This window comes from Paenarthrobacter sp. NPDC057981 (assembly GCF_042886835.1).
Classification (GTDB): Bacteria; Actinomycetota; Actinomycetes; order Actinomycetales; family Micrococcaceae; genus Arthrobacter.
In genome coordinates this window covers 277,773-334,086 of the sequence record NZ_JBHVQI010000003.1, presented here as the reverse complement: position 1 = coordinate 334,086, position 56,314 = coordinate 277,773, and the positions used below count along the sequence as shown (strand labels likewise).

50 protein-coding genes (2 of these 50 only partly in view) are annotated in these 56,314 nt (G+C 64.1%); 25 read left to right on the top strand and 25 right to left on the bottom strand.

Annotated elements, in window-relative coordinates; translation table 11 throughout:
- A protein-coding gene (locus ACFVSI_RS06290; protein ID WP_387820878.1) for a cytochrome c oxidase assembly protein crosses the window boundary here: on the top strand, positions 1 to 2,185 show its 3' portion. It extends 38 nt beyond the left edge of the window; 2,185 of the gene's 2,223 nt are visible here — the last part of the coding sequence; its start codon lies off the left edge, out of view; its stop codon occupies positions 2,183 to 2,185.
- Positions 2,185 to 4,158: an NHL domain-containing thioredoxin family protein gene (locus ACFVSI_RS06285; protein WP_387820875.1), complete on the top strand. Its 1,974-nt coding sequence runs from the start codon at positions 2,185 to 2,187 to the stop codon at positions 4,156 to 4,158. Before ACFVSI_RS06290 ends, ACFVSI_RS06285 begins: the two co-directional genes overlap by 1 nt.
- Positions 4,159 to 4,269: 111 nt before the next feature.
- Here ACFVSI_RS06285 and ACFVSI_RS06280 read toward each other — a convergent pair whose 3' ends face one another.
- The 4 genes from ACFVSI_RS06280 to ACFVSI_RS06265 form a co-directional block, all read right to left on the bottom strand.
- Positions 4,270 to 5,262: a hypothetical protein gene (locus ACFVSI_RS06280; RefSeq protein WP_387820903.1), complete on the bottom strand. Its 993-nt coding sequence runs from the start codon at positions 5,260 to 5,262 to the stop codon at positions 4,270 to 4,272.
- A gap of 71 nt (positions 5,263 to 5,333) precedes the next feature.
- Positions 5,334 to 7,055: a helicase HerA-like domain-containing protein gene (locus tag ACFVSI_RS06275; RefSeq protein WP_387820872.1), complete on the bottom strand. Its 1,722-nt coding sequence runs from the start codon at positions 7,053 to 7,055 to the stop codon at positions 5,334 to 5,336.
- A gap of 9 nt (positions 7,056 to 7,064) precedes the next feature.
- Positions 7,065 to 7,583 (bottom strand): GNAT family N-acetyltransferase, encoded by a 519-nt coding sequence (locus tag ACFVSI_RS06270; protein WP_387820869.1) that lies wholly within the window; start codon positions 7,581 to 7,583, stop codon positions 7,065 to 7,067.
- Positions 7,584 to 7,662: 79 nt separating this feature from the next.
- Complete coding sequence (locus ACFVSI_RS06265) at positions 7,663 to 9,588, bottom strand: FAD/NAD(P)-binding protein (protein ID WP_387820866.1); 1,926 nt, start codon at positions 9,586 to 9,588, stop codon at positions 7,663 to 7,665.
- 286 nt (positions 9,589 to 9,874) lie between these two features.
- On the opposite strand from ACFVSI_RS06265, the gene ACFVSI_RS06260 reads away from it, so the two are divergent.
- From ACFVSI_RS06260 to ACFVSI_RS06225, 8 genes are read left to right on the top strand one after another with little or no spacing between them, the layout of a single operon-like run.
- Positions 9,875 to 10,840 (top strand): amino acid ABC transporter permease, encoded by a 966-nt coding sequence (locus ACFVSI_RS06260; RefSeq protein WP_387820863.1) that lies wholly within the window; start codon positions 9,875 to 9,877, stop codon positions 10,838 to 10,840.
- Complete coding sequence (locus ACFVSI_RS06255) at positions 10,837 to 11,778, top strand: amino acid ABC transporter ATP-binding protein (RefSeq protein WP_387820860.1); 942 nt, start codon at positions 10,837 to 10,839, stop codon at positions 11,776 to 11,778. The genes ACFVSI_RS06260 and ACFVSI_RS06255 overlap by 4 nt, the downstream gene beginning before the upstream one ends.
- A gap of 9 nt (positions 11,779 to 11,787) precedes the next feature.
- Entirely contained in the window at positions 11,788 to 12,795 is a 1,008-nt protein-coding gene (locus tag ACFVSI_RS06250; RefSeq protein ID WP_387820858.1) for an ABC transporter substrate-binding protein, read from the top strand.
- Positions 12,792 to 13,958: an LLM class flavin-dependent oxidoreductase gene (locus ACFVSI_RS06245; RefSeq protein ID WP_387820856.1), complete on the top strand. Its 1,167-nt coding sequence runs from the start codon at positions 12,792 to 12,794 to the stop codon at positions 13,956 to 13,958. The genes ACFVSI_RS06250 and ACFVSI_RS06245 overlap by 4 nt, the downstream gene beginning before the upstream one ends.
- Positions 13,942 to 14,763, top strand: coding sequence for a DUF1684 domain-containing protein (locus tag ACFVSI_RS06240; protein ID WP_387820853.1), 822 nt, complete (start codon positions 13,942 to 13,944; stop codon positions 14,761 to 14,763). The genes ACFVSI_RS06245 and ACFVSI_RS06240 overlap by 17 nt, the downstream gene beginning before the upstream one ends.
- A complete protein-coding gene (locus tag ACFVSI_RS06235) occupies positions 14,760 to 15,812 on the top strand; it encodes an LLM class flavin-dependent oxidoreductase (RefSeq protein ID WP_387820850.1) in 1,053 nt (350 codons plus the stop codon). The genes ACFVSI_RS06240 and ACFVSI_RS06235 overlap by 4 nt, the downstream gene beginning before the upstream one ends.
- 8 nt (positions 15,813 to 15,820) lie before the next feature.
- The gene (locus ACFVSI_RS06230) at positions 15,821 to 17,164 is read left to right on the top strand and encodes an NtaA/DmoA family FMN-dependent monooxygenase (protein ID WP_387820847.1); all 1,344 of its coding nucleotides are present in this window, start codon (positions 15,821 to 15,823) and stop codon (positions 17,162 to 17,164) included.
- Positions 17,164 to 17,343 (top strand): hypothetical protein, encoded by a 180-nt coding sequence (locus ACFVSI_RS06225; protein ID WP_387820844.1) that lies wholly within the window; start codon positions 17,164 to 17,166, stop codon positions 17,341 to 17,343. The genes ACFVSI_RS06230 and ACFVSI_RS06225 overlap by 1 nt, the downstream gene beginning before the upstream one ends.
- Before the next feature lie 11 nt (positions 17,344 to 17,354).
- Here the strand turns inward: ACFVSI_RS06225 and ACFVSI_RS06220 are convergent, their stop codons facing one another.
- From ACFVSI_RS06220 to ACFVSI_RS06210, 3 genes are all read right to left on the bottom strand, one after another.
- A complete protein-coding gene (locus ACFVSI_RS06220; RefSeq protein WP_387820841.1) occupies positions 17,355 to 18,560 on the bottom strand; it encodes an FG-GAP repeat domain-containing protein in 1,206 nt (401 codons plus the stop codon).
- 72 nt (positions 18,561 to 18,632) lie between these two features.
- Complete coding sequence (locus ACFVSI_RS06215; protein ID WP_387820839.1) at positions 18,633 to 19,073, bottom strand: GNAT family N-acetyltransferase; 441 nt, start codon at positions 19,071 to 19,073, stop codon at positions 18,633 to 18,635.
- A gap of 23 nt (positions 19,074 to 19,096) precedes the next feature.
- On the bottom strand, positions 19,097 to 19,978 hold the full coding sequence (locus ACFVSI_RS06210; protein ID WP_387820836.1) for a helix-turn-helix transcriptional regulator: 882 nt from the start codon (positions 19,976 to 19,978) through the stop codon (positions 19,097 to 19,099).
- A 116-nt stretch (positions 19,979 to 20,094) separates the two neighbouring features.
- Here ACFVSI_RS06210 and ACFVSI_RS06205 point away from each other — a divergent pair, with 116 nt between their 5' ends.
- Positions 20,095 to 20,982, top strand: a complete 888-nt coding sequence (locus ACFVSI_RS06205) for an aldo/keto reductase (RefSeq protein ID WP_387820833.1) — start codon at positions 20,095 to 20,097, stop codon at positions 20,980 to 20,982.
- 98 nt (positions 20,983 to 21,080) lie between these two features.
- The gene (locus ACFVSI_RS06200) at positions 21,081 to 22,010 is read left to right on the top strand and encodes a threonine/serine dehydratase (protein WP_387820830.1); all 930 of its coding nucleotides are present in this window, start codon (positions 21,081 to 21,083) and stop codon (positions 22,008 to 22,010) included.
- 91 nt (positions 22,011 to 22,101) lie between these two features.
- On the opposite strand, the gene ACFVSI_RS06195 is transcribed toward ACFVSI_RS06200, so the two are convergent.
- Positions 22,102 to 23,085, bottom strand: a complete 984-nt coding sequence (locus tag ACFVSI_RS06195) for an ABC transporter substrate-binding protein (protein ID WP_144660831.1) — start codon at positions 23,083 to 23,085, stop codon at positions 22,102 to 22,104.
- A gap of 257 nt (positions 23,086 to 23,342) precedes the next feature.
- On the opposite strand from ACFVSI_RS06195, the gene ACFVSI_RS06190 reads away from it, so the two are divergent.
- Positions 23,343 to 24,332: an LLM class flavin-dependent oxidoreductase gene (locus tag ACFVSI_RS06190; protein WP_387820826.1), complete on the top strand. Its 990-nt coding sequence runs from the start codon at positions 23,343 to 23,345 to the stop codon at positions 24,330 to 24,332.
- Between the two features lie 108 nt (positions 24,333 to 24,440).
- The gene (locus ACFVSI_RS06185) at positions 24,441 to 27,077 is read left to right on the top strand and encodes a trehalase-like domain-containing protein (protein ID WP_387820823.1); all 2,637 of its coding nucleotides are present in this window, start codon (positions 24,441 to 24,443) and stop codon (positions 27,075 to 27,077) included.
- 91 nt (positions 27,078 to 27,168) lie between these two features.
- Here ACFVSI_RS06185 and ACFVSI_RS06180 read toward each other — a convergent pair whose 3' ends face one another.
- Together ACFVSI_RS06180 and panD are read right to left on the bottom strand one after the other, a co-directional pair.
- Complete coding sequence (locus ACFVSI_RS06180) at positions 27,169 to 28,095, bottom strand: AEC family transporter (protein ID WP_144660837.1); 927 nt, start codon at positions 28,093 to 28,095, stop codon at positions 27,169 to 27,171.
- Positions 28,096 to 28,309: 214 nt separating this feature from the next.
- Positions 28,310 to 28,741 (bottom strand): aspartate 1-decarboxylase, encoded by a 432-nt coding sequence (gene panD, locus ACFVSI_RS06175; protein WP_186313571.1) that lies wholly within the window; start codon positions 28,739 to 28,741, stop codon positions 28,310 to 28,312.
- Between the two features lie 126 nt (positions 28,742 to 28,867).
- Between panD and ACFVSI_RS06170 the strand changes: the two genes are divergently transcribed.
- Positions 28,868 to 29,791 carry an AEC family transporter gene (locus ACFVSI_RS06170; protein WP_387820819.1) on the top strand — a complete coding sequence of 308 codons (924 nt, stop codon included), beginning with the start codon at positions 28,868 to 28,870 and terminating at the stop codon, positions 29,789 to 29,791.
- Positions 29,792 to 29,878: 87 nt separating this feature from the next.
- Here the strand turns inward: ACFVSI_RS06170 and ACFVSI_RS06165 are convergent, their stop codons facing one another.
- The 4 genes from ACFVSI_RS06165 to ACFVSI_RS06150 are packed head-to-tail and all read right to left on the bottom strand — an operon-like array spanning position 29,879 to position 34,906.
- Positions 29,879 to 31,342: a rhamnulokinase family protein gene (locus ACFVSI_RS06165; RefSeq protein ID WP_387820816.1), complete on the bottom strand. Its 1,464-nt coding sequence runs from the start codon at positions 31,340 to 31,342 to the stop codon at positions 29,879 to 29,881.
- Positions 31,339 to 33,375 carry a bifunctional aldolase/short-chain dehydrogenase gene (locus ACFVSI_RS06160; protein ID WP_387820813.1) on the bottom strand — a complete coding sequence of 679 codons (2,037 nt, stop codon included), beginning with the start codon at positions 33,373 to 33,375 and terminating at the stop codon, positions 31,339 to 31,341. The genes ACFVSI_RS06165 and ACFVSI_RS06160 overlap by 4 nt, the downstream gene beginning before the upstream one ends.
- A gap of 5 nt (positions 33,376 to 33,380) precedes the next feature.
- Positions 33,381 to 34,547, bottom strand: coding sequence for an L-rhamnose isomerase (rhaI, locus tag ACFVSI_RS06155; RefSeq protein ID WP_387820810.1), 1,167 nt, complete (start codon positions 34,545 to 34,547; stop codon positions 33,381 to 33,383).
- Positions 34,544 to 34,906, bottom strand: coding sequence for an L-rhamnose mutarotase (locus tag ACFVSI_RS06150; protein ID WP_387820807.1), 363 nt, complete (start codon positions 34,904 to 34,906; stop codon positions 34,544 to 34,546). The genes rhaI and ACFVSI_RS06150 overlap by 4 nt, the downstream gene beginning before the upstream one ends.
- Positions 34,907 to 35,038: 132 nt before the next feature.
- On the opposite strand from ACFVSI_RS06150, the gene ACFVSI_RS06145 reads away from it, so the two are divergent.
- Entirely contained in the window at positions 35,039 to 36,055 is a 1,017-nt protein-coding gene (locus ACFVSI_RS06145) for a LacI family DNA-binding transcriptional regulator (RefSeq protein WP_387820804.1), read from the top strand.
- A 62-nt stretch (positions 36,056 to 36,117) separates the two neighbouring features.
- On the opposite strand, the gene ACFVSI_RS06140 is transcribed toward ACFVSI_RS06145, so the two are convergent.
- Positions 36,118 to 37,101: a LysR family transcriptional regulator gene (locus ACFVSI_RS06140; RefSeq protein ID WP_387820801.1), complete on the bottom strand. Its 984-nt coding sequence runs from the start codon at positions 37,099 to 37,101 to the stop codon at positions 36,118 to 36,120.
- 7 nt (positions 37,102 to 37,108) lie between these two features.
- The gene (locus tag ACFVSI_RS06135; RefSeq protein ID WP_387820798.1) at positions 37,109 to 38,389 is read right to left on the bottom strand and encodes an amidohydrolase; all 1,281 of its coding nucleotides are present in this window, start codon (positions 38,387 to 38,389) and stop codon (positions 37,109 to 37,111) included.
- 127 nt (positions 38,390 to 38,516) lie between these two features.
- Between ACFVSI_RS06135 and ACFVSI_RS06130 the strand changes: the two genes are divergently transcribed.
- On the top strand, positions 38,517 to 39,434 hold the full coding sequence (locus ACFVSI_RS06130; RefSeq protein WP_262276280.1) for a LysR family transcriptional regulator: 918 nt from the start codon (positions 38,517 to 38,519) through the stop codon (positions 39,432 to 39,434).
- Between the two features lie 24 nt (positions 39,435 to 39,458).
- On the opposite strand, the gene ACFVSI_RS06125 is transcribed toward ACFVSI_RS06130, so the two are convergent.
- Together ACFVSI_RS06125 and ACFVSI_RS06120 are read right to left on the bottom strand one after the other, a co-directional pair.
- Positions 39,459 to 40,349: a nucleotidyl transferase AbiEii/AbiGii toxin family protein gene (locus ACFVSI_RS06125; RefSeq protein WP_387820795.1), complete on the bottom strand. Its 891-nt coding sequence runs from the start codon at positions 40,347 to 40,349 to the stop codon at positions 39,459 to 39,461.
- Positions 40,346 to 40,894, bottom strand: coding sequence for a type IV toxin-antitoxin system AbiEi family antitoxin domain-containing protein (locus ACFVSI_RS06120; protein WP_387820792.1), 549 nt, complete (start codon positions 40,892 to 40,894; stop codon positions 40,346 to 40,348). Before ACFVSI_RS06120 ends, ACFVSI_RS06125 begins: the two co-directional genes overlap by 4 nt.
- 218 nt (positions 40,895 to 41,112) lie before the next feature.
- Here ACFVSI_RS06120 and ACFVSI_RS06115 point away from each other — a divergent pair, with 218 nt between their 5' ends.
- Genes ACFVSI_RS06115 through ACFVSI_RS06090 form a run of 6 tightly spaced genes read left to right on the top strand, consistent with a single transcriptional unit; the run spans position 41,113 to position 45,332 of the window.
- Positions 41,113 to 41,613, top strand: a complete 501-nt coding sequence (locus ACFVSI_RS06115; RefSeq protein ID WP_306845855.1) for a RidA family protein — start codon at positions 41,113 to 41,115, stop codon at positions 41,611 to 41,613.
- Positions 41,606 to 42,379, top strand: coding sequence for a hypothetical protein (locus tag ACFVSI_RS06110; RefSeq protein WP_387820789.1), 774 nt, complete (start codon positions 41,606 to 41,608; stop codon positions 42,377 to 42,379). The genes ACFVSI_RS06115 and ACFVSI_RS06110 overlap by 8 nt, the downstream gene beginning before the upstream one ends.
- 23 nt (positions 42,380 to 42,402) lie before the next feature.
- Positions 42,403 to 43,173: an amino acid ABC transporter ATP-binding protein gene (locus ACFVSI_RS06105; RefSeq protein WP_262276277.1), complete on the top strand. Its 771-nt coding sequence runs from the start codon at positions 42,403 to 42,405 to the stop codon at positions 43,171 to 43,173.
- Position 43,174: 1 nt separating this feature from the next.
- On the top strand, positions 43,175 to 43,813 hold the full coding sequence (locus tag ACFVSI_RS06100; protein ID WP_387820786.1) for an amino acid ABC transporter permease: 639 nt from the start codon (positions 43,175 to 43,177) through the stop codon (positions 43,811 to 43,813).
- Positions 43,810 to 44,463 (top strand): amino acid ABC transporter permease, encoded by a 654-nt coding sequence (locus ACFVSI_RS06095; protein WP_387820783.1) that lies wholly within the window; start codon positions 43,810 to 43,812, stop codon positions 44,461 to 44,463. The genes ACFVSI_RS06100 and ACFVSI_RS06095 overlap by 4 nt, the downstream gene beginning before the upstream one ends.
- Positions 44,464 to 44,489: 26 nt before the next feature.
- Positions 44,490 to 45,332 carry a substrate-binding periplasmic protein gene (locus tag ACFVSI_RS06090; RefSeq protein ID WP_387820782.1) on the top strand — a complete coding sequence of 281 codons (843 nt, stop codon included), beginning with the start codon at positions 44,490 to 44,492 and terminating at the stop codon, positions 45,330 to 45,332.
- A 57-nt stretch (positions 45,333 to 45,389) separates the two neighbouring features.
- On the opposite strand, the gene ACFVSI_RS06085 is transcribed toward ACFVSI_RS06090, so the two are convergent.
- The 7 genes from ACFVSI_RS06085 to xylA all read right to left on the bottom strand — a co-directional run bounded on the left by ACFVSI_RS06085 (position 45,390) and on the right by xylA (position 54,249).
- Positions 45,390 to 46,298, bottom strand: coding sequence for an aldose 1-epimerase family protein (locus ACFVSI_RS06085; protein WP_387820779.1), 909 nt, complete (start codon positions 46,296 to 46,298; stop codon positions 45,390 to 45,392).
- Positions 46,295 to 47,815, bottom strand: coding sequence for an L-arabinose isomerase (gene araA / locus ACFVSI_RS06080; protein WP_387820777.1), 1,521 nt, complete (start codon positions 47,813 to 47,815; stop codon positions 46,295 to 46,297). Before araA ends, ACFVSI_RS06085 begins: the two co-directional genes overlap by 4 nt.
- Positions 47,816 to 47,873: 58 nt before the next feature.
- Entirely contained in the window at positions 47,874 to 48,581 is a 708-nt protein-coding gene (locus tag ACFVSI_RS06075) for an L-ribulose-5-phosphate 4-epimerase (RefSeq protein WP_387820774.1), read from the bottom strand.
- A complete protein-coding gene (araB, locus tag ACFVSI_RS06070) occupies positions 48,578 to 50,320 on the bottom strand; it encodes a ribulokinase (RefSeq protein ID WP_387820771.1) in 1,743 nt (580 codons plus the stop codon). The genes ACFVSI_RS06075 and araB overlap by 4 nt, the downstream gene beginning before the upstream one ends.
- Positions 50,321 to 50,491: 171 nt before the next feature.
- Positions 50,492 to 51,475 carry a LacI family DNA-binding transcriptional regulator gene (locus ACFVSI_RS06065; protein ID WP_387820900.1) on the bottom strand — a complete coding sequence of 328 codons (984 nt, stop codon included), beginning with the start codon at positions 51,473 to 51,475 and terminating at the stop codon, positions 50,492 to 50,494.
- A gap of 69 nt (positions 51,476 to 51,544) precedes the next feature.
- Positions 51,545 to 52,975 carry a xylulokinase gene (gene xylB / locus ACFVSI_RS06060; protein ID WP_387820769.1) on the bottom strand — a complete coding sequence of 477 codons (1,431 nt, stop codon included), beginning with the start codon at positions 52,973 to 52,975 and terminating at the stop codon, positions 51,545 to 51,547.
- An 86-nt stretch (positions 52,976 to 53,061) separates the two neighbouring features.
- Positions 53,062 to 54,249 carry a xylose isomerase gene (gene xylA, locus ACFVSI_RS06055; RefSeq protein ID WP_387820766.1) on the bottom strand — a complete coding sequence of 396 codons (1,188 nt, stop codon included), beginning with the start codon at positions 54,247 to 54,249 and terminating at the stop codon, positions 53,062 to 53,064.
- 141 nt (positions 54,250 to 54,390) lie between these two features.
- Here xylA and ACFVSI_RS06050 point away from each other — a divergent pair, with 141 nt between their 5' ends.
- Together ACFVSI_RS06050 and ACFVSI_RS06045 are read left to right on the top strand one after the other, a co-directional pair.
- The gene (locus ACFVSI_RS06050) at positions 54,391 to 55,596 is read left to right on the top strand and encodes an ROK family protein (RefSeq protein ID WP_387820763.1); all 1,206 of its coding nucleotides are present in this window, start codon (positions 54,391 to 54,393) and stop codon (positions 55,594 to 55,596) included.
- 100 nt (positions 55,597 to 55,696) lie between these two features.
- A protein-coding gene (locus ACFVSI_RS06045) for a YihY/virulence factor BrkB family protein (RefSeq protein WP_387820760.1) crosses the window boundary here: on the top strand, positions 55,697 to 56,314 show its 5' portion. Its footprint extends 462 nt past the window's final position; 618 of the gene's 1,080 nt are visible here — the first part of the coding sequence; it begins with the start codon at positions 55,697 to 55,699; the stop codon falls past the right edge of the window.

Below are 56,314 nucleotides of genomic sequence, written 5' to 3'. Positions count from 1 at the left end.
TCCTCCCCAGCCGGGAGCGCGGGGAGGCTCTACAGCCGCGGGGATTTCTCTTCCCTGGCAAGTGGCGGGATTGGCCGTTCTGTTCCTTACTCTTGCCGGCGCGTTGATCTTCTCTGGCGCCTCGGCGGCCCGCCAGGTTTCCGACCCCGGTGCCTTGGTCAGATGGGGCCTGCCTTTTGCCAAGGCCATCCACAACGTCTCGGTTGCTACTGTGATCGGCGGCTTGATCTTTGCTGTGGGCATCCTGCCCAAGAACCTCGGCGGATCCCGTTCGCGCGAGAAGGACGCTGACGCTCCTGAGCACCCGGCGTTTGCCCGGGCACTTGCGGTGGCCGCTGCAGCCGGTGCCGCGTGGACGTTGTCAGCGGTGGCAGTTCTCGTCCTGACCTATGCGGACGTCGCTGGGCAGTCGCTGTCGGGTGATGCCGAGTTCACCCGTTCGCTGGTCTACTTCATGACGGACATCGAAACGGGCAAAGCCTGGCTTGCCGTGACGATTATTGCCGCTGTGGTCACTACCGCGCTGTTCGGGGTCCGGTCCTTGACCGGCCTGGCATTTACGCTGGTGCTCGCGCTGATCGGGTTGATCCCCACGGCACTCATTGGCCACTCGTCCAGTTCAAGCGACCACGAAGGCGCCATCAACTCCCTGGGCATGCACCTGGTAGGCGTCTCAACGTGGGTGGGCGGCATCATCATGCTGGTGGTCTTGTCGGGACTCCTTACCGGTTCACGGAAGGCGGGGACTGCGGACATTACGGAGCAGACCCTCCGGCGTTTCTCCTCCTTGGCAGGCTTCGCGTTCGTCCTCGTGTTCGCCTCCGGTGTCATCAATGCTGCCATCCGGGTCACCAACCCCGCAGACCTCTTCGGCTCATCCTACGGGCAACTGATCGTGGCCAAAGCACTGGCCACGCTGGTGCTGGGCGGCATCGGCTTCATGCACCGGCAGTGGGTCATCCCGCAGCTCGGGAAGAACGGTTCCATGTCCGCCCGCCGGGTGCTGTGGCAGCTGGTTTTGGTTGAGCTGCTGGTGATGGGCGCGACGTCGGGACTCGCCGTTGCGCTCGGACGCTCGGCTCCGCCGCAGCCAACCACCTACGCACCCGATGCTTCGCCGTCGTTCATCCTCTCCGGGTACGAATTGCCACCGGAACTCACCCCTGCGCGCTGGCTCACCGAATGGCGCTTTGACTGGCTGTGGGTGGGCGTTGCGTTGTTCGGGGCGGTTTCCTACGTCATGGGCATCGTCAAGATCCGTCGGCGCGGAGACCGATGGTCTGCCTTCCGGACAGTGAACTGGATGATCGGCCTGGTGGTCCTGACCTACATTACGTCGGGCCCGCCGGCAGTCTACGGCCGGGTGCTGTTCTCTGCGCACATGGTGGACCACATGGCACTCACCATGGTGGCGCCCATCTTCCTGGTTCTTGGCACTCCCGTGACGTTGGCTTTGCGTGCGCTGCCGTCCCGCGGCGAGGGTGCCCACGGCTCGCGTGGCCTGCGGGAGTGGCTGCTGCTCTTCGTGCACTCCAGGTTCTCGCAGGTGGTCACGCACCCCCTGTTCGCGGCTGCCAACTTTGCGGGCTCCATTGTCTTGTTCTACTACTCGGACCTCTTCGGTCTGGCCATGCGCGAGCACGTTGGCCACGAGCTCATGAACCTGCACTTCCTGCTGACGGGCTACATCTTTGTCCTCAGCATGATCGGCAGCGATCCCCTGCCTCGTCGCGCGCCGTATCCGATGCGCCTGCTGCTCCTTCTGGCGACCATGGGATTCCATGCCTTCTTCGGAGTGTCCATTATGGGCGGCACAGGCCTGCTCGCGGCCGACTACTTCGGCAACCTGGGCCGTGCCTGGGGTCCTACGGCTCTGGGGGACCAGCAACTGGGCGGCGCAGTCGCCTGGGGCATTGGTGAGATCCCCACGTTGCTCGTGGCGATCGGAGTGGCGGTCATGTGGTCCCGATCGGACGAGCGGGAGAAGCGACGGGTGGACCGCGCGGCCGACAGGAATAACGACGCCGATCTCAGTGCTTACAACGATATGTTTGCCCGGCTGGCTGAGCGTGATGCCAAGCTGGCGGGCCGTACGGCCCGGACTGCAACGCCAGCCCCGGCCGAACGCCCCACAAACGACAATGCCGGGCAGAGCGACCCGAAAACCAAGCTGGAAGGACGCTGATGAGCGAATCCGTACGTACCCAACACCGGGTCCGGGCCTCCGAACTCGAGGGCCGCGGCTGGCTCAATACGGGTGGCAAGTCCCTGGACCTCGAGTCCCTGCGCGGCAAGATCGTGCTGCTCGATTTCTGGACCTTCTGCTGCATCAACTGCCTGCACGTGCTCGATGAGTTGCGCCCCCTCGAAGAAAAGTACTCGGACGTCCTGGTGACGGTCGGAGTGCACTCGCCCAAGTTCGAGCATGAGGCAGACCCCGTCGCATTGGCATCGGCTGTTGAACGCTACGAGATCCACCACCCGGTCCTCGATGACCCGGAACTCGCCACCTGGAAGGCGTACACGGCACGCGCCTGGCCCACCTTGGTGGTGGTGGACCCCGAGGGGTACATCGTGGCCCATCTTTCCGGTGAGGGCCACGCAGACGGCCTCGCCGTCCTTCTGGAAGAACTCGTCGCCGAACACGAAGCGAAGGGGACCCTCCACCGCGGCAACGGTCCCTACGTGGCCCCGGAGCCGACGTCGGGCACGCTGCGGTTCCCCGGGAAGGCAACCCAGCTCGCCAACGGCAACTACCTGGTGGTGGATTCCGGTCACCACCGTCTGGTGGAGTTGCGCCCGGACCTGCAAACCGTCGAGCGCGTTATCGGTTCCGGCACCAAGGGTTACCTGGACGGGCAATCCGAAATCGCACAGTTCAACGAACCCCAGGGTGTCACCCTGCTGCCGTCGGAACTTGCCTGGAAGCTCGGCTACGACGCCGTGGTGGCAGACACCGTCAACCACCGTCTCCGCGGTGTAACGCTCAGTTCCGGTTACGTCCAGACGATCGCCGGCAACGGCGTGCAACGGCTCCTGGACACAGGTCCTGCCCGCGTCACCGACTCAGGCGCCGGTACCTGGTCTGAACACCACGACGACGGTCCGGCTGACTTCGCGGGCGACGCCGTGGATGTCGGTGCGCTGGGTCATGGCACGGAGGTTTCGCTGTCCTCCCCGTGGGATGTGGTCTGGAGCGAAAAGCTGCAGAAGGTTGTCATCGCGATGGCCGGCACCCACCAAATATTCGCTTACGACCCGCTGGCCAACGAGGTCTCCATCCTGGCCGGCTCAGGTCTCGAAGGCTTGCTGGACGGTAAAGCTGAGGAAGCCTGGTTCGCCCAGTCCTCGGGCTTGGCGATAGATGGGGAAGACAACATCTGGGTAGCTGACTCGGAGACCTCATCCCTGCGGCGCCTGGTCATCAGCGATTCCGGAGTCACGGTGGAAACCGCTGTGGGCAAGGGTCTGTTCGATTTCGGCTTCCGTGATGGCGAAGCTTCCGAAGCCCGCCTTCAGCACCCCCTCGGTGTGACGGTGCTGCCGGACAACTCCGTGGCCATCGCCGACACCTACAACGGTGCTGTTCGCCGCTACGACCCCGCTACCAAGTCCGTCTCCACACTGGCGCGGGGCCTTGCTGAGCCGAGTGACGTCGTCGTGGTCCAGGTCGAAGGCAGCGATCCGCTGCTGGTGGTGGTTGAGTCGAACAAGCACCAGCTGGTCCTGGTGCCGATCCCCAAGGAAGCCCTCCAGGTGGACGAGGGCGCATCGCAAACGCAGCGTCCCAAGAGCCCGGTGACACCCGGAACACTCGAGCTTGCCGTGCGCTTCAAGGCTCCCACCGGGCAGAAGCTCGATGACCGCTGGGGCGATCCCACCCAAATGAAGATTTCCTCCACCCCGCCTGAGCTGTTGCTTTCCGGTGGCGGAACATCGGTGGGTCTCCTGCGGACGCTCGAACTCTCGGCGGATGTTCCCGAGGGCATCCTGCACATCACAGCCCGCGCGGCCGCTTGTGACGGACCCGAAACCGAAGACGGCGAGATCCCTGACCACGCGGCATGCCATCTGTACCAGCAGGATTGGGGCATCCCTGTAATCCTGCAGGCCGATGGTGAGTCCGAGCTGGTCCTCGACCTCCGCGGCATGGACTAAAGCGGCAAACCCCAAGCCAAAGATGAATGGCCCGGTTCCTCCCCTGAGCGGGGGCAGGAGCCGGGCCATTGTGTGTCTGCGGTGCGTGAAAGGTCGTTGGCAGCGAGCGGGCTAGAACGTCAGCAAGGGTGTCACCGTCACAGCGTCCCCATTGATGTCCAACTGCGTCGTGAAGCTGAAGTCATGCTCCACGTTGAGGTCGTTGACGAGCCCTGTGAAGAGGTTCACCTCCCTGGCCGTCAAAGTGGCCTTGCCGTTCAAGGGAGCAACCACCCATTTGCCGCTGAACGGCTCGATGGTGATCTTGGGGTACTCCGTGATGGCCCACTTGATTGTTCCGTCCACCACCCGGGCGTTGCTGACGTGGTAGAAGGGGCAGTCGGGCTGCAGGCGTTGTTGTTCGGTAGCCTGGGCCGCGCAGGTGTCGAGGAACTCTCGGACCTTGCCTGCCACGGCGTCGTTCATGGCCTTGGTTGAACGCGTCTGCAGGTTCAGGGGCGCCTGCCCGCCGTCGCGTGTTGCAACCAGTGCCGACGTTGCGGGAGCCTCGAAATAGGTTCCGTTCAAGCTGGCTTCGTACTTGCCGGGGAAGAACACCGCGAACGTGTTGCGGCCGTTGGGCATGTTGACGGGCACACCATTGAGGGTGGCTTCGCTGGAGTTCACCACGGTGACGTCAATGGTGGGCAGGGTGGTGGGAACGAACGCCCACTTGGCAAAAAAGAGCCACTGGGTCCCCGTGCGTTCCATCAGGAACTCAGTGTGGAGGCGGCTGCCGTCCAGGGTGTAGTCCACCGGGACCGACACCCGGTTGGTGCCGCGGGCTTCAGGATTTCCCACTTTGACATCGGACAGCTTGGAGGCGGCGGTCTGAAGGGCGGTTCCGTCCAGCATGGCAGCGTTGGCACTGGGCACCTTGGCGCGCAGCAGCCCAAGCGCTTCCTCGCCTTTTCCGTCCTGGAGCGCTTGCAAATACTCCTTGACCGGCTGCTGCGGACTGGCCACGGAGGAGCTTACAAGGTTGATGGAGACGATCGCTCCCGCGACAGCAAGCATCAGACCGAGCAGCCATCCGGCTGCGGTCTTCACGAACGCTTGACTCAACTGCACGCCCTTTACGTTACCTGCCGCAGCAGCCCCCGCTGTGCAGGAGGTACGGGTTGTGACGGCCGGAACTAGCGTCGGCGGCGCGAAGATGTGCCGAAAACTCCGCGCATGAGGTCACGGCCGAGCTGGGTTCCCATGGACCGGACCATGCTCTTCAGACCGCCGCCCAGTGCTCCGCCCAGCGCCCCTGCAATGTCACCGAACACGTTGTCCTGGGGGGCCTGCGGGGCCTGCCGCGGGACCGGTACGGGAGCGGGTGGCGTCGGGAAGGAATCGGGCGTGGACGCGGGACGAGAACTCGGCCGGCCTAGGATTTCTTCCTCGATCCGGCGAGCCTCGGCATCGATGTCGGCCTGGGAAGTGCCGCCAGTCGAAGCCGGTGAGTCGGAGGACGGGACCGGCGGCTGGCCCGGCGCGGCATCCCCGGTGGGCGGTGCTGTCTTGCCGTTGAGTTTCTCGTACGCCGAAAGGTTGTCCACTGCTGTCCCGTACTTGGCCAGGAGGGAAGAGGCAGCGATGGTGCTCTTGATGAGGTCGTCCGCACTGGGACCCATAACGGATTCAGGTGCACGGAGGCGCGTCAAGGCCACAGGCGTCGGTGCCCCCTTCTCGTTCATGACGGTGATGACGGCCTCGCCGATGCCGGCCGAGGTGAGGGTCTCTTCGAGATCGTAGTCGCTCACCGGGAAGGTGGACACGGTGGCTTTCAGGGCTTTGGCGTCTTCGGGCGTGAAGGCGCGGAGGGCGTGCTGCACGCGGTTGGCCAACTGCCCCAGGACGTCGGCCGGAACATCCTTGGGGGTCTGGGTGACGAAGAAGATGCCCACGCCCTTGGAACGGATCAGCCGGACGGTGGTGGTGATGGCTTCAAGGAAGGCCTTGGATGCGTCGTTGAACAGCAAGTGGGCTTCGTCCAGGAAGAACACCAGCTTGGGTTTGTCGAGATCTCCTGCTTCGGGGAGGTCCTCGAACAGATCGGCCAGGAGCCACATGAGGAAAGTGGAGAACAGGAGGGGCTTGGTTTGCAGGGTGGGCAGTTCCAGGCAGCTGACTACACCGCGACCGTCCGGGGCTGTGCGGAGCAACTCGGCGGTATCGAATTCGGGTTCGCCGAAGAACTTCTCCATGCCCTGGGCTTCCAGGCCGATCAACTCACGCAGGATCACCCCGGCGGTAGCCTTCGATAGTCCGCCGAGTTCAGCGAGTTCGGCTTTGCCCTCGTCCGAGGTGAGGAACTGGATCACCGCGCGGAGGTCCTTGAGGTCGATCAGTTCAAGGTTCTTCTGGTCGGCGAAGTGGAAGATCAGCTGGAGGCTGGACTCCTGGGTGTCGTTGAGGTCCATGATGCGGGAGAGCAGGATGGGCCCGAACGAGGTGATGGTGGCGCGGACCGGGATCCCGTTGCCGTCTCCGCCCAGGGACAGGAATTCCACTGGGAAGTTCTTGGCCTGCCAGTCCTGTCCGAGCGCAGAGGTACGTGCCGTCAGCTTGTCACTGCCGGTGGCCGGCGTCGCCAAACCGGAAAGATCACCCTTGATGTCCGCGAGGAAAACCGGGACACCCGCCGTCGAAAGTTGCTCGGCGATCATGTGCAGCGTGACCGTCTTGCCGGTGCCCGTGGCGCCGGCCACCAGTCCGTGCCTGTTCATCATGGCCAGCGGCAGGCGGACCTGGGCTTCCTTGTGGACTTCGCCGTCCACAATTGCGGCACCGAGCTCGATGGTGGCCCCCTCCAAGGTGTAACCCTGTTGGATGGTGGCGAGTTTTTCGGCAGTTGTTTTCTTGGCCATGCGCATAGCTTAGCTGGGCTTGGCAAGATCCTTGCTGAACGCCAAATGCTTGATTTCTTCGGGGTCGGCGGCGAGGTCGAACAGGGCTTTGTACCCTGTGGCGAGGTAGAGGTTCTTGGCCTCGGGCTGGCGCGGTCCGGTGGTCAGGTACAGCTTCCGGTAGCCGCGACGGCGGGCCTCGTTTTCTAGTTCCTTCAGGACCAATCGTGCCAGTCCGCGCCTGCGGTGGGCCGAGTGCGTCCAGATCCGCTTGAGCTCAGCTGTGTGCTCGTCGTAGCGACGGAAGGCGCCGCCGGCTACGGATTCACCGTTTTCCTGGATGATGATCAACGCGCCATGGGGAGCCGCGAATTCTTCGGCCGGGTAGCGGTTCAGTTCTTCGGAGGCGCCTTCGCTGCTGAACAGGTCCCCGTACCGGGTGTTGTATTCAACGGCGAGCTCGTCGAGGAGGGGACGAACCCGGGGATCGCGCATGGGCAGGCTAAGGACGGTGAGGCCCGACGGCGGCCGGGTTGGGGTTGAGGTCATAGCGTGCCTTTCGTAAGTGGAACCCAAGTAGGGGACAGGTAACGCTCTACTGAGCGGCCAGAGCGACAGTATCTGTCCCCTAGTTGGGCTGGAGGGCTGGGACGGCGGTGGTCAGTGTTTCCAGGATTCTGCGGGCCAGGGCGTCGTTCTCCCGGAAGGGGGCTGCGTTGGTGTTCGGACGGGCGAACGCCCCCGCGCCCCAGCCTGAGGTCCAGGGACCCACGGCGAACAAACCCTGCTGTGGGCTTCCAACAGGCGACAGGACCTCGAAATTCCCGGAAACCAGGAGCTTGCCGGTCGAGTGGGTGCCTTCGGAGGTGAGCAGACGCTGTTCGGTGCCCCTTCCGGCGTCGTGCAGGTCCGCCAGGGCGGGGTTCGCCGAACGTTCCACGGAAGCTGAAGGCAACCGGGCTTCAATGTACGCGGCCGCATCGACAACCAACGGCGACTGGAACGAGCCCGCCACGAAGCGGCCCAGGGACTCATCAGCTCGTACCCACATGCCGGGCCCAAGGAATTTGAGGAGTCCGGCCCTGTGGAGGGCCAGCATCTCGCGGAGACGGTGCGACGGCGGCCCCGAGTCCACGAAACTGAAGAAACCGTGCCACCACCCGTGGATGGACTGCTGGGAGCGGGCGTTCAGCCGTTCCTGCGGGACCAGCCGGCCAAGGTCCATGTACACGTACAACAACGCAGTGAACAGGGCCAGGGTTTCGGAATGGTCGGGGCCGGTGCGGAGGTCGAGGTCCCGCTGGATGTAGGCGGTGACGGCCCGCTGGACGGCGTCGTGGTCGGCGAAGGCGCAGCCACTGAGCGGGTGGTCAAGCTTTTCCAGGTCAAGGCGCAGGGCAGCATCCGGCACGGACACCGCCACGAGTTCCTCCCGGAGCTGGCTGTACCAGTCAAGGGCATCGAAGCGGGCTTCAAAGTCGGCCCAGGAGCCCAGGACACGCTCCGGGTAGCCGGTGAAGAGCTCACGGTAGTAGGCGTAGCCCGCGTCCTTGGCGATCAGCGGCCACAAGTGCGCCCGGAAATCCAGTTCATGATGCTCGGCGAGCAGGGCGTCGATGGCTGCTGCAGTGAAGTACCGCGGACGATCCACAGGCGTGCGCAGTGTGGAGGAAATCTTGGAGTGGTAGGGCACCCCGCGTCGTGACCCTGCCCAGAGCCGCGGCTCGGCGCCGGAGGGCACGTAGTCGAGTCCGCCGTCGGGCCTTTCCTCGAAGCGGCCGCCACGGCCCTCGAACAGCAACACGAGAAGGTCAACGAACGCCAGGCCCATGCCGGAGACGATCACGTCCTGGCCCGCCTTAATCCCGGAATAGTCAACATCCGTGGTGTACGACGGCGGCGCATGGAACCCGCCATGACGGGCGGCGAACTCGCTGTGCCGGGCTGACTCGGGGTCAACCTGGGAGTCGGTGTGGCCCAGGGCGTAGACGACGACGTCGGCGAGCACCTCGGAGCCGGAGGCCAGCCGCACGCGGTGGGAACCGTCGTCGTGCCCGCTTTCAGTGGCGGGTGAAACGGAGGTGGCGGTGTCCTGGTGGACCGTTACCGTCACCTCGGTGCCAAGGGCGCTGACGGCCCGGCCAAAGAACCATTCAAGGTACTTGCTTTGGAGCTGGCGTGTGGGAAAGGACGCAGGGGTCAGTCCGCGCAGTTGGGCCAGCAGATGCGGTTCCAAGGGAGGGACGTCGCGGATGGTGCCGTCCAACACACCGGCGGCCCACGTCGACAGCCCCGGACCCTGCACGGAAGGACCCTCGCAGGTTACGGAGTCATCGGTGAACATGGTGACGTCTGCGGCGGTGGAGTTCAGAAGCAGTCCCGGGCTCTGGTCATAGCGCCAGATCCTCCCGGAACCGGGCTGGTGGGGTTCTATGACGTGGATGTCCAGTGGGCCGTTGAACAGGTCCGGCCGGTTGGCTGCGAGTCGTTCCAGGACGCCGGCCGTGCGGGGACCGCCGCCAATGAAGGCGATGGCGGGAACTCGTAGCGGCATGGGGTCTCCTGAAATGCAGTGGTTGGTGATGCCCAATCTAGGGACTGACCGACGTGCTGGTCGAGGAGCGGGTAACCGCCGTTCACCACGCGTCACGGGCCGTTAACCAACGCAAAACTGCGACTCATACGACGTTTCGTGACGAGGATTGTGACGCCCCAAGAACTCCGGCGAAGCCCCGAGAAGTCCAGTGAAGAAGTGCAAATACCCGCCTTGCTGGAGGCTTTGGCACGCCCATAGATTGGCAGCCATCCGATAGAGAACAACCAACGAAATGAGGTGGCGCATGAGTGCAATCGCACCGCCTGCCACGGCGGACACTGCACCGCCCACCCCGGATTACTCCGAGTACAAGCTGGTGCCCGCCCGGCATCCCTGGCGTTGGGTGGGGACGGTGGTTGTCGCCGCCGGTGTAGCCGCGATCGCCTGGTCCCTTGTCACCAATCCCCGCTGGGAGTGGGGCGTGGTGGCCCAATGGTTCACGGCGCAGTCGGTGGTCACCGGCCTTGTTGAGACGCTCAAGCTCACCGCCATCTCCGGCGTCCTTGGTTTCGTGCTCGGCTTCATCCTGGCCCTCATGCGTCTGTCGACGTCCCCGTTGCTGGTTTCGGTGTCCTGGACGTTCTCCTGGATCTTCCGGTCGACCCCACTGCTGGTCCAGCTCCTGCTCTGGTACAACCTCGGCTACCTGTACGAGAAGATCAGCCTGGGCATCCCCTTCACTGATGTCCGTTTCTTCGAGGCGCAGACAACCACGCTGATCAGCCAGTTCGCTGCAGCTGTCCTGGGCCTGACGTTGAACCAGGCTGCCTACTCTGCAGAGATCATCCGAGGCGGCATCCTCTCCGTGGACCAGGGCCAGCTCGAGGCTGCCTCCGCTTTGGGCATCCCGGCCTGGAAGCGCAATACCAGGATCATCCTGCCGCAAGCCATGCGCGCCATCCTGCCCAACGCGTTCAACGAGATCATTGGCCTGGTCAAGGGCACCTCGATTGTGTACGTCCTGGCCTACTCCGAGCTGTTCTACACGGTCCAGGTCATTTACAACCGGACCCAGCAGGTGCTGCCGCTGCTCCTGGTGGCGACGCTCTGGTACGTGGTCATCACCTCGGTGCTGAGCGTTTTCCAGTACTACATCGAACGCCACTTCTCCAAGGGCGCTGTCCGGAACCTGCCGCTCACCCCGCTGCAGAAAGCGCGGAAATTCTTCGCAAGCCATGCTCCCGCCTCGACCACGAAGGAATCACGATGACCACCGTTTTCTCTTCCTCCGAGGCGGCCGCGGCCGCCCACCTCGAAGAAGCCAGGCTCGCGGAAAATGCTGGCTCGGGCACTGCGGCGCCGGAACAGAACCAAGAACGCCCGACGACGGCTGGACCCGCCGTGTCCGGCGCGTCTCACGCCGTGGCCACCAAGGGCCAAGTGGACATCACCAACGTCCGCAAATCCTTCGGCGCTACCGAAGTGCTCAAAGGAGTGTCCCTCTCGGTTCCCCCGGGTGGCGTCGCCGTGATCGTGGGCCCGTCGGGCTCCGGCAAGTCCACCCTGCTGCGGACCATCAACCACCTGGAAAAGGTCGACGGCGGCTACATCACCATCGACGGTGAACTGGTGGGCTATGAGGTCCGCGGCAACAAGCTCCACGAACTGCGCGAGAAGGACATCCTCAAGCAGCGCACGAACATCGGCATGGTCTTCCAGAACTTCAACCTGTTCCCGCACCTGACGGCGCTGGAGAACGTGGCTGAGGCACCGATCGTGGCGCAGGGCCGTTCCAAGGCCGAGGCACGCAAGCGCGGACTGGAACTGCTGGACCGTGTGGGCCTGAAGGACCGTGCAGATGCCTATCCCCGCCAGCTCTCCGGTGGGCAGCAGCAGCGCGTCGCGATTGCCCGGGCACTGGCCCTTGATCCGAAGATCCTGCTCTTCGACGAGCCCACGTCCGCCCTGGACCCGGAGCTGGTCAACGAAGTCCTCGACGTCATCCGGGAACTCGCCACATCAGGAACCACACTCATAATCGTGACGCACGAGATGGGCTTTGCCCGGGACGTCGCAGACACGGTGGTGTTCATGGATGACGGCGTGATCGTCGAGTCCGGCTCGCCCAAGGACATCTTTGCCAACCCCCGTGAAGAACGTACCCGCAGCTTCTTCTCCCGAGTCATCGAACCGGCTTTCAACATCTAGGACCTCTTCATGCTTCGCACCACCCGTTCCACCTCCGCCGTCCGTGCCACCAAAACCAAGCTTCTGGCACTCGCGGTGCTGCCCGCCGTCGTGCTTCCTGTCCTGGCCGGTTGCGCCGATCCCGGGGCGTCGGCAGCCAAGCCCGAGTCCGAAGCCGCCAAGAACGGCATCGTCTACAACACCTCCGTGGACCAGAACCGCATCCGCAGCGAAAAAGATGCAACTGCAGCGGCCGCCGTTCCCGCCGCCATCGCCAAGGACGGCAAGCTGACCGTAGCCACCACCGCCGGTTCCATCCCGCTGTCCTTCCACGCCACGGACGACAAAACTCCGATCGGCGTCGAGGTGGACATCGCCCAGCTGGTTGCGGACAAGCTCGGCCTTGACCTGGACCTGCAGGTGACGTCGTGGGAGAACTGGCCGCTGAAGACGCAGTCCGGCGACTTCGAGGCTGTGTTCTCCAACGTGGGCATCAACGCCGCCCGCGTGAAACTCTTCGACTTCTCCACCTACCGCGCGGCCTTCATGGGCTTCGAGGCGAAGAAGAGCTCCAGCTACGACATCAAGGGCTCGGACGACATCTCCGGCCTCAAGATTTCCGTGGGCTCGGGCACCAACCAGGAAAAGATCCTGCTCGCCTGGAACAAGGAGCTAGAGGCGAAGGGCAAGGCGCCGGCCACGCTGCAGTACTACTCCTCCGACGCCGACACCATTCTGGCGCTCTCCTCCGGCCGTACCGATCTGAACCTCGCTCCGTACCCGTCCGTGACCTACCGCGAGAACACCCGTGACGACCTCAAGGTGGTTGGCAAGGTCAACGCCGGCTGGCCGTCCGAGACCTTGGTGGCAGCAACCACGCTCAAGGGCAACGGCCTGGCCCCGGCCATCACCGACGCCCTGAACTCGACCATCAAGGACGGCTCCTACGCCAAGGTCCTGGAACGCTGGGGCCTTTCGGAAGAAGCCGTCCCCGAATCCAAGACCGTCACCGAAGCAACCTTTGGAACGGGCAAATGAAATTCCAGGTCCTGGACATCATTCCCCACCTGAAGAATCCGGTCACGGGGGAGATCGTCTCCACCGCTGACCGGCTGAACCAGGTGGTGGAAACGGCCCGCCGCGCCGAGGAACTCGGTTTCGACAGCTTCTCCGTCGGAGAGCGTCACGCCGGCGAGTTCGTCTCGTCATCCCCGACGACGGTCCTCGCCGCGATCGCGGCCGTCACCACCCGGATCCGTCTCCAGACCGGTGTTACGGTGCTCTCCGTCCTGGACCCGGTACGCGTGGCCGAGGACTACGCCACGATTGACCAGCTCAGCCGTGGCCGCCTCGAACTGGTGATCGGCAAGGGCAACGAGGTATTGCAGTACCCGCTCTTCGGCCTGTCACTGGATGACCAGTGGGACCTCCTGGCCGAGAAATACGCGCTGCTCCGGACACTATGGCGCAAGGAAAGTGTTACCTGGTCCGGTCGCTTCCGGCCCGCCCTCACTGAACCAACGACGACGACACCGCGCCCCTTCGCGGGTTCGCCGCGGATTTGGCACGGCTCGGCTACAACCCTGACGTCCGCTGCGCTCGCCGCCAAGTGGGGCGATCCGCTGTTCACGGCCAACGCCATCCAGCCCCGGAAAAACTACAAGGTCCTGATCGACCACTACCGCGAAGAGTACGAACGCCACGGCCATGATCCGCGGCACCAGTACCTTGGCTCGGGCAGCGGGGCGGGCGGGGTATTCATCGCGGACACCACGCAGGAAGCCATCCGCCAGTACGGTCCCGTCTACGAGGGCCTGACTGCGGGCCGCAACGTCCCCGGCAACAACTCGCCCTTCAGGGACATTGAGCATGCGGTGGCCGAGGGGCCCGCCCTGGTGGGAAGCCCGGAGCAGGTCATCGACAAGATCCTCAGCTACCACTCGCTGTACAACCACGATCTCCAGTCGATCTCCCTGCCCACCACCCTTCCCTTCGATAAGCAACTTGAAATCCTGGAGCGGTTTGCCCTGGAAGTCATCCCGGCCGTTCGTGCCTCTGCTCCCACCACACTGTGGGAGTCCGGTGACCCGTTCGGCGGCCGACCGGAATTCGCCGGGGCCACCGAACCGGACGCAGCAGCAGCCGTCACCGCCGACCACGCCTTGAACAGGAGCGACACCGCACATGTCTACGCACACTGAAACCGCGCTCGAAGCCTTCGACGAGGAATGGCAGGAGTGGCACGCAGCCCACGAACGCCACCGCGCCCACCCGCACGGCTTCCTGGCCGTCACCCACCTTCACTGGTTGACCGCTGAGCCGACCCGGCTGGAAGGTGCGCCGGGAACCTGGAGTGCGGAGGCCGACGTCGTACGCGTTGACCTTGAGCCGGGCGAAATCCTGCTGCAGGACGGCGTGGAGTTGAGCGGGAGCATCCAGCTCGGGCCGATCGAGGAACGCGGCGGCATCAACCTGGTATCCGGAGACACCGTGATCGAGGTGGCGAAGCGCGGCGGCGAGTACATCGTGCGCCCGAGGAACCCGGAGAACGCGTTGCTCCAGGAGTACCAGGGCACTCCCGCGTACACCCCGAATGCGGCGTTTGCCGTGGCTGGGACCTTTGTCCCGTTCGAAGCGCCGCGTGAGACCACCGTGGGTGCCGCCGTCGAGGGCATCCAGCATGTCTATGAAGCCCCGGGGGAAATCCGTTTCAAGCTTGCCGGGCAGGAGCTGTCGCTGACCGCGTTCAACGGGTATGCGCCGGGGTCCTTGTCCGTGCTGTTCACGGACCAGACTTCCGGAAAGACCACGTACGCCGCGAACCGGTCGCTGTCCGTTACGCCTGCCGCTGACGGCACCGTGACGCTGGACTTCAACCGCGCGGTCAACCTGCCGTGCGCCTACACGGACCTCGCCACCTGCCCGCTGCCGCCCGCCGAAAACCGGCTGCCGGTGGCCATCGAAGCCGGCGAAAAGATTCCCTACGAACGTCAGGACCAGAAGTGAGCATCTCCCACAACCCAGGATTCCTGGCCATCGAACTGGATGGAGCCGGATACCAGGACCTCGCCGGGGCTGTCCTCGCCGCGGAATCCGCCGGCTTCCACGTAGCCACGTTCCAGGACGCACCCCAGGCAGGACGAGCAAATGCCCTGCAGCGCGCCGCGTTCGCCGGCCCGATCACCCGGACCATCGCCGTCGTGCCGGAAGTGGACACTGTCTATACGGAGCCCTTCCACATCTCCACCCAGCTTGCCAGCCTGGACTACGTTTCCGGGGGCCGTGCCGGGTGGATCGTAACCGCAGCCGAGTCCCCGGAGGCCGCCGCCGCCGTCGGACGCTCTTTTGTCACTGGTGAGGTACTCGCGCAGGAAGCTGCCGCCTCCATCGAGGTGGGCCGGCGTTTGTGGGACTCCTGGGAGGACGACGCTGTGATCCGCGATGTTGCCACGGGCCGCTACCTTGACGTTGACAAGCTTCACTACGCGGACTTCGAAACACCTGCCGATTTCGCGGGCACGCCGTATTCGGTGAAGGGACCGTCCATCATTCCAAGGCCCCTGCAGGGGCAGCTGCCCGTACTGGCTGCCGCGTCCCTGGTGGGCGACGGCCTGGTGCCGGCAGAGGCCGTCGACGCTGTTCTGGTATCGGCGCCTACACCGGAGCTGCTGACCGCCGAGATCCGCGATGTCCGTGCACGGCTGGCCGGTTCTGTAGCCGTTGTTGCCGAGCTCGACGTCGTCCTGGACGCCCGCGGACAGGCCGCGGAAGCGCGCGTCGCCGCTTCGCCCGAGAGCGGACGGGCACGGTATGCCGGACCGGCCGCGGGACTCGTCGAGCTCCTGGACGTTTTGCTGGGCGAAGCCGATGGCATCCGCCTCCACCCCGCTGACCTGGACGTGGATCTTGAAGAGCTTTCCCGTCTTGTCCTTCCCGAGCTGCGACGCAGTGGTTCGCTGCGCGGACCCATCCAGGATGGAACCTTCCGCGATCTGCTGGGCCTTGGACCGGCGCAGAACCGCTACGCAACCGCAGCCTCCGGAACAGGAAAGTAAGGACCACCATGACACGCGATATTTTCCAGCCGAGCGGCCAGATCCAGTTCGGCATTTTCTTCCAGGGCGTCAACTCGGGCACCGTCTGGAAAGCTGCCGAATCGGGGTCACAGACAGACTTCGGATCGTTCCGCCACATCGTCCAGACCGCTGAGCGCGGCAAGTTTGCTGCCTTCTTCCTGGGCGAAGGGCTGCGGCTTCGCGAACACTTGGGGCGTCCCCACGCACTCGACGTGGTGGGCCGGCCGGACGCGCAGACCATGCTGGCCGCTCTGGCGTCGGTGACCCGGAACATCGGCCTCGTGGCCACCCAAAACACCACCTACAACGACCCCGCGGACCTGGCACACCGCTTGTCTTCCCTGGACCTGATCTCCGGTGGCCGCGCTGCCTGGAATATCGTCACCACGGACAACGCATGGACTGGAGCCAACTTCCGCCGTGGTGGCTACCTGGACCATGCCGACCGCTACAAGCATGCGGAAGCCTTTGTTGAAACGGCAAAGCGCATCTGGGACTCGTGGGAAACTGCCGACGGCCCCGCCCGCCGGGTACTGCACGAAGGGCAGCACTACACCGTGGACGTGACTCCGCGACTGCCCCGCAGCGCCCAGTACCGTCCCGTGCTCTTCCAAGCCGGCGACTCACCCGAGGGCCGTGACTTCGCTGCCCGGCAAGCAGACGTCATCTTCTCCGCACACCCCAAGTTCGATGACGCCGTGGAGTTCCGCCGCGACATCGTTGCCCGTTCGGTTGCAGCAGGCCGCGGTGCCAACGCCGTACAGATCATGCCTGCCAGCGAATTCATTCTCGCGGCCACCCCGGAGGAGGCAGAGGAAAAGAAGGCCTGGGTGCGCAGCCTGCAGATCGGGCCGCAGCAGGCCATCGCCTACCTGGAGCAGTTCTGGGGCCGCGAACTTTCCTCCTACGATCCCGATGGCCCGCTTCCGGACATCGACCCGGTGGTGGAAGAAACGTCGGAGACGCGCGGCAGCGGATTCCACGGCGCCAAGGCCCGCCAGCTTGCCGATCAGTGGCGAGCGGAGGCCAAGGACAAAGGGCTCTCCATCCGCCAGTTCGTCACGTCGAAAACGGCACGCATCGACTCCACCTTCACCGGCTCCTACTCGGCAGTGGCGGACCACCTTGCCGAGTACGCCCGCGTGGGTGCTGTGGACGGGTTCAACATCTCGCCGTGGCTCATCCCCACCGGCCTGGACGACATCGTGAACCACTTGGTGCCTGAACTCCAGGAACGCGGTGTGTATCCCACGGAGTACCGGGGCACGACACTGCGGGAAAACCTGGGCTTGGAATCCCCGGTTCGCTCCGAAGAGTCGGTCCAGGTCTGATGAAGCTGGAAAATTCTGCTGGATCATCGCTCCCGGACGGGAACGAAACCCCGGAATCACGCGGGCTGTTTCCCATGCTCCTGGCGATGATCCAGCAGAATTTCACATCCAACGGCTCGGTGGATGAGGAACACGGAACCGTCGCGTTGCAGCTCACGGTGTTGGGGCAGCCACTCTAGCTTTTCCGGGCTTACAGCAGTTCCCGGAAGACGTTCCAGCCGTTGCCGACGGGCCCGTACGGTCCATACAGGCTTGTGGTGGCTGCGCCCGTCGAGTACAGCACAAGATCGCCGTTCTGGTTGATGGCCACAAGGTTGTTGTACTTCTGATGGGCGAAGCTGCCCAGGCCGGACACATCCTGGAAAGTGTTCCAGCCGCCGCCCATGAAAGCCGGAACGCCCCAGCCTCCTTGACCGTCGGTGGGGTACAGCTGAAGGCCGCCGTTGTAGTCCCGGCCGAAGATCTCCACGGTGCCGTCGCCGTTCATGTCGCCGCTGGTGATGATCTTGTTCATGACCTGCCATCCCCAACCCACCTTGGCGGGTGCGAGCCAGCCGCCCTCGCCGTCGCCGGGGTAGAGGTAGAGATCGCCGGCGGGTGTGCGGGCCAGGACGTCATTGCTGCCATCGCCATTGAAGTCCCCGGGACCCACTATCGAATCGAAGATGTTCCATCCCGAGCCCACCTGCCGGGTGGGCAGCCAGCCGCCCTCGCCGTCGCCGGGGTAGAGGAACAATTGGCCGGCGGGGTTCCGGGCAAGGAGGTCATTGAACCCGTCGCCGTCGAAATCACCGGGCGAGAAAACGATGTTGAACATATTCCAGCCCGCCCCGACTTGCCGGGGCTCGTCCCATGAACCCCAGTACGCGGGGCACGGACCTTCGCAGGAGCCCTTGTAGTAGGTGTAGGTCCGCGGGTACAAGATGAGCCTGCCGTCATTGGTCCGTGCCAGGGGTTCGAAATTGCCCCGCCCCGTCCAGCCCATGGCGCGGGAAGAAGCCTTGATGGCAGCCGTCTCGGGGCTGAGCTGGGTGCCGGTGGGGCAGCCGGGTTCCCCGGGAGTCAAGGGATGGACACGCACGGAGATGCGGCTGCCCAGGTCCTCGGGCAGGATCCGCAAGGTTTCGCCCTGCCTCTCCAGGGGGAGTGTTTCGCCGTCCCTCAGCCACTCCAAGGAGATGCCGTCGCCGGAGCCGTCAGGATTTTTGCAGCCCCAGTAGTCGTAGTTGTACTGGCGGCGCATTTCGGAACCGACATACGGAACTCCGTCGATATACGGAGTGGGCTGTGAGTCTGCCGTGGCTGGTCCGGCAGCCAGAAGGCCGGAGGCCAAGAGACCAGCTGTCAATCCGATGGTGCTGGCGTGCTTTAGGGTGCGTGCTCGAAAGATCCCCATTTTTCCCCCCGGAAAGTGTCGCGTCGAAGCCGCGTGGTGTGCTGAGGTTACCGCATTCCGGTGCAGGTGTGGTCAGCTGTTGCCCGGGGCCACCATGAAGACATCGATCGCGTCCTCGGATTCGAGCGTGAAGCCGTGGCGCTCGTACAAGCGCCGGGCAGCGCTTCCTTGCAACACATCAAGCCGGAACGGCCGCTCATCCACCGATGCAGCCATGACGTGCCGCAGCACTGCCCCGCCGAGTCCCTTGCCCTGATGGGCCGGCGCAATGAAGAAATGTTCTATCCAGCGCGCGTCCGGTTCAGGCCTGACAGCAATGACCCCGGCGTCGACACCATCTGAATGGATGATGTACGTGTCCTCGGGCTGGAAGGCGTTGAGGAAGCGCTCGCGAACACGGACCGGGTCAAAGCGTTCAAGGCGCTCCAGATCGGGCCGCATCACCACGGCGCGGAGTTCGGCGATCCAGGCGGCGTCGGTAGCTGCGGCGGGGCGCAGGACGAAGTCAGGCATGGATCAAGCCTAGGTGCTCCGGCTCAGCCCTTTTCTTCGATGGATGTCTGCACCGCGTCCCGTTGTGTAGCGACCCAACTGGCGAGCACCTTCAAAGCGTCCTCGGACGGTGTTCCCGGATCTGCGGTGTACACGTTGATCCGCAGGCCAGGATCGGCGGCGAGCTCCAGCGCCTCGAAGCTCAGGTCCAAGTCGCCGACAACCGGATGGTGGAGGTGCTTCCGGCCCGTCCGGTGGTATTTCACGTCGTGGCGGGCCCATCTGACGCGGAATTCCTCGCTGCGGGTGGAGAGTTCTCCAATGAGGTCCGTCAGGTCCCGGTCATAAGGGTTCTTCCCGGCAGTCGAGCGCAACACAGCCACGATGTCGTCCGCGCTGCGCTCCCAATCAGCGAAGAACTGCCGGGCCTTCGGATTCAGGAAGGTGAAGCGGGCGCTGTTCGGCGGCTTGGTCTCCTCCGCCATCAGGTCCATATACAGCGCCGCGCCCAGTTCATTGGAGGCGAGGACATCGCCGCGGTCGTTGCGGACCCAGGCCGGCGCCGTCGTGATTGCATCGACGACGCGCTGAACGCTTGGGCGGACCGTGCGGGGGCTTCGCTTGCGGCGCACCCGTGGAGCGGCGCCGGCCGCGCGGGCGAGGTCGAAAAGGTGGGCTGTTTCGGCGTCGTCAAGCTGTAAAGCGCGGCCGAGCGCCTCCAGGACGCTGTCCGACGCGCCGGAGAGATTCCCCCGCTCCAGCCTGATGTAGTAATCGATACTCATCCCGGCAAGCATGGCCACCTCTTCGCGGCGGAGCCCGGCAACGCGGCGGTTCCCGCCGTAGGCAGGCAAGCCGGCGGCCTCGGGCGTGATCCGCGCCCGGCGCGAGGTCAGGAACTTTCGCACGTCGTCACTGTGGGTCATGCCTGCAACGCTACGCTGCCCGGGTTCCTCGAGGGAGGGACTGCCGTTACTTGGGAACGCAGGGAGGTAATAGTGTGCACTCCCGCGGGTGTGGTGCCGTGAATAGCGTGGAGAGCATGAACAGTGAACTGACTCTCAACAATGGCGTGACCATGCCGGCACTCGGCTTGGGCGTCTTCCAAAGCGCCCCGGAAGAAACGACGGCGGCAGTTCAGGCCGCGCTCGCGGCCGGCTACCGGCATATCGACACTGCGGCGGCCTACGGGAATGAACCGGAGGTCGGTGAGGGAATCCGTGCTTCAGGCCTGGACCGCTCGAATGTCTTCATCGAGACGAAGGTCTGGGTCAGCGACTATGGCTACGACCAAACGCTGCATGCCTGGGACAAGGCCGTGGGCAAGCTCGGGGTGGAGTACCTTGACCTGTTCATCCTGCACCAACCGGCTCCGGACCGTTTCGACCAGACAATCGCCGCCTACAAGGCGCTGGAAAAGTTGTTGTCCGAGGGTCGTGTCCGGGCGATCGGGGTCAGCAACTTCATGCCTCACCATCTCAAGGAATTGCTCGCTTCCACCGACGTTGTGCCGGCAGTGAACCAGATCGAGCTTCACCCGTACTTCACACAGCCGGAGGTCCAGGCAGCTGACGCGGAGAACGGAATCCTCACCCAGGCGTGGTCGCCGATCGGCGGGATCACCTTCTACCCCGGCTGGGGCGAAGAGCGGCAGAACGTGATGGAAGACCCCGCGATCGCTGCCATCGCGCAGGCCCACAGGAAGACGCCGGCACAGGTCATGATCCGCTGGCACCTCCAGCAGGGCCGCTCGGCCATCCCCAAGTCCACCAACCCGGCCCGGATTGCAGAGAACTTCAACGTCTTCGATTTCGAGCTGAGCAGCAGCGAACTGGGCGCCGTCGACGCGTTGGACCGCGGTGTTCGGAACGGGCCGGATCCTGATGTTGCCCGGCCTGAGCGCTTCGCCATGGTGATACCGGAGGCCTGACCATTCCTTCAGGACACAGGGTATGAGCTCTCATTGAAGGAGGGGACGTGCCCGGAATCCCCGCCAACCATAGGATGAACCTGACGAAAGGGGCATCCATGGTCACACGCGAAGAAGTGGAAGCTGCATACTCCCGGACGAGCGGCTGGGTTCGGCACACTCCCTTGGCGGAGAGTGGAAACGGCGAGCCATACCATCTGTGGTTCAAATGCGAATACATGCAGCACACGGGATCCTTCAAGGCCCGCGGCGCCTTCAACCGGCTGCTCACTGCCAGGGAGAGCGGCGAGCTCGACCCTGCCGTGGGGATTGTGGTGGCCTCCGGAGGCAACGCTGGACTGGCCAACGCCTATGCTGCGGCCAAGCTCGGCGTCCCGGCAACTGTTTTCGTTCCGGAATCCGCTCCGGCGAACAAGGTCCACAAGCTCTACGCCATAGGGGCCACCGTGGTCCAAGGCGGTGCAGAGTACGCCGAGGCCTACGCGGCTGCCGTCACCTTCGCCGAGGAGAAGGGCGCCGTCTATTGCCACGCCTACGACCAGCCTGAAATCGTGGCTGGGGCCGGTGGCGTTGGGCTTGAGCTTCTGGATGAACTGCCTGACGTCGATACGATCCTGGTCGCTGTTGGCGGCGGTGGGTTGATGGGCGGCATTGCTGCGGCCGCGGAAGGCCGGGCACACGTTGTTGCTGTTGAACCGGAAACGGTTCCCACCCTGCATACTGCCTTGGCGCAAGGGGAACCGGTGGATGTCGCGGTTTCCGGCATTGCCGCTGATTCCCTGGGTGCCCGCCGGGTAGGGGAGATCGGTTTTGGCGTTGCCCGCCGCACGGGTGTGAAGAGTGTGCTGGTGACGGACCACGACATTGTTGAAGCCCGGCGTGCCCTATGGGAGAAGCACCGGATCCTGGTGGAACACGGTGCCGCGGCAGCATATGCGGCGCTGCTCTCGGGTGCGTACGCCCCGCGCGATGGCGAGACGGTCGCCGTCGTACTGTGTGGCGCGAACACGGACCCATCACAGCTCTGATTAACCCAACTAGGGGACAGCAAACGCTCCAATGACGAGTCATTAGGACGTTTGCTGTCCCCCAGGTGGGTGAGCTCCTTGGGTAGGGGCGCTACTTCTTGGGCAGGCCCGGCGGGTTCAGCTCTGATGCGGGGATGGCCTCGGACGACAGTCCCCAGCGGTCCAGGATCTTGCCGTAGTTGCCGTCCTTGATGAGGGTGTTGAGGGCGGCCTGGGCAGCGACAGCCAAGCCGTTGCCCTTCTGGGTGGTGAAGGCGATTTCTGCCTTCAGCGGCCAGCCACCCTCAAGGGTGCCCACCTGCTTGGTCTTGCCGTCCTTCGCGGCCTTGTAGGCTGCGGAGGCGTTGGGCCCGAACGTCAGGTCCGCGCGTCCGGACTGGAGGGCGAGCTGGGAGGCGGAGTCGTCGTCGTAATACTGGAACTCGACCGGCTTCAAGCCGTTCTTCTTGTTCTCCTCGTCCCAGCGCACCAGGATGGCTTCCTGGTTGGTGCCCGAACCGACGATGATGCGCTTGCCGGCCACGTCCTTGGGTTCCTTCACCGTGGAGATGTCCGAATCGGCCTTGGCGTAGAAGCCCAGGAGGTCGTTGCGGTAGGTGGCGAAGTCGAACTTCTCCTTGCGTGCCTCAGTCACGGTGACGTTGGAGAGGACGGCTTCGTACTTGCCGGACTCTACGCCCAGCGGCCAGTCGGCCCAGGCAACCGGCAGTACTTCCACCTGCAGCCCCAGGCTCTCGCCGACGGCGTAGGCAATGTCCACTTCGCTGCCGATCAGGGTCTTGTTGTCAGTGGCGAAGGTGCTCAGCGGGGGAGTTCCGCCCGTGGTCACCACGGTCAGTTTGCCGTCGGCTTTGATGGCGGCGGGAACCAGGGCGGCTGCCGCCGAGTCCACCGAGACCTTGATGCGGTCCTGCTGAGGGGTGAGGTTGAACTGCTTGGTTGCGCTGGTTGAAGCGTTCGACGCCGGTGCTGACGCGGCTGCCGTTGCTCCCGGATCCGAGCATGCCGCCAGCCCGAGCAGGGCGGCGGCGGCGAGCGCCGCAGTGACGCCGGAAGCGGCTGTAATTCGTGCCATTGGTTCTCCTTTGAAGGCTCTGATGCGAGGTCTTGGCTGCAACTATCCGGGTCGGCCGGGAGGGCGGTCAAAGCAGCCCGAAACGATGGGATACAAGGGTTCACGGCACTTAACAAGGCGTCCAACAGGGTCACAAAAGCGGCGCGAAACCGGGACGCGACGCAACTCACAGAAATAAGCCGGGGGCCGACGTCGTTGTCGCTTAAGTGCCCGGCAAGCAGAAGAGGGCACCGCGAAACGTACCGAAAGGCTTCCCCGTGACTGTTCCTCTTTCCATCCTCGACCTGGCGACCATCGGGAAGGGCCAGACGGTGGCGGAAAGCCTCGCGGGCAGTGTGGCCATGGCCCAAAAGGCTGAAGAACTGGGCTACCGCCGGGTTTGGTACGCAGAGCACCACAACATGTCCGCCATCGCATCGTCGGCCACCAGCGTGCTGATCGCCCACGTGGCCGCGCACACCAAGACCATCCGACTGGGCGCCGGCGGCGTCATGCTGCCCAACCACTCGCCGCTGACCATCGCGGAGCAGTTCGGCACACTGGAAACCCTGCACCCGGGCCGGATCGACCTCGGGTTGGGACGCGCCCCCGGCAGCGACCAAAACACCATGCGTGCCCTGCGGCGCGACCACACGTCCTCGGACAGGTTCCCGCAGGACGTCCTGGAACTCCAGGGCTACCTCACGGGTCCCACCCGCATCCAGGGCGTTGAAGCGACGCCGGGCAAGGGCACCAACGTACCGCTTTACATTCTTGGTTCCTCGCTGTTCGGTGCGCAGTTGGCCGCCCAGTTGGGCCTGCCGTACGCCTTCGCTTCACACTTTGCCCCTGCCGCGCTCCAGGACGCCGTGGCCATTTACCGCCGTGAGTTCAAGCCCTCGGAGCAGCTGGCTGAGCCGCATGTGATCGCGGGGGTCAACGTGACGGCGGCAGACAGCAATGCCGAGGCCCAGGCCATCCACCTGGCGGTGAAGCGTGCACGCGTCTCGCTGTTCTTCGGCGGCGGCCGCGAGTTCACCGACGACGAAGCAGACATGGTGCTCGATTCCCCGCAGGGCCAGCACATCGCCCAGATGATGAAGTTCTCCGCCGTTGGCACCAAGGACGTGGTCCGCGACTACCTTGATGAATTCGCCGCGTTCTCCGACGCCGACGAATTGATCGTGGCACACCAGAGCGTCGGCACGGAGGAGCGGTTGCGGTCCGTTGAGCTGCTGGCCGACGTCGCCGGGCTCGTTCCGGCGTAAGCACCCGGATAAATCCAAGGAAAGACTTTACTCGTTCGCAATAAAGGAGGTAGGCAAGCGAAACCCATCGGGCGGAAACTTTAGCTATCCGCTTCGGAAGGATTCGCTATGCCTGCGCCTTTAAACCAGACAGTCGCCGATTCAGCACTGCTGATGAAGTCACTTCCTCTTGGCCTGCTGAGAACGGTTCTTCAGTCCGACGCGGAGAATGGGATCACGCCCGCGTTGTTTGCGGAGCTCAAGATCCTGTCGCGGGTCCCGGGCCTCCTGGTGGCCTGCAATTACGGCGGGACCCTCTGCTCGGCCGAAGGCGTCTCCACCGAAACCTTGCCCCTGGACAGTGCGGCCGTCGCCCTCCGGGCACTTGCTGCCCTGCCCAACACGCACGCCGCCATCATTTCCGGCAGGTCATTGCGTGACCTGGCGGCAGTGTCCCGTCTGCCGGCCGAGGTTCACTTGGTGGGCTCACATGGTGTCGAATTCGACATGGGCTACGCCTATACGCTCTCCCTCGCCACGGAGCAGCTGCTGCAGCAGGTGACTACTGCCCTCACGGAAGCTGTGGGTTTCGAAAAGGGCATCAGCGTTGTGCGGAAACCGGTAGGGGTGGGTGTCCACACGCGTCCCGCGACGCCGGAAGTCGTGGAAAGAGCAACGTTCGCCGCGCAGAAAATCGCCATCGAGTTCGGCCTCTACTTCATTGTGGACGGGTCCGTTCTGGACCTCACCGTGGAGGAGCCCGCCAAGGGTCAGGCGCTGGAGCAGTTGCGCGCACGGCTTGGCGTCAGCGCTGCCCTTTACGCCGGCGATGCCGAAAGCGATGAGAAGGCGCTCGCCACCCTGCGCGGCCCCGACCTTGGATTGCACGTGGGGCCAGGGAGCACGACGGCGGGACACACCATTCCGGACCCGGAAGCCTTTGCGCGCGTGCTGGCTTTGTTGTTCGAACTCCGGCGCGCATGGCTGTTCGGTGAGGACGCCGTGGGCCTGGAACGGCACTCGATGATCGGCAACGGATCATCCACGGCACTCCTCACACCGGATGCCAAGGTCTGTTGGATGAGCCACCCCTTGCCCGATTCGGGTTCATTGTTCGCCCATATCCTGGGCGGCGACCCCGCCGGGCACTTCAGCATCGAACCGGTGAAGCCCTCGCCGGTGCTGGCGCAGCGTTACGTGGACAACACCATGATTGTTGAGACCCGTTGGACTGACGTCACTGTCACCGACTACCTGGAACCTGCTCCCGAGGGCATCACCAGCTTGGTCCGCGTCTTGTCCGGGACCGGTTCGGCGCGCGTGGTTTTTGCGCCCCGCCCCGACTACGCCAACGCCCCGTTCAGCATGGAGATCCGAGGCGACGAAGTGCACATCCTCGGCACCTCGGATCCCATCATCCTGGCGGCCCCCGGGGTTGCCTTCACCATCACCAGCGACGGCCGCTTCGCAACTGCCACCGCGGAAGTCGCGCTCGGTGACGGGCCCGTTGTCCTGAACATGCGCTGCGGTGATACCGAGCCGCCGCCCGCAGACCCGGACGGTGAGCCCATGAGGCGTGCCGCCGTCGGACGTGACATGCGCGAGTGGGTCAGGACGCTGCAGCTGCCCACCATGAAACCGTCGCTGGTCCGCCGGTCTGCCCTGGTGCTGAAGTCGCTGGTTCACGAGCCGACAGGCGCTGTCCTGGCCGCCCCCACGACGTCGTTGCCGGAGGGAATCGGCGGGACGCGCAACTGGGATTACCGCTACTGCTGGCTGCGCGACGGGTCCATGACGGTCAATGCGCTGGTGTCGTTGGGGTCCACCAACGAGGCCCACGGTTTCCTGGATTGGCTGGGCCGGATCCTGGACAATGCGCCCGGGCCTGAATGGTTGCACCCGCTGTATTCGGTCACCGGCGCGCCCCTGTCCACGGAAGCGATCGTGGAGAGCCTGCCCGGTTATGCCGGTTCGCGTCCGGTGCGTATTGGAAACGCGGCTGACCATCAGGTCCAGCTGGACGTGTTTGGTCCCATCGCCGAGTTGATCGCCGATCTTGCCGAACGGCAGGACTTCCTGCCCGACGAGCACTGGTTCCTGATGGAGCAGATGGCGCATGCCGTCATGGCGCGTTGGCATGAGCCCGACCACGGCATCTGGGAGGCCCGGCGCGCTCCCCGGCACCACGTCTACACCAAGACGATGTGTTGGGTGACGCTGGACCGTGCCGTGAAAACTGCGGCGAAGCACGGCCGCGTCGCTCACGCTGACTGGGCGCCTGAGGCAGAGATCATCCGCGCCGAGGTCCTTCGCGATGGCTGGGACGAGTCGGCGCGGTCCTATACCGTGGCCTACGACAGTCCCGACCTCGATGCGGCGGTCCTGCACATCGGTCTTTCCGGGCTCCTGGATGTGCAGGACCAACGGTTCCTGGACACGGTCACCGCTGTGGAGCGGGAGCTGCGGGTGGGGCCCACTGTTTTCCGCTACCGGTACGACGACGGCCTGCCGGGTTTGGAAGGCGGCTTCCACATTTGCACCACCTGGCTGATCGAGGCGTACTTGGCCGTGGGTCGTTTGGATGACGCGCTTGAGTTATTCAACCAGCTGGTGGCCTTGTTCGGTCCAACCGGTTTGCTGCCCGAAGAGTACGATCCCGCGACCGAAACCCATTTGGGCAACCACCCGCAGGCGTACTCACACCTTGGCTTCATCCGCTGCGCCCAGCTCCTGGACCACTACCTGGCCTCCGCCGACGTCGAATAGCCCGCCTTGGTTACCCAACTAGGGGACAGATAACGTTCTACCCAGGCCTGAGTGGAGCATTATCTGTCCCCTAGTTGGGTAAGAGGGGGTGTCAGGTGAGCAGCAACGCCACTGCGATCATCGCCGGGACGGCCACGATCGTGGTGATCAGCACAGTGTCCTTGGCCACGGTGATTCCGGCCTGGTAGCGGTTGGCCGCGACAAACACGTTCTGGGCCGTGGGCAGGGCTGCCGTGACCACCGCGGCGAACAGTGCATGCCCGTCCATTCCCAAGGCAAATCTGGCGAAAAGGTACGCGACCAGCGGATGCACCACGAGTTTGAAGCCGCTGGCCAACAGGGTGTCGAGCCGGCGTCCGGAGGACTTCTGCAAGGGCCGTGAACCGTTCAGGCTCATGCCGAACGCCATCAGCATCGCCGGAATCGCGGCCCCGCCAATGAGATGGATGGGTTCGAGAATAAGGGTGGGCAGCTGGAAGCCGGTACCCGCCACCAGCAAGCCAAGGGCCGAGCCCACAATCATCGGGTTCTTGACGATCATCAGGACAAAGCGCAGGGGAGTGGTGCGGTGCGAACTGGTGCTGGCGTCCAAGGCCATGAGGTACATCGGGGTAAAGAACGCCAACTGGAAAATCAGCAGCGGCGCCACGTAGCTGGCATCGCCGAGGACGAACACGGCAATCGGAATGCCGAGGTTCGCGGAGTTCGCCAGCGATGCACTCATGGACGACATGAGGGCTTCCGGCATGGAGCGTTTGAGCCAGAACTTCACCAGAAGGAAGAACAGCAGCCCGGTCATCACGGCACCCACGGCCGTGACCAGGAGGGGCGCGGCGAAGACATCGTGAAGCTTCGCTTTGCTCAGGGTCTCGAACAGCAGTGCCGGACTGGCCACGAAGAACGTCAGCGAGCTCAGGACTGATCGCGCATTCTCTCCCAGGATGTTGCGCCGCCCAACGAACATGCCTACCAGGATGATGGCCCACACCACGAAGAACCCGGACAGGACGCCGATCATGACAGCGTTCGGGCGGGTTTTCGTTGGTTCACGAACTACAGCCTAGCCAGAACTGCTGCCTGAGTAAGCGTTTTCAGGTACACGTTCCGCCATGTGGACCCGGAGTTTTTGTACACCTAATGAGCCTAAGGGGCCCTTTTAGGGGCGGTAGCTGCACAAAAACTGCGACGCCGGCACTCCGGTGAGTGCCGACGTCGAGCGTTGTTGTTGAAACTTAGCTGAGGTGCGCCGCGTTGCTCAGCGCGTGCGGCGGGCGCATGAGGCCGGGTGTGTGGGCTTCGGCGGGGTCGTTGCCGAGCTGAACGATCTTGTTGTCCTTGCCAACGTGGACCACCTTGGGCTCGTAGGCCCGCGCCTCTTCGGTGGTCATCTCCGCGTACGTGATGAGAATGACTGTGTCGCCGACATGAACCATGTGGGCGGCCGCGCCGTTGATTCCGATCACGCCGGAACCGCGCTCGCCGGCAATGGTGTAGGTTTCCAGCCGGGCACCGTTGGTGACATCCACGATGGAGACAAGCTCACCGGGAAGGATGTCGGCCGCGTCCAGGAGGTCCAGGTCGACAGTGACTGAGCCGACGTAGTGAAGATCGGCGTGGGTCACCGTTGCGCGGTGGATCTTGGACTTGAACATTGTGCGGATCATAGTGCCACCAGTTTAGCGCGGGACCCTCTTCCGGCGCTGTGACGTAGCAGACGTTCGGGCCTTTGCGCTGGTGAAAACGGTTACTATCGCTAGGGTCGGCAACAGCCCAACTGAAGGATAAGAAGCTTGGACGGAGTACTGAAGGGCTTCTTTGTAGTAGGCGTGGTCCTGCTGGTGGGCTACATTCTGGGCAAGACAAATGCCCTGGGGCCGCAGGGGAGCAAAGTGCTTTCGACCCTGACGTTCATGGTGGGCCTGCCGAGCTTGATGTTCTCCACCATTGCCTCGCGCCACATCTCCGACATCCTGAGCCCGACCGGCCTGATCTCGGTGGCGACCGCTTCGGCTGTCATGCTGGTCTTCGCCGTTTGTGGTGCCGCTTTCCGTTGGGGAGTCAGGCGGACCACCATTGGCGCTCTGGCCACCGGGATTGTGAATTCCACCAACCTGGGCGTGCCGTTGTCCCTGTACATCCTGGGCAGCACTACGTACGTCGTCCCCATCATGCTGTTCCAGTTGGCCCTGGTGACACCGATCGCGCTCACCATCCTGGACCTGACCAACCCCACGGCCACGAAAGTATCCGTGTGGCGGATCCTTGCCACGCCCTTCCGTAATCCTGTGACGGTTGCCGCCATCCTCGGCGTGCTGGTGAGCGCCCTGGGACTGGAACTGCCGGACTGGACCCTCGATCCCTTGAAGCTGGTGGCGCAACTCGCGGTGCCGCTCATGCTGATCATCTTCGGCATGTCACTGCATGGGCTGTCTGCCGGGCAGGGGATAGGGGACCGTGCGCCCACTACCCTGGCCATCGTTCTGAAGTCCGTGATCCAACCGGCGATGGCGTGGGTGCTGGCGGTGTTGGTGTTCCGGCTGGATCCCTTCAGTACGTTCGTTGTCACAGCCTGCGCGATCCTGCCCACCGGCCAGAATGTGGTGCTCTATGCGCTCAGGTACGGCGTGGGGCAGAAGATCGCGCAGTCGACGGCGGTGGTCACGTCCATGCTGGCGGTGCCGCTGCTGCTGGGCGCTGCGTGGGTGATGGGGTGAGGGTTTTGGGCGTGCCTTCACGACCCACTTTTGACGCCGGAAGGCCCGGAAACAACCTGAATCGGTTGGTTCCGGACCTTTTGGGAATCAAATTGGGTCGTGAATGCACGCAGGCCCGTACCGCACCAACTCCGTTCCCGCGCTAACGAGCGCCCGAAGCTCAGCCAAGCCCCCGCTCACCACACCTGCAGCCCGCGCCTGAACCAGGACGTTGCCCAGGGCTGTAGCCTCCACAGGGCCGGCCACCACAGGCTTTCCCGTTGCGTCTGCCGTCAGCTGGCACAGGAGCTGGTTCTGTGACCCGCCACCAACGATGTGCACCACCGACGTCGCGCGGCCGGTGAGCCGTTCGGCGTCGTCCAGTGTCCGGGCGTAGGCGGCGGCGAGGCTGTCCAGGATGCACCGCACGACGGCGGCAGGACGGTCCGCGAGCACGCCACCGTTGTGCCGCACGGCTGCGCGAATGCGTTCGGGCATGTTGTCCGGGGCGGTGAACGCGGGGTCGTCGGCGTTGATCTTTGGCCCGCCCGCCGGGAGTGCGGCGGCGGCCTCAAGCAACGCGGGCAAGGATTGGGTGAAACCCTGGGCGGTCCAGGAACGTTGGCATTCGCTGAGCAACCAGAGTCCACCGACGTTGCGCAGGTACCGGACGGTTCCGTCAACGCCGCGTTCGTTGGTGAAGTTGGCTGTGCGGCTGGCTTCACTGAGCACGGGCTTATCCAGTTCCACGCCCACCAGCGACCACGTTCCCGAGGAAATGTAGGCAAAGTTCTCTGCAGACGCCGGAACTGCGGCAACGGCAGATGCAGTGTCGTGCGAACCGACGGCAAGCACTTCGGTGTCCGCGGGAAGCCCCGTACGCTCCGCGATCGCCGGCAGGAGCGCACCTACGGATTCCCCAGGCTGGATCAGTGGCGGGAAAATGTCCCGGGGCAGGCCCAGGGTGTCCAGGAAATCCGTGGCCCACTCACCGGAAACAGCGTCCAACAGGCCCGTAGTTGACGCGTTGGTCGCCTCGGTCCGGCGCTCGCCGGTGAGCCGGAAGGCGACCAGGTCCGGGATGAGCAGCGCCTGCAGGCCTTTAAGCGAACGCTCGGCGGCCAACTGGTACACCGTGTTGAAGTTGAGGAACTGCAGGCCGGTGGTCCCGTAGAGCTTCTCCGGAGGGATGACGGAATGCACTCGGGCTACGGCAGCCCGGCTGCGCTCGTCCCGATAGCTGAACGGTACGGAGACCAACGTTCCCGCAGAATCCACAAGCCCGTAATCCACAGCCCACGTATCGATGCCAATGCTCGCGATCCGCTCCCCGCGGGCAGCGGCAACGGAAGCTGCGGCCGCCAGGCCCTCGAGCACCTCAGCGAAGAGGGCCTCGAAGTCCCAGCGGAGGCCGCCGTCGAGCTCGATGACGCCGTTGGGAAAGCGGTGGATCGTCTCGAGGGAGACGCCTGTGGAGGGGGAGACGTGGCCGAGCATGACACGGCCTGAGGAGGCCCCGATGTCGACGGCGGCAAAAACGCCGCCGTCGACATCACCAAGGACGGCACTCACCGCAGGAAAGCTGCCGCGACGCCGGCGTCCACGGGGATGTGGAGGCCGGTGGTGTGGGAGAGTTCGTTGCTGGTGAGCACGGCTGCGGCGTTGGCTACGTGTTCGGGGAGGACTTCGCGCTTGAGCAGCGTGCGTTGGGCGTAGTACTCGCCCAGTTTTTCCTCGTCCACGCCGTACACGGCTGCGCGTTTGGCGCCCCAGCCGCCGGCGAAGATGCCCGAGCCGCGGACCACGCCGTCGGGGTTGATGCCGTTGACGCGGATGCCGTGGTCGCCCAGTTCAGCGGCGAGCAGCCGGACCTGGTGGGCTTGGTCTGCTTTGGTGGCGGAGTAGGCGATGTTGTTCGGGCCGGCGAACACGGAGTTCTTGGAGGAGATATAGATGATGTCTCCGCCCAGGCCCTGGTCGATCATGACCTTCGCCGCGGCCTTGGAGACCAGGAACGAGCCCTTGGCCATGACGTTGTGCTGCAGGTCCCAGTCTTTCCCGGTGGTTTCCAGCAGTGGCTTGGAGATAGACAGGCCGGCGTTGTTGACCACCAGGTCCAGGCCGCCGAACGCGAGCACGGCCTTTTGGATCGCGGCGGCGATCTGGGCTTCGTCGGTCACGTCGGCCTGGACGCCGATGGCGACGTCGGGTCCGCCCAGTTCCTCGGCGACGGCTTGCGCGCTTTCAAGGTTCAGGTCGGCAATCACCACGCACGCGCCGTCGGACGCCAGACGGGTGGCGATCGCCTTGCCGATGCCCGACGCCGCACCGGTCACCAGCGCGATGCGGGTCGCGTGGGACTTGGGCTTGGGCATCCGGGCGAGCTTGGCTTCTTCCAGCGCCCAGTATTCGATGCGGAACTTTTCGGATTCCTCGATGGGGGCGTAGGTGGAGATCGCCTCGGCGCCGCGCATCACGTTGATCGCGTTGAGGTAGAACTCACCGGCCACGCGGGCGGTCTGCTTGTCCTTGCCGAAGGAGAACATGCCCACACCAGGGACCAGCACGATCGCCGGGTCGGCGCCCCGCAGCGCCGGGGAATCGGCGTCTTTGTGGCGGTCGTAGTACGCCTGGTAATCCTGCCGGTACTCGGCGTGGAGTTCCTTGAGCCGGGTCACGGAGTCTTCGAGGGACGTGTCTGCGGGCAGGTCGAGGATGAGGGGCTTGACCTTGGTGCGCAGGAAGTGGTCCGGGCAGGAGGTGCCGAGCGCGCCCAGACGCGGGTGCTCGGCGGCGGCGAGGAATTCAAGGACGACGGCGTCATCGCTGAAGTGCCCCAGCTGCGGTTTGTCGGTGGAGGCCAGGCCGCGGATCACCGGAGCCAACGCTGCTGCCTTGGCGCGGCGCTCGGCCTCGGGCAGGGCGGAGTAGCCGGGCAGGGCAGGGCCGAAGGGCTGTTCCTTGCCGTTCTCGGCGATGTACTTCTCGGCGGTGTCGATGATCCAGAGGGAGTTGGCCTCGGCTTCCTCGGACGTGGCGCCCCAGGCGGTGATGCCGTGCCCGCCAAGGATGGTGCCGATGGCTTGCGGGTTGGCTTCCTTGATCGCGGCGATGTCCAAGCCGAGCTGGAACCCGGGGCGGCGCCAGGGAACCCACACCACCTTGGCACCGAAAATCTTGGACGTCAGCGCTTCGCCGTCCACCGCCGTCGCGATCGCGATGCCCGAGTCCGGGTGCAGGTGGTCAACGTGCGCGGCGTCCACCAGTCCGTGCATGGCGGTATCGATCGACGGGGCCGCGCCGCCCTTGCCGTGCAGGCAGTAATCGAACGCGGCCACCATTTCGTCTTCACGTTCGACGCCGGGGTAAACGGACTTGAGCGCCTGGAGCCGGTCCAGCCGGAGAACAGCAAGGTTCTCGGCCTTCAGGGTGCCGAGGTCACCGCCGGAACCCTTGACCCAGAGGAGCTCGACGTCCTGCCCGGTGACGGGGTCCTTCTCGATGCCCTTGGCGGAGGTGTTGCCACCGGCGAAGTTGGTGTTCCGCTTGTCCGCGCCGAGGCGGTTGGAGCGGGAAATCAGTTCTTCAACAGTCTTGATGCTCATAAGAATCAGGCGCCCCATCCGGCTTGCTGGCCGCCTGCGCGGTCCTCGTTGATCTTCTTCTGGTAGCCGCTGGCCTTGTAAGCAGCGATCGGGTCGGCGGGCAGGCCGCGGGATTCACGCCACTGTGCCAGGACCGGGCGGACATCGGTATAGAAGGCATCGTTGAAAATGCCGTTGGCGGCCAGGACATCCCCGGAACGCTGGGCTTCGTTCAACGCGGCGGTGTCCACCAGCAGGGCCCGGGCGGTCATTTCCTGGACGTTGAGGACCGAGCGGATCTGGCCCGGGATCTTCTCCTCCAGGTTGTGGCACTGGTCCAGCATCAGCGCGACGCCGGAGTCCGTCCCGAAGCCGCCGCCGCGGATGACCTCGTGCATGATGCGGAACAACTGGAACGGGTCAGCCGCGCCCACGATCAGGTCGTCATCGGCGTAGAAGCGGGAGTTGAAGTCGAACGAGCCCAGCTTGCCCAGGCGCAGGAGCTGCATCACGATGAACTCGATGTTGGTGCCCGGGGCGTGGTGGCCGGTGTCCAGGCACACGAAGGCCTTCTCACCCAAGGCCAGTGTCTGCGCATAGGAGGTACCCCAGTCCGGAACATCGGTGTGGTAGAAAGCCGGCTCGAAGAACTTGTACTCCAACACCAGCCGCTGTTCGTCACCCAAAGCCGCGTAGATCTCCTGCAGGCTTTCCGCGAGTCGGTCCTGCCGGCCGCGCATGTCGTCCTGACCCGGGTAATTCGTCCCGTCAGCCAGCCAGATCTTCAAATCCCGTGAACCCGTGGCGTGCATGATCCCGATGCAATCCAGGTGGTGATCGATCGCCCGGCGCCGCACAGACTCGTTGGACGAAGTCAGGGAACCGAACTTGTACTCATCATCCTGGAAAGTATTGGAGTTGATGGTGCCCAAAGCAACGCCGAGCCCCTCCGCATATTCGCGAAGCGCAGCGTAGTCCTCCACCTTGTCCCACGGGATATGCAGCGCCACAGTAGGAGCCAGCCCCGTGAGCTCGTGGACCTTCGCGGCGTCGGCGATCTTTTCCTGCACGGTGCGAGGCGTGCCCGGCGTCCCGAAGACCTTGAACCGGGTCCCCGAATTCCCATAGGCCCAGGACGGCACTTCAATGGCCAATTCTCCCAAGCGGCCCAGGGCCGATTCTGTGGTGTTCATGCTTGTTCCTTCTGATGGGTTGAGTTGCTGGCCGCGGCCAGTTGGTCTTCAAGGTTGAAAACTTCTTCGACAATTTCGAAGCCCTCATCGGGAGGGACGTCGCTGTCGGCGAAAAGGCTGGCCATGTCGGCTTGCCAGCGTGCGTTGACGTCGGTGAGAGCCATGCGGGCCTGTGCGGCCTCGTAGGCTTCGCACTCCAGGTAGCCGATGAGTTGGCCGTCCGGCGCCAGGAAAAGGGAGTAGTTGTTCCACCCCGAATCCTTCAGGGCGCGGAGCATCTCGGGCCATACGGCCGCGTGGCGTCGCTTGTACTCGTCCATCAACTCCGGCTGGACGGAGGAGCGGAAACATACCCTCATGCGGATCTCCGGGTTAGTCGTCTTTGAATCGTTTCATTTGTTACGATTCAAATTACCCTCGGGCAAACGAGGGTGTCAAGACGTTACTGACCCTTGACTTGAGTCGGTGAGAAGCCAGCGAGAACGGAACGCATGTCCCAAACAGCCAGCATCAAGGACGTTGCCACACACGCCAACGTTGCCGTGGGCACAGTCTCGAACGTGCTGAATTATCCGGACAGGGTTTCCGCCAAGACCAAAGAGCGCGTCCTCAAATCGATCGCAGAACTGGGCTTTGTGCGCAATGACGCCGCCCGCCAACTTCGCGCCGGCCAAAGCCGCACCATTGGCTTGGTGGTGCTGGATGTCGGCAACCCCTTCTTTTCCTCCGTAGCCCGCGCGGCCGAAGACGCCGCCACCGCGCTGGGGAGCGTTGTGCTGGTAGGGGACAGTGGGCAGGACGCCTCGCGGGAAGCGCACTACATGGATCTCTTCCAGGAGCAGCGCGTGCAAGGGCTCCTGCTGTCTCCGGTGGGAGACGTCGCGGACCGCATCGACAACCTCCGTGAACGCGGCGTGCCGACCGTACTTGTGGACCAGCTGGCCGACACCGAACGCTGCAGTTCAGTTTCAGTCGATGATGAGGAAGGCGGCTATCTGGCGGCCAAACACCTGCTGGACATCGGCCGCCGTAGTCTGGTTTTTGTCGGAAGTCCCGCGATCCGCCAAGTGGCGCACCGTCTCAAGGGCGCGCAGCGGGCGGCCGCTGAGGTGGCGGGAGCGTCCATCGAAGTGCTCGACTCTGCCGGGCAAACGGTGCTGGCCGGGCGTCAGGTGGGCAACGATCTGGTGGAGCGTGCGCCCGGGGAGCGCCCGGATGCTGTCTTCTGCTCCAATGACCTTCTTGCGCTCGGAGTCATGCAGTCCCTGACCATGCTGCGCACCGTCCGCATCCCTGAGGACATTGCCCTGATCGGGTACGACGACATCGATTTCGCAACCTCCGCCGTCGTTCCTTTGTCCTCCATCCGCCAGCCGACCGAGGCACTGGGCCGGACCGCCGTCGAGCTCCTCGCGGAAGAGCAGGAAAGCAACGGAACCAAGCACCGCGCCGTCGTGTTCACCCCCGAACTCGTGGTCCGCCAAAGCACCGCCCCCGTACCCAACTAGGGGACAGATAACGTTCCACTGACGGCTCAGAGCGACGTTATCTGTCCCCTAGTTGGGCGGGATTACGACGCGCGGAGCCCGGCCAGGTACTCCACCGGCACCACCGCGTCGGGCTGCTTCGTCTGACGGAACAGGCCCGGGGTGGAGACAGCCAACCGGTCGGCCGAGCGGCCCAGGCACTGGATGACACTGGTGATGGATATCCCCGCCTCCGTCTTCTGTCGCAATGCCGAGATGTGCCTGCGGGCCGTGCAACCACGGATGCTGGTGGCGAAAATCCCCTCCGTGGGGACGTGGTCCAGTGCGGGAACCAAAGCGACACCGAGCCCGGACCTGACCATGCTGCGGATGGCATCGCAATTGTTGCTCCGCACACTGATGCGGGGAGTGAATCCGCTTCCTGCGCATAGATGCCTGAGGCAGGCATCGCCCGAGGAGTCCTCCTTTGTGGATACCCAGTTCTCCCCAGCGAGGTCCTGCATTGTGATGGCGTCCATTCCCGCCAGGCGGTGGCCCTCCGGAAGCAGCAGCACCAGTTCCTCGGCCAGCAGAGGGACGGACACTACATTGGCCGGCCACTTTTGGGGGACGAGGTCGTAGTGGAACACCACGGCCACGTCCAGTGTCGAATCCCGGACCATGGCTGCAAGTTCCGCAGGTCCGCTCTCCTCCAGTTCCACTGAGGAGTTCGGGTGCCTGCGGAGGTAGGAGGCCAATCCTCCCGGCAGGAGCCTTTGGCTGGCCGTGCTGAAGCTGCCCAGCCGCATGAGGCCGTAGTCGCCCTTGCTGAAGCCCTTCATGTCGTCTTCGAGTGCACCCAGGGCATTGATGATGTCGTGGGCGCGTGCGGCCAGGAACTTGGCAGCCTCCGTGGGGCGGATGCTCTGGGCGTCGCGCTCAACCAGCGGCGCCTGCACGGCCCGCTCCAGCGCCGCCACCTGCTGCGAGACGGCCGAGCCGGTGTAGCCGATTTCGCGCGCGGCGTCGGCGAAAGAGCCCGTACGGAGGACCACGGAGAGTGTGCGCAAATGAACTGGATTTAGCATGGCCTTGCTACTTCTGCGTGGGTGGCGTGAGCAGCTGTTCGACATCAACGGCGCCGCCCGCGGCTTCAAAATCCAGCTGCACCTGTTCCCGGAGCCGGGCGTCCGCGAGGTAGTCGGCAATCGACAGGGCCAAGCCGACGGCGCCGTCCACCACTGCGGCGTCGCCCACGGGACTGATGGAGTGCTGGCCGAACTCCTCCGTGTGCATCACGGCAGTTTCGCGGGAAATGCTCACTGTGGGATGGATCGACGGGATGCGCAGGCTGACGTTGCCCAGATCCGTGGACCAGCCACCGCCCACCAGCTCAGTCTCCAATGTGATCCTCCGGCCCCGCGCGGACATATGCCCGTGGTACCGGGCTGCCAATGCGTCATTGCTGCGGACGGGAAGATAGGCGGGGAATGGGTCCCAGGTGGTCTCGAGGCGGGTGCCTGTCATGAGCGCCGCCCCCTCCAGGACGTCCTGCACTTTCTGCGAAATGTCCACCAGCCCGGCAGGGTCCAGGGAGCGGATTTCGACGACGGCGCGCGCCACGTGGGGGACGACGTTCACCGCCGTACCTCCTTCCGTGATGAGGCAGTGCAGGCGGTCGGTCGCAGGGATGTGTTGGCGTAGGGCCGCGATCCCCTGGTACGCGGCCACCACGGCGTCGAGGGCATTGCGGCCCATATGCGGGGCCGACGAAGCGTGGGCGGCCACCCCGTGGTACGTCACCTCCACGTCGCGGACGGCCAGTGATGCGAAGGAAGCAACCTCGTACTCCCCAGTGAAGGGGTGCAGCATCACGACGGCGTCGATGTCGTCGAAGGCGCCTGCCCGGGCCAGGAGTTCCTTGCCGTTTCCGTTCTCTTCTGCAGGCGTGCCGATAAGCACAACAGAGCCGCCAAGCTCTTCAACATGCGCGGCGACGCCGAGGAAGGCTCCTACGGCCGCGGCGCAGATGACGTTGTGCCCGCATCCGTGGCCCACCCCCGGAAGGGCATCGTATTCGGCAAGCACGGCCACTTTGGGTGAGCCCGAGCCTGCTTCGGCACGCAGCGAAGTGCGCAGGCCATACCTTCCCACCTGGACCGGATAGCCCCTGTAGCGAAGGAATTCGGCGGCGAAGGCTACGGAGAGCCGTTCCTCAAAGCCGACTTCCGCGATGCCGTAAATTCCGTGGCTGAGTTCCTGGAGGTCCGGGGTGAGGTCATCGATGGTGGCGGTGATGTTCCTGGCAAGTGAGTCCGGGGCGCCGAGGATGCCGGTCAGGGCCAAGGGGGACGGGGGCGTATCCACGGGGTTCACGTGGCGTCCTTTCGGGGGAGGTAGGCCGGCCAAGCGGCGGCGTCGTTGTCGCCAGGCCTGGCTCGTTGTTTTACTTAAGATACATCTGCAAGTGCCTTAAGAACAGCTTATTGTGCAAGAATGATTCATGACCGAAAAGCCCCTCCCGGACGTCACCAGGCTGCGCCTCCTCAATGAGGTAGCGAAGCAAGGATCCCTGGCGGGCGCGGCCCGGGTTCTGGGCATCACGTCCTCAGCTGTTTCGCAGCAAATCAGCATCCTGGAACGGGAAACCGGCGTCCAGCTCCTGGACCGCTCATCGAGGGGCGTCGGGCTGACGGGTGCGGGGGAGATTCTCGTAGAGCACGCACGCGCGGTGGTCCGGCTCCTGGAAGCGACCCGCGCCGAGATGGACCAGCTCAGCGGCGAGCTTGCCGGTCGGGTCCGGATCGGATCCATTCCCTCCCTTGCCCGGAACGTACTGCTGCCGGTCGCCGAAAAGCTCGAGGTGAGTGTTCCCGACGTCGAACTGACAGTCAACGTTGTTGAGCCGGTGGACAGCATCGAGCAATTGCTGAACGGTGCTTTGGACATCGCGATTGTGGACCTTTACGACAATGTGCCCGTCGCCTTTCCCGACTACCTGGTGACCAGGGAAGTCATGAGCGAGCCATTGGCCTTGATCACTCCACCCGACTTCGTTGTGCCGCCGCGGCTGAAGTTGACCGACCTCAAGAACGCGGACTGGGTGTTGACCCCAGAGGTGGGTGCCTGCGGACAGGCGGTCCGTTTCGCCTGCCGGAACGAGGGATTCGAACCCAACAGCCGGTGGGTTGTGGACGATCTTCTGCTCTTGGTCGAAGCCATTTCGCGGGGAAGGGGCATCTCTTTGCTCCCGCCATTTTCCGTGGACAGTGCGGTGGCGCCGGTGGGAATCCATACTTTCGACAAGCCCCGGATCCAACGCCGGGTGCTCACGGTAACGCGCAGCAGCGACGCCCGGCGGCCAATCGTGAAAGCCGTCCTGGACGAAGTCCATGGGCTCCTGGGTGCCGCTGCCGCCTAAGCCGCCAGGGCCGCCGTCGGGCGCTTAACTCCGTAGGTCCGAGAGCCAGTCATTGATTTCTGAAATAGCTGCCTGCAGGTCAATATCGACGCCGAGGGATTCGGCGAGGTGGGCGAATCCGGCACCCCAGTTGTGGTGTGCAGCTATCTTCGTCGGCCATGACTTGGTTTGCAGGCCGGCTTTTCCGGCATTCAAGGCCCTGACTTCGAAGATATCGAGACACGCTTGATTCACATCCGAGGTGTCTCTTCCGCTGTCGAAAACATTGCGTTTAAGCAACAGGATGTCCAGGACGTCACGTTCCCTGTCTTCGTGGCCTGGGCCGGTGCAAGCGTGCATCTTTTGTGCGATCTGGTACTCCGGAGAGATTGACGCAATCGTGTGGGAAGGTGTCGGTACCCCAAAAGGTTCCAGGCGAGGGGCCAGCACTTCATCAGCCGAATCAGCCAGGCCGCCCTCGCTGAAAGATACTTCCAGTACCACCTTGCGGAGTAACTTCCTTGCGAACACGACCTGTATTTCGTGCCTTCGCGGGTTTACGGCCGCAACGGGCACATCAATCTCCCCGGCGCGGGCTTTCAAAATGAACGAGAAGTCGCCCAGGGGCTGGGCTACAGCGTCCTGCAGGAACGTTTGAAAGCGGTCCGCTTCTTCCGTAAAGACGGTATCGATGTCCTGGGTTGCCCGGGCAGAGGGGTGCAGTAGCCACTCCAGGTATGCGCCGCCCTTCAGGCGCAACACGGGCCGGCCGTCCGTCCCTTTTTGGCGTTGCAGCGCCGCCATGAGAACACTTGCGGCGATTGTCCACGTAGTCACTTGCTCCGGTTCGCCCGTGTCGACATTGCGAATTCCCGCCAGGAGGGATGTGGCCGTCTTCGCCGGTCTAGTTCTGTCTTGCAGTCCTTCGTACTTCACCGGCGGGCCCCTTCAAGGTTGAATTGTTGGCGCAAGTGACGCGCTTCCGAGTCCGGGATCAGGTCCCACCGGGTTGCATTGTGGATCGCCTGGCGCGCCAGATCGTGCCTGAGGCCTTGCTCCAGCGCCCGGCCGATGGCCTGATGTACTGACACCATCGGTAAACCGCGGTGATACTCCACATCGAACCTGGCTTTGTGAAGTCGATAGTGGTCCTTACCCTTGCGCCGCACCCGAACCCCTGGAGGGACCGCTACATGGAGTTCACGAGGGTTAACGTCGCAAAGATCCAGGGCGACCAGTACACTCTCGGAATCTATTGCCGCCTCTGGTCCGGCCCAGAGGAGGGCCAATCGGTATTCAGTGGTCTCATCTACTGGAATTTCCGGGAACCGATAAATGCCTTGCAACTCTCGAGTCAGCCGTCCCCGGAGAGCCATGCGCGAGAGTGCTTTCGGGTCCATGCCGACGGCCACGGCCGATTCCGTTTCCACGAAACCTCCGTTGTCCATACCGAGCTCCCGCAGCTCACTCACCTTTGTCATGCCAAAAGGTTATCATTTTTGGTCACCTTTTGGCATGTTGCGGGCTCCTGGGTGCCGCAGCCGCCTAAGCCGCCAGGGCCGCCGTCGGGCCTTTAACCCAGGCGCAAGAATCTCTTGCGGCAGCCCCAGCAGACCTCGCACTGTTGCCGGGTTAAAAGCCCTTTTTTCGTTCCATGCTTGAAGTGATCAGTGACGATCACCACAAAGGAGAACGAAAAATGACCACCCTCGAACGACGCTTCGCAGAGGTTCCCGGACACTGGCAGGTGCCAGGCCACTTCAAGATCAACCACAGCCACGGCATCCGCGTTGGGGACATGATTTATGTGGGTGGCCAGGAGGACCTCGACGCTGACGGCAACGTCAACAACCCCGGCGACATCGTGGCGCAGTGCAAGAACGTCATGGAATCCCTGAAACGGGTCATCGAAAGCCTCGGCGGAACCATGGGCGATGTCGTCCAGTTCAACACCTTCTACGCCGGCGAGCTCAGCTACGAAGAATGGCAGCGTACCTACGACATCCGCTTCAGCTACTTCCCCGCGCCCGGCCCCACGGCGACCGGCATCCTGATCGGTGAGGAGCTGAACCTGCCGGGCATCCGGGTGGAGGTCAACGCCGTCGCGATTGTCGGCAGTGCCGCCACCCGCGTAGAAGCGTTCGACGGCGGCAGCCAGGCAACGCTCGACGTTCCCGTGGAGGTGGCCGGCAATGACTGAAGTCAAGCCCCAGCTTGGCGTAATCCTCTGCGACCTCGACTCGTATCCGGTGGACTACGTGGAATGCCTCACCCCGGATGCGCCCGGCATCAGTGACAATCCCGTGGGCTTCTTCGAGAATCCCGCCAGCTGGCAAGGCCTTCCCGTGGCCTACGCGGTGGCGCGGGGTGCCCGGGTGGAGCCTCTTGTGAACGGTGAGCCCGAAGCTGTGGAGGCCTTTTGGAACGCGAGCAAGAAGCTGGCGCACTGCCCCTTGGTCATCACCGACTGCGGCTTCTTCTTCTACGCCCGCAAGGACAAACGCCAGACGACCAACGTGATCACCAGTGGGCTGGACCTGCTCCCCATCGCCTCGGTGCTGTCCAGCGGCTACATCGGTGTGTTGACGGTCTCGGAGTCACTCGCCGCCAAGCTGTTGGCCGGTCACCCCTTGTCGCCACAGATCGTCATTGCCGGCATGGAAGGCGAGCCCGGCTGGGCAACCATGCTGACCAACGATCACGCGCTGGGCAACGGCTGGGACCAAGCCTTGCTGAAGGAGGGCGTCGCCAGGGTGGTCAAGCGTGAATTCGGGCCCGGTGGCCGCTTCGCCGATGTTGGTGTCCTGGTCCTTGAGTGCACTTTGTTGCCCGAATTCCGCCAAGAGATCCGCAAATACACCAACGTGCCGATCCTCGATATCGCCTCTTTTGCGTTGAACGCCCTGGGCAAAGGGTTCGACGCCGGTGCGGCACCGGCGCCTGTCAGCGCCGCCTTGAGCCAATGACACAGGTCAGGAACGAGTCAGTCATGCATGAAGACACCGAGCAGGGCAGGACCGCCATCTCGCTGGAATCAGTCGTCAAGCGGTACGGGGACCACACCGTCATCAATGACGTGTCCCTGTCTGTCCGTGAAGGCGAGGTCATCGCCATCATCGGTCCCAGTGGGGCTGGAAAGAGCACCCTGCTCAGGTGCATCAACCTGCTGGAGGTCCCGGACAGCGGACGGATCACCGTTGAGGGAAACCAGGTGGTGGCCGGCACGGAGATCAGCCATAAGGACCTGGTCCGGCTACGCCGCAACGTGGGCATGGTGTTCCAGTCCTTCAACCTCTTCCCGCACATGACAGTGCTGCGGAACATCTCCCTTCCACAAGAACGCGTCCTTGGCAGGAGCCGGGCAGAAGCTGACGCACGGTCCATGAAACTCCTGGAGCGTGTAGGGCTGGCAGACAAGGCCAGGCAATATCCGGGCCGCTGTTCCGGTGGCCAGCAGCAACGCATTGCAATCGCCCGGGCTCTGGCTCTGGACCCGCAGGTGATGCTGTTCGATGAGCCGACGTCGGCCCTGGACCCGGAAGTTGGCCTTGAGGTTCTGGCGGTCATGCGTGAGCTGGCCGCTGAAGGGATGACCATGGTGGTGGTCACCCACGAGATGCAGTTCGCCAGGGATGTCTCGGACCGCGTAGTGGTGATGGCCGAAGGTGCCATTCTCGAAGAAGGCGACCCTGCCGACGTCTTCACTGCTCCCGCCATGGACCGCACCCGCCGGTTCCTGCGTGCCGTATTGGAGCGCTGACATGGATCACCTCAGCGTGGTGGCGCAGGGCGTTTCCATGACGCTCGCGCTGACACTTTCCTCGCTTCTGGTTGGCGCCATCGGTGGCATCCCGTTGGCCCTGGGCCGCCGGTCCCGGCTGGCGGCAGTGCGGTTCATCGCGCGTTCCTTCATTGAACTGCTGCGCGGGATCCCGCCATTGGCATGGTTGTTCATCATCTATTTCGGCGTAGGAACGGGTGTGATTGAGCTCAGTTCCTTCGCGGCTGCTGTGATTGGCTTCGGCCTGGTCTCTTCCGCCTACATGGCCGAAATCTACCGTGGCGGGCTGACAGCCATCCATGACGGCCAGTGGGAAGCCAGCGACGCATTGGGCCTTTCACGCGCTGCGACGTTGCTCAGCGTCATCGGTCCGCAGGTTCTGCGCGTGTCCATTCCCGCTGCTGCCACGTTCGCCATAGGACTGCTCAAGGACTCCTCCGTGGCCTCGGTCATCGGTGTCCAGGACACCATCTATTGGGCGAGCCATGAATCCACGGTGTCCGGTGATGCGATCGTGCCCTTCCTGTGGGCAGCCGGGCTGTACGTGGCCATGACCATTCCCTGCGCTTGGGCAACAAGGTTGCTGGACGCCAAGCTCCGAAAGCGGGTTGCGCGATGACATTCTTCAACGACTGGGTGGATTACTTCCCGGACCTGTTGGCCGGGCTCGGAGTGAGCCTGCAGCTGACGCTGGTAACGCTGCTGATTGGCTTGCCCGCCGGACTTGTTCTGGCCCTCGGCGCGAGTTCGGGAAACCGGCCGGTGCGGGTCCTGTCGATCGGTGTGATCGAGGTAGGTCGTGGAACTCCTGCCCTGGTGGTCCTGCAGCTGTTCTACTTTGGCCTTCCCTCGGCCGGGATGACGCTGACCTCCTTCGTCGCAGCATCGCTGGCGCTCGCCTTCACTACCGCGGCCTACACCAGCGAGATCATCCGTGGCGGCTTGCAGGCAGTGCCCGCCGGAGAAATTGAAGCCGGTCATGCCCTGGGGATGGCCCGCGGGGACATCCTCCGATTTGTCGTGATTCCGCAAGGGATCAGAATCGCCATCCCGCCGCTCATGGGATTCGCGATCATGGTGTTCCATGCGACCTCCCTGGCCTACACCATTGCCATGCCGGAACTGATGAGCCAGGCCTACTCCATCGGCTCCATCACGTTCCGCTACTTGAGCATCCTCACCCTCGCGGGCCTCATGTACGCCTTGATCACCATTCCCGCGAGTTCCCTGAGCAACTTCGTTGAGCATCGTTTGGCGCGTCACCGTTGATACGCCAATTAGGCAAAGGAACCACAATGAAACTACGAATGATCGCGTCGGCCGTGGCTGCATTGACGCTGGCTGCTGCGCTCAGTGGCTGCGGCGGTAGCACTGAAGCGGCCGGGTCCAAGGTCCCCGCAGACTGCAAAGCTGCGTCGGACTTCGGCACCATTAAGAAGGGCAACCTGACGGTGGCTGTCTACGAAGCGCCTCCCTACGTAACGTTCAAGGGCAATGAGCTCGGAGGCGTTGACGGAGATATCCTCATGGGCTTTGCGCAGAAGCAGTGCCTCTCCATCACCACTGTTTCCGCTGCTGCCGCCGCAGTTATCCCCACAGTCCAAGGTGGCCGCGCCGACGTCGCGACAGGCGGCTGGTGGCGGTCCAAGGCGAGGGCCGACATCCTGGATCTGACCGACCCGATCTACCCAGACCAGATGGTGTTGATCTCCAAGGACGGTCTCAACAAAGTCACTGACCTCAAGGGCAAGAAGGTCGGCACCGTCAACGGCAACGTCTGGGTGGATGACGCCAAGAGCTACCTCGGCGGGGACCTCCAGCTCTACAAAGCGCCGGTGGACTTGTTCCAGGACCTCAAGTCCGGCCGGCTGGACGTAGGAATCGACGGTTTCGGGGAGGCCCATAACAACAGCAACGGCCTCAAGGTAGAAGTTCTGGAGCCTGACAACGCCATTAAGGCTTCCCTCGAACCGCCTCAGACCTGCCTGCCGGTGACCAAGGGAAACACGGCTTTGCTCAAGGCTTTGAACGACTATGTGGACAGCCTCCGCAAGGATGGCAGCCTGGAGAAGATCGTGGTGAAGAACGGCTTCCCGGCCTCGGCGGTGGAGACGGGGTCGGCCCGCCTGATCGGCTGACCCAAGTAGGGGACAGCACCTGGTCCACTGAGTGCTCAGTAGGACGTGTGCTGTCCCCTAGTTGGGTTGCTGGAGGGCGTAGATGGTCCAGGACGCGGTGTGCTCGGCTCCGGGTTCGAGGCGGATCGGGTCCGTGCCGCTGTTGAAGGCGTCCGGGGGACAGGTCATCGGCTCCACGGCCAGTCCAATCCGGCTCGGAAGGGGTGCCGGCTTGTCAGCCGTATGGATCTGCAGCCACAGGCACCTTTCGTCCCACGACATTCCGACGCCGGTGCCCGCCGGGTCGCGCAGCGACAGCCGCGCCAGCCCGGCGTCGAACGTTATGTCCGTGAAGGCGTGGTCGATTTCGGTGGCGCCGATCGGACGGGCCGCACGGAAGTCGAACTCATGCCCCTCCACGGGCTCCAGCGAAACCGGCAGCAGGCGGTCGGGCGTGACCTCGAGGAACGAGGAAGCAGGTGCTTCAAGGATCCACTCGTTCAGGGGCGAAGAACCCGCCACCAAGTACGGGTGCGGGCAGACGCCGTAGGGCGCGGCAACATCTGCGGCGTTGTGGGCGGTCACAGACGTGTGGAGCCCGGTTTCGTCCAGGACATACCGCGTCGAGAGTTCCACCACGAACGGATAGCCCGACGTCGGTCCCACCGTGCACGTCAAGGTGACCGAACCGGCGTCGTGCTCCTTCACGGTCCAGTCGAGCGGGTAAGCGAGCCCGTGCAGCGCCGTGTCCCGCTCCGGTTCGCTGACCGCCAGTTGGTGGGTGGCGCCGTCGAAGGTGTACCTGCCGTCAGCGATCCTGTTGGGCCACGGCGCGGCGATGATGCCACGGTAGTCCGGGATCGGACCGCCTTCAGGGAACGGAACCACAAGGTCGCGTCCTTCGAACTGCAGGACACGCAACGCTGCGGCGCGTTCTGTGACAACCGCCTCGTAGGCGCCGGCTTTCAGCGTGAATTCAGCGCTCACAGGCCGCCTGCCAGTTTGTAGTAGGCGGCGTTCCAGGCGAGCTCCTTCTTGAACTGTTTGATGGTGGTGCCTTCGTCGATGGTGAGCAGTTCCGTGCGGGCGATCTCGGCGAAGTCTTCAAACACCTCGAGGCCCACCTGCGTGGACAGTACCGTGTGGTGGGCGGCGCCGGCGGTCAGCCACGCGGCAGCCGAGGTGGCAAAATCCGGCTTCGGTTCCCAGAGCGCGCGGGCCACGGGCAGGTTGGGCAGTGGCTGGTCGAGGTCGACGACGTCCACGGCGTTGGCGACCAAACGGAACCGGTCGCGCATATCGGACAGCGCGACGACGACGCCGGGCCCTGCATCGGTGTCAAAGACCATCCGGACGGGATCTTCCTTGCCGCCGATCCCCAGCGGGTGGATCTCCACGCGCGGCTTCTTCGCGGTCAGCGACGGGCAAACCTCGAGCATGTGTGCCCCGAGGATCTTCTCCGAGCCGGGTTCCAGGTGGTAGGTGTAGTCCTCCATGAGCGAGGCGCCACCGGGCAGCCCCGAACCCATGACCTTGGCCGCCCGGACCAGGATGGCGGTCTTCCAGTCACCTTCGGCTCCGAAGCCGTAACCGTCGGCCATGAGCCGCTGGACGGCCATGCCTGGGAGTTGCCGGAGTTCGCCGAGGTCCTCGAAAGAGGTCGTGAAGGCCGCGGAACCGTTGGCTTCCAGGAAACTGCGCAGGCCCAGTTCAATCCGGGCGCTGTAGCGGAGTGATTCGTGGCGGGCACCGCCCGCTTTCAGCTCGTCAGCCACGTCGTAGAGGCGCTCATACTCGGCAACCAGGGCGTCGACGTCGGACTCTTCCGCGGTGTGGACCGCCTCGGCGAGTTCGTTGACGGACCAAGTGTTCACCGAGACGCCGAAGCGCAGCTCGGCTTCGGTCTTGTCGCCTTCGGTGACGGCGACGTTGCGCATGTTGTCACCGAAGCGGGTGAGCTTCAGGTTCCGGACCGCGGCCCAGCCGGCAGAGGCGCGCTGCCAGGCGCCCACCTGACGGGCGACCTCCGGGTTGGAGACGTGCCCGACGACGGTCTTCCGCGGCACTCCGAGACGGGCCTGGATGTAGCCGAATTCCCGGTCGCCGTGGGCCGCCTGGTTGAGGTTCATGAAGTCGAAGTCGATGTCCGCCCAGGGGAGGTCCCTGTTGGCCTGGGTGTGCAGGTGGAGCAGCGGCTTACGGAGGGCGTCGAGGCCCTGGATCCACATCTTGGCAGGGCTGAACGTGTGCATCCAGGCGGTCACGCCGATGACGGAATCGTCCGAGTTCGCTTCAAGGGCCGTGCGGCGGATGGCGTCGGAATCGGTGAGGACGGGCTTCCAGACGAGCTTCACGGGCACATCACCGGCAGCGTTCAGGACGTTGGCAATCTCCTGCGATTGCGCAGCGACCTGCTTGAGGACATCCTCGCCGTAGAGGTGCTGGCTGCCGGTGAGGAACCAGACCTCGTACTGGTCGAGCGAGGTGTTGTTGGCGTTGGGCATGGTGATGGCTCCTGGGTATGGGCGTAAAGCGGCGGCTGGGTGGTCGGTGGTGTCGGCCTCAGCGGCCGTAAACGTTCTGGTAACGGTCGTAGAGCGATGCGATCTTGGCCTGGTCGATGGGAAGTGGCTCCCCGAGCTGGCGCGAGACGTGCACTGTCTTGGCCACTTCTTCGCACATCACGGCCGCTTTGACGGCCTCCCGGGCGGATTTGCCGATGGTGAACGGGCCGTGGTTCTGCATCAGCACGGCCGGAGAGTTCGAATCCTTCAACGTCTCCACGATCCCCTGACCGATGGAGTCGTCCCCGATCAGGGCGAACGGGCCTATGGGGATGGGCCCGCCGAATTCGTCACCCATCATGGTCAGCACGCAGGGGATTTCCTCGCCCCGGGCCGCCCATGCCGTGGCGTAGGTGGAGTGGGTATGCACCACTCCACCGACCTCTGGCATGTGCCGGTACACGTAGGCGTGCGCAGCGGTGTCCGAGGACGGCGAGAGGTCGGGATTGCCCCAGTCGATGGTGCCGCCGCTGCCGGTGTTCATGCCCCGGACTGGGGTGCCGTAAAGATCGGTGACCACCATGAGCTCGGGTGTGAGGTCGTCATAGGAAACACCCGAGGGCTTGATGACCATCAGGTCATGGCCCGGAATACGGCCGGAAACGTTGCCTGCCGTCCAGACCACGAGTCCGTAACGCGTCAGTTCGGAATGGAGTTCGCAGACGTCCTTGCGGACCTTCGCGATGGTGTCCAGGAGGGTGCTCATGCGGACACCCGCTCAGCGTCGTCGTTAGAGGAGTTCGACGCCGGTTCGGACACCCCGCCTGCGCCCTGCGCCTGGCGCTGAATGGACTTGAGGCGGTGCATCACGTTGTTGGTTCCGCGGCCGAAGTAGTCGTGGAGCGCCTTGTACTCCTGGAAGAGCACCTCGTAAGCGGCCACGTTCTCCGGAATCGGGGTGTACACAGCCCCTGGCGCGGCGGCCATGGCAGCGGAGGCCTCCCGGATGTCCGCGTACTTCCCGGCAGCAACGGCGGCGTGGATGGCTGAGCCAAGTGCCGGACCCTGTTCGGAACCGATTGTGGAGAGCTGCAGGCCCGTGATGTCTGCGTAGACCTGCATCAGGAACTTGTTCTTCAGGAGGCCCCCTGCCACGATGAACTCCTTTACCGGAACACCGGAATCGCGGAAGGCATCCACGATGGTGCGGGTCCCAAAGGCCGTGGCCTCCAGCAAGGCCCGGTAGCTGTCCTCAGGCTTGGTGGCCAACGTCTGGCCCACCACCACGCCGGAAAGCTCGTGGTCCACCAGCACTGAGCGGTTGCCCGAGTGCCAGTCCAGGGCGATCAGTCCGTGCTCGCCGATCGCCTGCTTCTCCGCCTGTTCCGTGAGGTACTCGTGGATGCTCTGGTCCCGGGCTGCTGCGGCCTGGTGGTATTCGGGAGGAACACCGTTCTTGGTGAACCAGCCAAAGATGTCGCCCACTCCGGACTGGCCTGCTTCGTAGCCCCACAGGCCATCCACGATGCCGCCGTCGACCACGCCGCACATGCCCGGTACTTCGCGCAGGACGTCACCGTTCATGACATGGCAGGTGGAAGTTCCCATGATCGCGACCAGCTGCCCGGGTTCCACAGCGTTTGCGGCGGGTGCGCTGACGTGGGCGTCCACGTTGCCTACCGCCACGGCGATTCCCGCCGGAAGCCCGGTCCAGCCGGCGGCTTCTTCGGTGAGAAAGCCCGCGGCATCTCCCAGGCGCCCGATGGTGTGTTCCAGCTTGCTGCTGACAAAGTCCTTGAAGTCAGGGTTCAGGGCTGCCAGGAAATCCTCCGAGGGATATTTTCCGTCCTGGTAGATGCCCTTATAGCCGGCCGTGCAGGCGTTGCGGACGTAGCTTCCGCAGAGCTGCCAGACGATCCAGTCGGCCGCTTCAACCCAGTGCTCCATGGCTGCGTAGACTTCGGGGTCTTCCTCGAGAAGCTGCAGGCCCTTGGCGAATTCCCACTCTGAGGAAATCAAGCCGCCGTAGCGGGGGAGCCAGGCCTCGCCGCGCTCTTCAGCCAGCTGGTTAATGCGGTCTGCCTGCGGCTGGGCGGCGTGGTGACGCCACAGCTTGACGAACGCGTGGGGCCGGTCCGCGAAGCGTTCCAGTTCGTTCAGCGGCGTGCCGTCCGCCGTCGTCGGAACCATGGTGCAGGCGGTGAAGTCGGTGGCGATGCCCACCACGTTCTTCGGGTTGATGCCGGCATCGACGACGGCGGCGGGCACAGCGTTGCGCAGGACGTCGCGGTAGTCGTTGGGAACCTGGAGGGCCCAGTCTGCGGGGAGGCGGCGGCCGCTGGTGGGGAGGCGGTCCGAGACAACGGCGTGAGGGTACTCGAACACGCCGCTGCCGATCTCGGCGCCATCCGAAACGCGCACCACGACGGCGCGGCCGGACAGGGTGCCGTAGTCCACGCCGATGACGAACTGCTCATCGAGCGGGAGGTTTTCAGAGGTATTCATGGGTCTCCATCCGGCTGGCCAGGGCCTCATTGCCGGGGGTCGGGGTGGAAAAGTGAAGAACGTCTGATGCAATTGTTAGCGCTCACAACATTGATGTCAAGAGAGGGTCGAAGGCGGGACAGTCAACTCAGTCTCCGGCGCTCGGGAGAGCGTCGGTGGACGTCACTTGGCTCAGCTGGGGAGCGGCGCCGTGGTGGAACGGACGATGAGCCGCGGAGTCACGGTAGCCGCAGTGCCAGTGCTGCCACTCTCAATGCGGTCCAGCAACAATCCAATGCACCGTTGGCCGAGTTCTTCGAAATCCTGCGCCACGGTAGTCAGGGGCGGGATGAAGTAGGCCGACTCGGGCTGGTCGTCAAAACCCACCAAACTGATGTCACCGGGAACCTGCACTCCGGTTTCATGAAAGGCGCGCAACACCCCCAGCGCCATCTGGTCGTTGGCCACAAACAGTGCGGTGACAGCCCGTTCATTCGCAATCTTCAGGCCTTCCCGGTACCCGCACTCGGCGCTCCAGTCCCCTTCAATCAGGGATTCCGGCTCAATACCGGCAGCAGCCAGTGCATCACGCCAGCCATCGATGCGGGCCGCGGCGTCGATCCAGTCGGACGGACCCGAAAGGTGGCCGATCCGTCGGTGCCCCAGGTCCAGCAAATGCTCGACGGCGAGCCGGGCCCCCTGCCGCTGGTCAACGGTGGCACCAGCGAGTTGCTCATCGCCGACGGAACCCACGGCAACCAATGGCACCTGGGAGGTGACATCCTTGAGGACCTCGAAAGTGCCCGGATGCGGAACAGTCACCACAATGCCGTCAACGCCCTGGTCCATGAAGTGGGCCAGGGCATCCTTGATGGTCTCCGGAGTGACCTCGCGAAGGCCCGCCACGCTGACGAAATAACCGGCGTCACGTGCTGCCTGCTGCACGCCGAGCAATGTGTGCGATGGACCGTACTGGGCAAGCTCACTGCCCAGCACCCCAATGGTTTGGGACCGTCTGGTTACCAGGCTGCGCGCGGCAGTGTTGCGCCGGTAGCCCAACTCGGTGATGGCCTGCTCTACACGTTCGCGGGTCTTGGAACTCACGTTGGGGTGGTTGTTCAGGACACGGGAGACAGTCTGGTGCGAAACACCTGCCACGCGGGCTACGTCCTCCATGACAGGAGGGCGGGAAGATGCAGATTGTTCTGAGCTCACCCTGTCACGATAAAGCACTGGCGGCCAGGATCAGCCGATGGCTGCCTTGGCGGCGTAATGGCGGTACCTGTCCAGGAAAGGCGCAACACCTTGGGGCTCAGCGTGGTGAACGGTGAGTCCGTCCACCGGCCACTCGGGCAACTGGCCCGTGAGGACGCCGGCAGCTTGCCGTGCAGCGCCGTCGGCCACGTACTCTCCGGGCTTGGGAACAAAGACAGGGAGGCCGAACGCGGAGGCCGCCACGTGTTGGACGGCTTCGGATTGAGCACCACCTCCGACAAGGATGATGCGCCGGGCCTCAACGCCCTGGGCCTGAAGTGCCGCCAAGCCGTCAGCCAGCGAGCAGACAACTCCCTCTATCGCCGCGCGGGCCAGGTTCGCGGGGGTGTAGTTGGAGAGGGTGAGCCCGTGAAGTGATCCCGTGGCCTCGGGAAGATTCGGGGTTCGTTCGCCTTCGAAATAGGGCACCAGGGTCAAGCCTTCCGCACCTTCCGGAGCGGACAGCGCCAGGGCTCCCAGCTCGTTCAGGCTCACGTCGAGCAAGGCGGCGGTGGCATCGAAGATCCGCGTGGCGTTGAGCGTGCAGGCCAGCGGGAGGTAGTGGCCAGTGGCATCGGCAAAGCCCGCCACCAGTCCACTTGAGTCGCGGGAAGGAGTGTCCGAGACCGCGAATACGGTTCCTGACGTTCCGATGGAAATGACAACGTCCCCGACGCCGGCACTCACCCCGAGGCCTGCAGCGGCGTTGTCTCCTGCGCCGGGTCCGATCAGGGCGCCGGTTGGGGTCTTGCCTGCCGTCTCCAGGGGCGCAACCACCCCGGGCAGGACCGGGAGGTGCCCGAGGGTGCTCTCCAGGACATCCGGAAGGTACTCGCCGGTGGTCGCCGAAAAGTATCCCGTGCCGGAAGCGTCGGAGCGATCCGTGCGGAGCAGTTCCAGCGGTGCCGGGCCTGTTCCGGGCCCGTGACCAGCCAAGCGCCAGGACAGCCAGTCGTGGGGCAGGCACACCGCGGCCGTCCGTTGCGCATTTTCGGGCTCGTTCCGCGCCAGCCAGCGCAGTTTTGTGGCGGTCAGGGAGGCCACCGGAACCGTGCCCGTGCTGGCCGCCCAATAGTTGGCTCCAGCAGCCGGATCGCCCTGCCCGGCGTCGAGGATCAGCTCTTCAGCGTCCTGCGCCGAGCGGGTATCGTTCCACAGCAGGGCAGGGCGGACCACATTTCCGCTTTCGTCGAGGCACACCATCCCGTGCTGCTGCCCGCCGACGGATACGGCATCGACGTCGTCGAGCCCGCCTGCTGCCGCGATTGCTTCCTGCAGGGCTGTCCACCAATGATCCGGGTGGATCTCGGTGCCCTCCGGGTGGGAGGCCCGGCCTTGGCGGACCAAGGCTCCGGTGGCTGAATCCCTGATAACCACTTTGCAGGACTGGGTGGAGCTGTCGATCCCGGCTACGAGAGGCATGCGTTGTTCCTTTGGCGGGCCGCGCCGGGCCTGCGTGGGAAATCCAGCGGCAGGCCCGGCGGCGGGGTTGCGGTGGTGGGAGCGGGTCAGCGGGCGCCGAGAAGGTGCTCGATGGCCAGCTGGTTGAGGCGGATGAAGGCGAACGAGCGCTCAGCTGCCTTGTCGGCGTCGAACGTGTCGAAGGCGCTGGCGTCAGCCAGCAGGTCAGCGGTGGTTTCGCCTGCACCCAGAGTGCTCTCGCCGAGCTCGAACACGCCCGAGGTTGCCAGGGCTTCCTGTACTTCGGGATCCGCGCGGAAGGCCAGGGCGCGTTCCTTCAGCAGGAGGTACATGGACATGTTGGACTTGGCCGATTCCCAGACGCCGTCGTAGCCATCGGTGCGGGAGGGCTTGTAATCGAAGTGGCGCGGGCCGGTGTACTTGGGGCCGCCGTTGGGGAAGCCGTTCTCCAGGAGGTCAACGGTGAAGAAGGCACTGGTGAGATCGCCGTGGCCGAAGACGAGGTCTTGGTCGTACTTGATACCGCGCTGGCCGTTGAGGTCGATGTGGAAGAGTTTGCCTGCCCACAATGCCTGGGCGATGCCGTGGGTGAAGTTCAGTCCGGCCATCTGCTCGTGGCCCGTTTCAGGGTTGAGGCCGACGATGTCGCCGTGCTCCAGCTGGGCAATGAACGCAAGGCCGTGGCCTACGGTGGGGAGGAAGATGTCGCCGCGCGGCTCGTTCGGCTTGGGTTCCAGGGCGATGCGCAGGCCGTAGCCCTTTTCCTTGATGTACCCGGCGGCGGTGTCAACGCCTTCCTTCATGCGGTCCAGTGCCGCAGCGAGATCCTTTGAGCCGTCGTACTCGCTGCCTTCGCGGCCGCCCCACATGACGAAGGTTTCGGCGCCAAGCTCAGCCGCGAGGTCGATGTTCCGGAGGATCTTGCTCAGTGCGAAGCGGCGGATGGAGCGGTCGTTGGAGGTGAATCCGCCGTCCTTGAAGACCGGGTGGCTGAAGAGGTTGGTAGTGACCATGGGCGTCTTCAGGCCCGTCTCGGCCAAAGCTGCCTTGAAGTTCTTCAGGATGAGTTCGCGCTCGGAGGCGCTCGCATCGAAGGGAATCAGGTCGTTGTCATGGAAGGTGATGCCGTAGACGCCGAGTTCGCTCAGCTTGTGGACTGCTTCGACCGGGTCCAGTGCCTGGCGCGTTGCCACGCCGAAGGGGTCGGTGCCGGTCCAACCGACCGTCCAGAGACCAAAAGTGAACTTGTCTGCAGGGGTGGGCTGCGGGGTCATGATTGCTCCTTTGCAAGGCAACGGGGAAGAAATGGAAAACAGCATTCCAATTAGTTTTCAATCTGAACTATATGGGGGATGATGGATCATGGTCAATGGAAGTCCGCAAGAAATTTTGAATCGATGAGGAGGTCCCTGCTGATGAATGAGCCAACCGCGCCCGGACGCGTGGGTGACGTCCGCCGTCGAAATCTTTCGCTGGTGTTGGACTCGATTGCCAAAACCGCTGACGCCAAACCCAGCCGCGCGCAGCTCGCTGCCGGTACCGGGCTCACCAAGGCCGCGGTCTCCAGTCTTGTGGCGGATCTTGTCGAGTCGGGCCTGGTGTCCGAGGTCGGCCTTTACCGTGATGGCGAGCGGGGACGGCCGGGGCAGGGTTTGGAGCTGAACTCCCGCCGGGGTGTGGTCGGCATGGAGATCAACGTCGACTATCTGGCCGTGGGCCTGGTGGACCTCGCAGGAAACCTTCGTTTCCATTCTGCCGTTGAGTCGCGGAACCGCGCAGTGCCGCCCGCGCAGGTCATGGACCAACTGGCTGTTTTGGCCTCTGAAGCGAAAGCTGCGGCAGCGGCCGAGGACATTGCCATCCTGGGTGGGGGATTGGCGGTGCCGGGTCTGGTGGATGAAAAGGGCGACGTCGTGCTGTCCGCCCCGAACCTTCATTGGGAACATGAGAAGCTGCATCCTCAGTCCCTGCTGGAGGGCGCACCGCTGGGCGTCAAACTGTCAAACGAAGCCAACAGCGCAGCCCTCGGCGAGCTTTGGTATGGCGGAGGGCCAACTGACTTCCTGTACGTCTCCGGTGAGGTTGGTGTCGGTGGTGGCGTCATCATTGGCTCCGAGCTGTACACCGGACCAGGGGGTTCGGCGGGCGAGCTGGGACATATCGTCGTGCATCCCGAAGGTCCTGCCTGCTCGTGCGGCGGAGCGGGATGCCTTGAGACCTTTGCCGGCCAGGAAGCCATTTTCGAGGCCGCCGGGATTGCCGCCGGCACGCTGGGCGAGCGGACCGACCTGCTGCTGGCGGCGCTGGCTGCCCACGAGCCGCGGGCCACTGCGGCAGTTCACGACGCCGGTCGCTACCTGGGTGTTGCGCTCGCCTCGGCCGCACGGTTGATGGATATTGAAGCTGTGGTGCTCGGTGGGCACTTCGCTGTCTTGGGGGAGTGGCTTAGGCCCTCCCTTCTGGCCAGCCTGGAACGGCATGCGCCGGGGCTCCTGGCTCCGGAAAACCTCACGGTGTCCGGGCTGGAGCATTCCGGCACGCTCCTGGGTGCCGCCGGCAAAGTGATCCGCTCTGTTATCGAGTCGCCTTTCGAGTTTCTTTTGGCGAGCAAATTGGCCTGAAGCAGGGGTAATTTCGTCGGGGTTCTTCCGGAGCATTCATCAGTATGCTTAGTATTGATGAGTCAGCTGTTCGCGCAAACTACCCACGGACGAGTGCCTCATGACTACACAAGACTCAGCCCACACCAGTACAACCAAAGCGCAGACCGCGCCTTCCCCGGAAGATTCCAGTAAGCCGGACAGTCCCAACGACCTCGTCAAGCCTACGTGGACCTACATCGCCAAGCGCACGCTCAGCGAGTTCAGTAAGGACCAGTGTCCCGATGCCGCCGCAGGTCTGACGTACTACGCTGTTTTGTCGCTCTTCCCGGCGCTCTTGGCCCTGGTGTCGGTTCTGGGGCTCTTTGGCGATGCGGGCAAGACCACCTCGGCCGTACTTGATATCGTTCAGCAATTCGCGCCAGGACCTGGTGTCGAGGCCATGCGCCAGCCGATTGAGGAGCTGACTCGATCAAACGCTGCGGGCTTCGCCCTGGTTTTCGGTATCCTGGTGGCCCTCTGGTCCGCCTCCGGCTATGTCACCGCCTTCAGCCGCGCCATGAACCGTGTATATGAAGTGGACGAAGGCCGCGGACTCGTAAAGCTGCGCGGAACCATGCTGGCCGTCACGGTCGTGGCCGTAGTGGGGGCGGCCCTGGTGGTGGCCATGCTGGTCCTCAGCGGTCCGGTGGCCGAGGCAATTGGCGGGGCAATAGGCCTCTCCGACGCTTTCGTCACC

Coding starts and splice junctions, on each gene's coding strand:
- ACFVSI_RS06120 (WP_387820792.1), bottom strand. CDS start 40,894: ATGACAAAGGTGAGTGAGCTGCGGGAGCTCGGTATGGACAACGGAGGT.
- ACFVSI_RS06130 (WP_262276280.1), top strand. CDS start 38,517: ATGACCGAAAAGCCCCTCCCGGACGTCACCAGGCTGCGCCTCCTCAAT.
- araB (WP_387820771.1), bottom strand. CDS start 50,320: ATGAATACCTCTGAAAACCTCCCGCTCGATGAGCAGTTCGTCATCGGC.
- ACFVSI_RS06285 (WP_387820875.1), top strand. CDS start 2,185: ATGAGCGAATCCGTACGTACCCAACACCGGGTCCGGGCCTCCGAACTC.
- ACFVSI_RS06250 (WP_387820858.1), top strand. CDS start 11,788: ATGCTTCGCACCACCCGTTCCACCTCCGCCGTCCGTGCCACCAAAACC.
- ACFVSI_RS06150 (WP_387820807.1), bottom strand. CDS start 34,906: ATGAGGGTATGTTTCCGCTCCTCCGTCCAGCCGGAGTTGATGGACGAG.
- ACFVSI_RS06225 (WP_387820844.1), top strand. CDS start 17,164: ATGAAGCTGGAAAATTCTGCTGGATCATCGCTCCCGGACGGGAACGAA.
- ACFVSI_RS06205 (WP_387820833.1), top strand. CDS start 20,095: ATGAACAGTGAACTGACTCTCAACAATGGCGTGACCATGCCGGCACTC.
- ACFVSI_RS06100 (WP_387820786.1), top strand. CDS start 43,175: ATGGATCACCTCAGCGTGGTGGCGCAGGGCGTTTCCATGACGCTCGCG.
- ACFVSI_RS06090 (WP_387820782.1), top strand. CDS start 44,490: ATGAAACTACGAATGATCGCGTCGGCCGTGGCTGCATTGACGCTGGCT.
- ACFVSI_RS06110 (WP_387820789.1), top strand. CDS start 41,606: ATGACTGAAGTCAAGCCCCAGCTTGGCGTAATCCTCTGCGACCTCGAC.
- ACFVSI_RS06185 (WP_387820823.1), top strand. CDS start 24,441: ATGCCTGCGCCTTTAAACCAGACAGTCGCCGATTCAGCACTGCTGATG.
- ACFVSI_RS06260 (WP_387820863.1), top strand. CDS start 9,875: ATGAGTGCAATCGCACCGCCTGCCACGGCGGACACTGCACCGCCCACC.
- ACFVSI_RS06230 (WP_387820847.1), top strand. CDS start 15,821: ATGACACGCGATATTTTCCAGCCGAGCGGCCAGATCCAGTTCGGCATT.
- ACFVSI_RS06140 (WP_387820801.1), bottom strand. CDS start 37,101: ATGCTAAATCCAGTTCATTTGCGCACACTCTCCGTGGTCCTCCGTACG.
- ACFVSI_RS06200 (WP_387820830.1), top strand. CDS start 21,081: ATGGTCACACGCGAAGAAGTGGAAGCTGCATACTCCCGGACGAGCGGC.
- ACFVSI_RS06240 (WP_387820853.1), top strand. CDS start 13,942: ATGTCTACGCACACTGAAACCGCGCTCGAAGCCTTCGACGAGGAATGG.
- xylB (WP_387820769.1), bottom strand. CDS start 52,975: ATGCCTCTCGTAGCCGGGATCGACAGCTCCACCCAGTCCTGCAAAGTG.
- ACFVSI_RS06255 (WP_387820860.1), top strand. CDS start 10,837: ATGACCACCGTTTTCTCTTCCTCCGAGGCGGCCGCGGCCGCCCACCTC.
- ACFVSI_RS06270 (WP_387820869.1), bottom strand. CDS start 7,583: ATGACCTCAACCCCAACCCGGCCGCCGTCGGGCCTCACCGTCCTTAGC.
- rhaI (WP_387820810.1), bottom strand. CDS start 34,547: ATGAACACCACAGAATCGGCCCTGGGCCGCTTGGGAGAATTGGCCATT.
- ACFVSI_RS06265 (WP_387820866.1), bottom strand. CDS start 9,588: ATGCCGCTACGAGTTCCCGCCATCGCCTTCATTGGCGGCGGTCCCCGC.
- ACFVSI_RS06105 (WP_262276277.1), top strand. CDS start 42,403: ATGCATGAAGACACCGAGCAGGGCAGGACCGCCATCTCGCTGGAATCA.
- ACFVSI_RS06075 (WP_387820774.1), bottom strand. CDS start 48,581: ATGAGCACCCTCCTGGACACCATCGCGAAGGTCCGCAAGGACGTCTGC.
- ACFVSI_RS06095 (WP_387820783.1), top strand. CDS start 43,810: ATGACATTCTTCAACGACTGGGTGGATTACTTCCCGGACCTGTTGGCC.
- araA (WP_387820777.1), bottom strand. CDS start 47,815: ATGCCCAACGCCAACAACACCTCGCTCGACCAGTACGAGGTCTGGTTC.
- xylA (WP_387820766.1), bottom strand. CDS start 54,249: ATGACCCCGCAGCCCACCCCTGCAGACAAGTTCACTTTTGGTCTCTGG.
- ACFVSI_RS06210 (WP_387820836.1), bottom strand. CDS start 19,978: ATGACCCACAGTGACGACGTGCGAAAGTTCCTGACCTCGCGCCGGGCG.
- ACFVSI_RS06275 (WP_387820872.1), bottom strand. CDS start 7,055: ATGGCCAAGAAAACAACTGCCGAAAAACTCGCCACCATCCAACAGGGT.
- ACFVSI_RS06050 (WP_387820763.1), top strand. CDS start 54,391: ATGAATGAGCCAACCGCGCCCGGACGCGTGGGTGACGTCCGCCGTCGA.
- ACFVSI_RS06195 (WP_144660831.1), bottom strand. CDS start 23,085: ATGGCACGAATTACAGCCGCTTCCGGCGTCACTGCGGCGCTCGCCGCC.
- ACFVSI_RS06215 (WP_387820839.1), bottom strand. CDS start 19,073: ATGCCTGACTTCGTCCTGCGCCCCGCCGCAGCTACCGACGCCGCCTGG.
- ACFVSI_RS06115 (WP_306845855.1), top strand. CDS start 41,113: ATGACCACCCTCGAACGACGCTTCGCAGAGGTTCCCGGACACTGGCAG.
- ACFVSI_RS06220 (WP_387820841.1), bottom strand. CDS start 18,560: ATGGGGATCTTTCGAGCACGCACCCTAAAGCACGCCAGCACCATCGGA.
- ACFVSI_RS06065 (WP_387820900.1), bottom strand. CDS start 51,475: ATGGAGGACGTAGCCCGCGTGGCAGGTGTTTCGCACCAGACTGTCTCC.
- ACFVSI_RS06245 (WP_387820856.1), top strand. CDS start 12,792: ATGAAATTCCAGGTCCTGGACATCATTCCCCACCTGAAGAATCCGGTC.
- ACFVSI_RS06145 (WP_387820804.1), top strand. CDS start 35,039: ATGTCCCAAACAGCCAGCATCAAGGACGTTGCCACACACGCCAACGTT.
- panD (WP_186313571.1), bottom strand. CDS start 28,741: ATGATCCGCACAATGTTCAAGTCCAAGATCCACCGCGCAACGGTGACC.
- ACFVSI_RS06180 (WP_144660837.1), bottom strand. CDS start 28,095: ATGATCGGCGTCCTGTCCGGGTTCTTCGTGGTGTGGGCCATCATCCTG.
- ACFVSI_RS06160 (WP_387820813.1), bottom strand. CDS start 33,375: ATGAGCATCAAGACTGTTGAAGAACTGATTTCCCGCTCCAACCGCCTC.